Genomic DNA, 56,967 nt, shown 5'->3' with positions numbered 1-56,967 from the left:
CCCGTCGGCCGCGGCGGCGGTCCCGGGCAACAGCGATACGCCCGTCGCCGCCGTCGCCACGGTAAGAAATTTCCGTCGGTCCATGGGTCACTCCCCCGTCGTTCGGTTTCCTGTCGGCACCACGGTGGACAGCAGCACGAGCAGCGGCACCACCCTGCCCGGAGGCACCTGGTAGTGGCCGCGTCCCTCGGCCTGGAGCCAGCCGGCCGCCGTGAGCTGCTTGAGGTGGTGGTAGAGCTGGCCGGTGGTGTTCAGCCCGGCGGTCTCCTGCAGCTCGGCCGCGGAGCGGGTGCCGCGCAGCACCGCCCGCAGCAGGGTGAGCCGCACCGGGTGGCCCAGCGCGGCGTACGGCGCGGCGTGTTGGGACCAGTCCGCGTCGAGCAGCCCGTGCACCGCCGCGCCCTGCTGCCATTCGTAGTGCTCGCCGTTGGGCAGATCGACCGCGCCGGTGAACAGCACCTGCCCCTGCCCCGTGAGCCGTCGGCGCAGCCCCTCGAGCGCCCAGAACACCTCGTCCCGGTCTGCCTCCGGCGGCGCGGACTCCAGTCGCGTCACCCGCTCTTCGAGCGCGGCGACCCGCTCATCGAGGGACTCATCGGCCATGGATCGAGGTTACGTTATTACGGAATAACAGAGCAAGGGGATCGTTACGACAGCACCGCGACCCCATCCAGCTCCACCAACGCCGCCTCGTCCCACAGGCGTAGGACACCGATGACCGACGATGCGGCCATCACTGCTGGTCAGGGCCCTGCGGCCACGCATTGTGGGTGCCGATAAATCATCTAAATCATCCGCGCAGTTCAGGCCGCTCGCTGGTACTCGTGGAGGGTTCCGCCGAGTCGGTCTCGTCTGCGGACGTCCAGGTGGGCAAGCTGGGCTTGTTGCGTGATGGGGGGCGGGTAGCGGGCGGCAGGGAGCGGCTTGTTCCAGGGCTCTGTGCGGGCGGTGCTCGTTGTAGAAGGATTCATACCCGCGCAGGGCGTTGAGGAGGTGACCCTGGTTCCAGATCAGGGTCCGGTCCAGGAGTTCGCTGCGGCAGGTCTGTATCCAGCGCTCCATGAGCGAGTTCATCCGTGGTATCCGAATGCCGGTCGTGACGACCTTGAGACCGGCATCGGTCATCAGGGGGTCGAAGGCGGCTGTGAACTTCGAGTCGCGGTCTCGGATCAGGAACCGTGCCCTGCTGCCCGCGTCCTCGAGGTCCATGAGGAGGTTGCGTCCGAGCTGCACGATCCAGTACCCGGTCGGATGCGCGGTGACACCGAGGATCCTGATGCGACGGGTGGTGTGCTCGATGACGGCGAAAACATACAGGCGCGCCCCTGTCAGCGCTCGGACTTCGAAGAGATCGCAGGTGGGCTCGCCTGGTGTTGTAGTGCTCGGCGTACGTGGTGAGGACGGTACGGAGGTGTCGTTCGCCGGTGATGAGGAAGCGGTCGGTGCATTCGGCACGGGCTGTGCGTATCCATCGTTCCGCGAACGCGTTTGACCGGGGGCTCTGCGGCGGAGTCGGGATGACGGCTGCGCCGTTGCCGACGAAGACGGCGTCGAAGGCGGCGGTGAACTTGCTGTCCCGATCGCGGATGAGGAACCGGAAGCACCCAGCTCTGTCTTCGAGGTCCATGAGCAGGTTGCGGGCGAGCTGGGTGACCCATGCGCCCGTAGGGCGGGCGGTGACGCCCAGGACATGAACGCGCCGGGTGGCGACCTCCATGACGAAGAAGACGTAGAGGCGTTCGAAGAAGACGGTCTCCACGTGCATGAAGTCGCAGGCGAGCAGTGTGTGGGCCTGGGAACGGAGGAAAGTACGCCAGGTCTGCTGGGAGGCGCGCTGCGGTGCGGGCGGCAGGCCGGAGCGGCGCAGGACGCGCCGGATCGTGGCGGCGGCAACCCTATGGCCGAGCCGTCGGAGTTCGCCTTGGATCCTGACGTATCCCCAGGTCGGGTTCTCTCGCGCCAGGCTCTGGATGAGCGTGACCGTCTCTTCCGCCAGCGGTGGTCGGCCGGGTCCGGTTGGGGTCTGGCGCCATTTCCAGCGCACGAGACGTCGGTGCCAGTTCAGCAGCGTGCCGGGGGTAACCAGCCGGTGGCGGCGCAGGGCGGGTGGCAGGTGCCGTGCGAGAGCGGAGAGCACGGCACGATCAGCCCATGAGAGTCGTGGACGCTCGATCTGCCGGCGCAGGACGGCGACCTCATGGCGAAGCGCGAGGATCTCGGCGTTCTTCGCGGCTGTCGACCGGCCCAGCAAGAGGAGGACGCCCAGTAGTCGGCAGAAGATCAGGTAGAGCAGTCGCAGACCCACGATCAGTGATCGTGCCCATACTTGGGCGAACGAAAAGCTCCAGGTCAACCACCGCGCGGTAATAAAGACACCCTTCAGGCATCATCGCCTGCGACTTCCTGCACATCGACCTGGTCGATCTCCGTCGGGTCTTCGCGCTGGTCTTCCTCGAGGACGGCACGCGCCGCCTGCACATCGCCGGCGTGACCGCTCACCCCACCGCGCAGTGGACGGTACAGCAAGCCCGTAACCTCACCGCCGACCTGGGTGTGCGCTTCGAATCGCTGCGCTTCGTGCTCCGCGACCGGGACAGCAAGTACACCGAATCCTTTGACGCGGTCTTCGCGTCCGAGGGCATCGAGACCCTGAAGACCGCGCCGCAGCCCCCACGGATGGACTCCCACTGCGAAAGGGCCATCGGGACACTGCGGCGCGAGCTCCTCGATCACCTGCTGCTCCTGAACGAGGCCCACGCGCGAGGCGTGCTCGACGTCTATGCCGTCCACTACAACAGTCATCGCCCTCACCAGGCCCGGGGACAGCTTCCTCCTCTTGACCAGGAGCGCCCCGCGCCCTCGACCGACCTGACTGCGCACCGGCTCCTCCGCACCCGAGTACTAGGCGGTGTCGTCAACGGGTACAGATACGTGGCTTGACCAGCAGCGATGACTTTCTGAACGGCACACGTGTCCCGACCGGCCGATCGGCCACGCCACGCCTCGTCCTCCAAGCCACTCGGCAGCATGCCGCCGAGCCCGACGCTGCGCCACAGCCGGAAGGCCCGGGGTGAGAGCCACTTCACGTCCGAGGTCTTCACATCCGAGGTCTTCACGTCCGACGGCGAGGCCAGCGTCACCGGGTTCGCCGGTACGACGCCACCCTTGGCCGCGATCCCGTACAGCAGCTTCAGCTCGGCCTGCTCCTTCGCCCACGTCCCGCCATCGACCGGGGCCGGATTCGTCGCTCCTCGCCGACGCCAGTCCTCCCAGTCCTCCCAGTCCTCCCAGTCCTCAACATCGTCCTCCGACGCCTCGTCCCAGTTCAGCTCGGGCTGCCACAGGAACGTGAAAAACAGCCGGTAGAGCGGGGCGTACGTGACCTGAGTGCCCCGCGCCTTGGCCGAGAACGCCGAGCGTCGGAGGCACTCACTCAGCCGAGGATCGACCCGGCCCTCCGGCGAGATGAGGATCGGCTGCCGCTCGCGCAGCCCGAGCGCCCCCTCGCGATCCTTCAAGTCCTCCCACCCGGGGACAGGCCGATCCTCTTCCGGGGTGCCCCCATCTCTGACCCAGAACAGCCGCCATTCATACGCCACTTGACTTCCTCAGCCGCAACACGACCTGAGGCAACGCAGCGTATGTCCACAGAACATCGCCATCTGCTGGCGTCGGCTCAAGAACCATCACGCGTGAGGCCAAGCGACAGCGGCTGTCTACAGCGAGACCTTCCGCTCCTCGGCCTTGAGGCCACGGAGCGTCCAAAGTCCATACAGAGCCAACAGCGGTTTGACGACCATCCACTCACCGGGGCGGTAGTCATCCGCGCGCACCAGCCTCCGTGCAAGATCGGGGCGCTGCCGCCGCAAGTACGCACGGGCCTTGAGCGCATGAGCCGGCTGAGAGGCGATCTTGATGCGATCCACGTCTTCAAGCAGTGGGATCACGTTCGTGATGTTCTCCCACGTCGTCGCGCTTTGGTCTTCGAGGAGCACCGTGCCATCGAACCCAAGCACCGACTTCGCGTAGTCAGCCATCAGATGGGCCTCCGTGGCGCCGCTGCTGGTCGCACCGCCGCTGAAGATCACGCGGGTTCCATTCGCACCGTCAGCGGCGATGGAGCGGATTCCAGCACTGACTCGCCATCGGTTGATCAAGTTCGCCGTCGCTTGGGGATTCCGGTACCCGCACACCACCACGGCCGTGGAGGCGCCCCCGCTATTCCCCACAAGGGCTCGAGACCAGCGCCAGTTCAACCACTCGCCCCAGGCCAGGGCTGCAACCCCAGCTATCGCCAGTCGTGTCCTTCGCCGCATGCGGCGACTCTAGGACACCTCGGTATCAGGCCGCCAAGGAACCAGCCACGCTACAGACGACGCATTCTGTTATGGGCCCTAACTGCAGCTCAAACCAGACCATCACCAGCACCGGGAGCGTCGAGGCTACCGCCCCGGCGCGCAGCAGTGGCAGCCGGAACAGGAAGAGATCCAGCATCGGGTGCGGCAACTGTTTCTGCCGCCGTACGAACAGCACCAGTGCGGTCAGCCCCACCGCGCGGGGCAGCACCTCCGCCTGTCCGACGCCTTCGTGGCTGAAGGAGATGATGTCGTAGGCGGTGCCCGGCATCCCCACGATCGACAGGATGTGCGAGGTGGCTTCCCACGGCCCTCGCTCCGACTCGGCCTCGTTGCGCAGCAACAGGGCCACGGTGGGCATTGCCATCACCGCTGCCGGCAGGTTGACCAGGAAAAGTGAGCCCCACCAGAAGTGGTGCAGCAGGAACCCGCCCACCATCGGCCCGAAGGCCGATGCCCCGGCCGAAGGCCGCGCTCCACGCCCCGATGGCCACCACGTGATCGCGGCCGTCGCCGAAGGTCTGCGGGATCAGCGCCAACGTGGCCGGGTTGATCATTGCCGAGCCGACCGCCAGTGTGGCCCGGGCCCCGACCGGGGCCAGCGGCCCGGGTGCCTCGGCGCACAGCGCCCAGGCCACTGCAAACGCCCCCAGCCCGGTCATCAGCAGCCGCTTGTGCCCGATCCGGTCGCCCAACGGCCCGGTGACCAGCACCAGCCCGACCATCAGAAGCGAGTAACACGTCCACGATCCACAGCAGCTCGGTTGGGGACGCGTCCAGTTCGTCCGCCAGGGTGGGGACGGCGATGGTGAGGATGGTGACGTCCATGGCGGCGGGCAGGAAACACATCAACACCACGGCCAGCACCAGCCGACGCCGGGCCGATCCGACGAGCAACATGTCAGTTGTGCAGCAGAGCCGGGGCGGTCCGCTCTCCGGCACCATGTACTCCACAGCCGGAAACGCGCCTCGGTGGTCTGCGAGCGCTGGCGATGGGCGGCAACCGGCTCACACCTGCGGAGGTGACCGGCCCGCTGGCCGTGGGCCGTAGCTCAGTTGAGCCGAGGGCCGTCCCGTAAGGCTCGGGCAATGAGGACGAGTAAGTTCCGGATCTGGCGCTGTTGACGGCGATCACCACTCGGCGGAGTCGCGGCTCAGAATCCCACCGTTCGGGAGACCGCCAGGCTCGCTGTCCGCAGCGCGATTCGAGCGGCTGCCTGGGTTCCGCCCTCAGCGGGCGCGACGAGTGACAGTGCGCCCAATAGGTCACCACGAGGGGTCAGGATCGGGGCGGCGATGGTCGACATCTCCGAGGGTCCGGTGCGGAGCGGATTGGGCCCCGTCATGGCACAGACGCCCTCCATACGGACGGTGGCCATGAGCCGACGGAGGTGACTGGCGTCGGATACACCGGCCAGTGCCTCGTCCCGCACCTGATCGGGAGCATGGGCCAGCAGGGCGATACCGATGCCGGTCTCGGTGAGAGGGAGGCGGCCGCCGACCCGGTACTTGACCGCTGCCGCGTCCCAGGCCGACAGGCGCTCGACGAGTACGGCCTCATGGCCGTCGCGTACTGCGAGGAGGATGTGCTGGCGGTGGCTACGGCATGGTGTTCATGGCGTGGGGGGTCGGATTCGGCTTCGCTGAGCAGGTCCAGCAGGGCTTGGCTGTCCGGAGCCGGGAGGGTGAACAGCCGGGTGCCCGGCAGGCTCGGTGTGGGGTCGGCCAGTTTCCACCCCGGACAGGAGGACTGCGTGATAGGCAAACAAGCCGTCGCACCCCGAAGAAAGTCCGGCTGATACCAGGTGTCGCGCTGGGTTCGGATGTGTGCGGTTGGAGTTACTTCGTGGCGAACCAGGACATACGGTCGGTGGCCTGGCTTCGCATGGGTTCGGGCAACTCCAGCGGCTTGAAGGTGACAGGCCAATCGGCCGGCCGGTAGCCCGCGTTCAGGTCGACGTGATGCAGTTCGAGCTCGACAAGCTTGCGTAGGACAACCTGGCTCGCCGGGAACGGCTCAAGGTGCAGGATGGTGACACTGGTCTTCCACGCGTCATCGGGTGTTGTGACGGCGGCGGCCCGGAATGCCGCCGCCGTCCGTTCAATGTCGGCTACTTGCTCGGCGACCGGTCGGCTCGCACCGTTCTCGATGGACGTGTCACGGGCTTCTTGACTCGCGTAGGCGGGGATGTCGGTCCCGGTGCGGACGGCCTCCAACAGGTTTCGGTGAGCCTCAGCGGCGCGGGCAATGTGGGTGAGGACGTGGCCGCGGGTCCAGCCGGACAGCAACGACGGTTCGCTGACCTGTTTGCAGGTCAGGCCGTCGGCCGTGGCAATCAGTTTGGCCGTCGCCTCGTCGATTTGGGTGAGTAGGTCATTCAGCCAGGAGTCCATGTCACAAAAATACCAAGGTATGTTCCATGCGGTGTTCCCCAGATCACGTGTGGTGGTGACGGTGCTGGGTCCGGACCCCGGCGCAGGTGGTGTACCGGCTGAGCGAGCACTGCGGATGCGACGCGGAGCACGAGGACGTCGCCGCCGAGATCACGGCGCGCGAGGACGCGCAAGTCGAGTACCGCCTCGGGGAGGCGTGCGATCTGGAGTGGATCGGGTCCGGCCTGGCCGATGTCGGTCTGGGCGTCGGCGCCGCGGTGGGCAAGAGGGACCCATGGAGCCCACCAAACCCCCGGCCAAGCAACCGACCGCCTCCCAAGGGCTGAGGAATCACGGGCTCTGACACGAAAAATAGAGTGCGTGCGGGTCAGGCCGTTGGGATGGGCTCGAACCGGACGGTGAGTCCGAGGCGGTTGGCTTCCTTGGCCATGCGTCGCATGGCGCGTTCGGGGTCGCGGCGGGTGAAGTAGTCGGCTCCGAGGTCCTGGTAGGTGGTCTTGTTGCGGAGGATGTGCCAGATCGCGATAGCGATCTTGTGCATCACGGCTACCTGGGCCCGCCGCCGACCGCGCCGGGCGGCGATGCGCCGGTAGTAGGCGCTGAGGTAGCAGTCCTTGTTCCGGATCGCCGCCATCGAGGCAACCCCCAGTACGCGTTTGAGGTTGCTGTTGCCCTGCCGGTGCGGCCGGACTTGTTGACACCGGCGGACTCATTCATCCCCGGGCAGACTCCGATCCAGGAGGCGAGGTGGCCGGCGGTGGCGAACTGCGCCATGTCACCGCCTGTTTCGGCGATGATGATCTGGGCGGCCGCGGGGCCGATGCCGGGGATGGTGTCGAGGCCGGCCACGTTCTGGTCGTGTCCCAGGCGGGCGAGTAGCGCGGTGATCCGGGCATCGATCCGGTCGGCCGCGGAGGTGAGGTGGTCGATCTCCTCCAGGTAGTGCCGGCACATGAACGCGTGGTGTTCGGTGAACTGCCCGTCCAGGGCCTCGATCAGCTCCGCCGATCTTGCTGCGGGCCCGGCGGACGGCGAGTTCGGCCAGGGCCCCAGGATCGCGCTCACCGTCGATGAGCGCGCTCAGGATGGCCCGGCCGCCGGCCCCGGTGATGTCGGAGAGTACCGAGGAGAGCTTCATCCCGGTGTCCTCCAGCTCCTTCTCCAGGCGCTGGGCCTCCTGCCCGCGGACGGTGACCAGTTCGGTGCGACGGCGGGTCAGGCCGCGCAGCTCGCGGATCTCCCGCTCGGGCACGAACGAGCCCATGACCATGCCCGAAGCCCCGGCCCGAGCCAGGAAGGCGGCGTCGCTGGGGTCGCTCTTGCGCCCGCGGATGCCCTTGAGGTGGGCCGGGTTGACCAGCATCAGGTTCAGATGCGGCTGCAGGGTGTAGTAGAGGTGGCGCCAGTAGTCCGAGGTGGCCTCGAGCACCACCACCTCGACCTGGCGTTCGAGCAGCCAGGCCAGCAGGCGGCGGATCCCGGCGGGGGTGGTGCCGAACCGCTCGGTCTCCAGGGACCAGGTGCCCACTCGCTTCGCGCCGGGGGTCCGTACGCAGGCCAGCAGGAACTTCTTGCCCAAGTCCACCCCTGCCGCCCGTAGATAGAGGACCTCGTCCTTCACATCCTGTCTCGTCACTGCCCTGCCCTGTTCCTTCCGCGTTGCACCGAGCGAGCGGGCGCCTGGAGGGATCCGGGAAGTCGTCGAATCCGACACACGCGCTCCGGGTCCACCGTGGTGGCCCTGGCGCAAACCGAAGTCCGCTGGCGGATCCCCATCGCCATCCTGTCGGGCGAGCTGACCTGCATCACAGAGTCACCGGCTTACCAGGCACCCGACCCGATTTCCCGTCACCGAGGAGGCCGACGCAGCCGACCTGGCATTCCTGTCGGGGATCTTGTGACGTACCAAGTCCGGACTGCGCATCTACTGGGTGTGCGGTTCAGGGGGTTTGGAGCGGTTGCTACCGTATTTAGCCGATGTGGTGGTCGAGTCGATCGAATGTGCGGCCAGTACGGTCACGTTCTGCGCGTACTCCGCAGGGCCGACGGTGCGGTGCCCAAGATGCGGGGTGGTGTCGTGGCGTGTGCACGGCCGGTACGCGCGCCGGCTCGCTGACGCGCCCGTCGGCGGAGTCCCAGCGGTGATCGAACTCGTGGTGCGCCGGTTCAAGTGCCTCAATCCGCAGTGTCCAGCGTTGACGTTCGCCGAGCAGGTCGAGGGGCTGACCAGCCCGCATGGCCGGTACACGCCGCGGCTGAGCGCACTGCTCACCTCGATCGCCGCATGTCTGGCGGGCCGGCCGGGTGCGCGGCTCGCAACCCGCGCTAAGCATTCGCGTCGCCAAGGACAAACTGCTGGACCTCCTCCGACGGTTACCGGAGTTGCCGCAGGCCGGCGTGCGCGTCCTCGGGGTCGACGACTACTTGTCCCGATCCGTGGAGTCAGGAGGAGGTCGATTCGCCTGGTCGTAGGCTTCCTGCGACGCTGACACGTCGCCGAGGTGCGCAATCGACCATTCCTGTAGTGCGCGCAGTGGCTCGCGCAGGGTGCGGCCCGCCTCGGTGAGCGCGTACTCGACGCGGACCGGAACTTCGGGGTAGACGGTGCGGCGCACGAGCCCGTCTCGTTCGAGCCCGCGGAGAGTCTGGGTGAGCATCTTCTGCGAGACGCCCTCAATGCGTCGGCGCAGCTCTGAGAAGCGAGCGCTGCCGTCCCAGAGGGCGCCCACTATGAGCACCGTCCAACGGTCGCCAATGCGATCCAGTATGTGGCGAGTCGGGCAGTCCGCGCGGTAGGGGCTGCCGTGGAGCACCGACTCGGCCTGGGTGGTTACCACAAAGTGCCTTCTTCCCATTGGAGAGCTGCATTCATACGGTAATCGCAACGCGTCCGTCCGACGCCACCCGTCCCGTAGAAAGGCACGTCGTGTCTCGCATTACCGTCATCGGCGGCACAGGCTATGCCGGTTCGGCCATCGTCGCGGAGGCCGCTGCTCGCGGTCACCAGGTCACCGCACTGAGCCGCTCGCTCCCCGACGCGCCCATCCCGAACGTGACCTATGTCCAAGGCGACGCCACCGACGAAGCAACGCTCTCGGCATCCATTGAGGGCGCGGACGTCGTAGTGGGCGCACTCGCCCCACGCGGCCCGCTGGCCGGCACCTTCCGCGACGTCTACCGCACCATCGCGCGTCTGGCCGATACCGCAGGCGTACCCCTGTTCGTCGTCGGCGGCTACTCGTCGCTGCGCCCTGCACCCGGGGCGGATCGCTTCGTCACCGACCTCAGCCACATCCCCGCAGAGCTCCACGAAGAGATCCGCGCCGGGGCGGCGCTCATCATTGAGGACCTCCCGGCCACGCCCGCGACACTCGACTGGGTCTTTGTGAGCCCGGCGCTCAGGTTCGGCGCACGTATGCCCGGCGAACGACTCGGTCGTTATCGGCTCGGCGACGACGTCGCGGTCCAGCCCGAGGACGGCGGCGCGATCTCCGCCGCGGACTACGCCCTCGGGCTCGTCGACCTGATCGAGAAAGGCGACCACCACAGGGCACAGGTCAACCTCGGCCACTGAGGTGATCCCAGCGAGATTCAGTTCGCTGTCCGGCGCTCGAAGCGTGTGATGACGAGGGCGGTCCGGGCGGTCTGAAGGAATCCTTCTGGGGACTGATCGCGACGTGTTCGAGCGCGTTCCAGCACTCGGTGAGGAAGCCGCGCTCGCCGAAGCCACAAAGGCTGCGCGGGATGAGGCGCCCCGGGTCCCATCCACAGCTGAGGTAATCCGGAACCGAAGTGCGTTCCAGGGACGTGCTCGAAACCGCCCGCGCCCGCGCTCTCGCCGAAATGGGCCTGCCCCAACCCATCGCGCAGTTAATGGCCGACGCCGACCAGGGCATCCGACGCGGCGGCCGCTACACCGACAGCGGCGACCTCACCCGCCTGAGCGGACAGCGGACAACCTCGCTCGCCGCCACTATCACCACAGCTCTCACTGCCCCCGCCGCGGCCTGACCGGCTGGCGCCCGAGCGTAAGGAAGACATGCTCCATCATGGATGATGAATATGAAAAGACGCACTACCGGGGATTCGGACCCGTCCGCGGCCTGCCGATCCAGGACGCCCGGGTGGATCTCTCCGCCTTTCCCCCGGATCTCCAGGCGGTAGTGCAGGAGTCGTTCCCGCCCGTGCTCGAGAGGGCGAAGGAGCCGCTGGTCGGCATCACGACGGACGGGCACGTGGTACCCGATCTTTTCTCCCTCCGGGACACCGGCTGGAATCCCGAGCCCGCGAGGAAGGCGGCGACCGCCTTCCTCGACCGCCTCACTCCCGCGCAGCGCGAAGACGTCCTATTCGCCGTCGACGCGGACGAATGGCGTATGTGGATCAATGCCTTTCCGAACTGGGATCCGCACGGCCTGCGCCTGGAGGACCTTGAGCCCGCGCAGCGCGAGCGTGCGCTCGCGATCCTCGAGGCATCCTTATCCGCCACCGGCTTCTCCGACGCTCGGACGGCGATGAAACTCAACGCCGCGCTCGGCGAGCTGATCGACCAGTACCGCGACACCCTGACCGAATACTGTTATTTCTTCGCAGTGTTCGGCACCCCCTCGACAACGGAGCCGTGGGGATGGCAACTGTGGGGCCACCACCTCGACGTGCACTGCTTCATCATCGGCCGGCAGATGGTCCTCACCCCGACCTTCATCGGCGCCGAGCCCACCGAGGCCGACCGCGGTACCCACAAGGGCCTGCGCCTGTTCGACGAGCAGCGGACGGCCGGTCTCGACCTGCGGCGCAGCTTGCACCCTGAACAGGCACGTCAGGCCGTTCTCTACACATCGATCCGGGGGCAGGACCTGCCCGCCGAACTCGCCGACCCGGTCAACGGCAGGCACCTGGGTGGCGCCGCCCAAGACAACCGCGTCATCCCCTACGCGGGGCTACCGGCCAGCGGACTCTCCCACAGGCAACGGGAGTCGCTGCTCCACTTGGTGAAGACCTACGCGCAGCGACTCCCGGACGGTCCCGCCGCCGCGTTCATGGAAAGCATCGAGCAGCATCTCGACGACACGCACATCGCCTGGATCGGCGGGAGCGGCGACGATGACGCCTTCTACTACCGCATCCACAGCCCCGTCGTCCTGATCGAATACGACTGCCACCAAGGTGTCTTCCTCGACAACGACCAGCCCGAACCGTTCCACGTCCACACCATCGTGCGCACCCCCAACGGTGGCGACTACGGACGCGACCTGCTGCGCCAACACCTCGCCCGCCACCATCCACGGCAACGCAGCGGACGCTGACCACCACTCGCCCGACCCAGACCGCGCCGAGCGCACCCATGCGCGGGCGGCACAGGTGCTTCGCTCGGCGGCGCCGACCCTGGCCCGCCAGGAGGTCTGGGCGCACCTGATGGTGCACAACTGCCTGAACCGGATCACCGTCAGAGTGGCCGGCGGTGAGCGGTCAGCAGGTCGCGGTAATCGGTCCAGGTGAAGCTGCGTCTGCCGCCTCGCTTGTGGTCGACGTGCCGCTTGGGCCGGTAGATCAGGCGTGAGCGTTCCCCGGCTTGTGGCACGCCAGGGCGGCGATGGAGAAGCGGCGCTGGGAGCATCCCCGCACCCGGATGACGGGTGTGTGTCCACGCCTGGCCCAGGTGCGGGAGGCCCGCCACCGCGAGCCGATCCTCTTCAGGTGGCCGCGTATCAAGCTGGCGAGGTAGTTCAGGGTGGCGCTCGACAGCGGCAGGCGGGCGGTGTAGGCAAGGCCGTCAGGGCCCCCGACGGGGCTGGCGCTGTTCTTCACAAAACACGTCAACTGCCGTCGGAAGCCCAAAGGCAGGGCAGACGATCTCCACCATGGACACCCGCCGCCGACCAGCACGAGCAAGGCAACTCGCCCGCACACCAGCCCACCTCACCCTGCACATTTCACGATGCACGGGTCTCACTGGACGTGCGGCGCATGCCACGCCGTGCACGACCGCGACCACAACGCAGCACGTAACGTCCTCTTCGAAGGACGCCGAATCGTCGCCACCGGACGGGTGGAGACGCTAAACGCCTGAGGAGTGCCGGTAAGACGGGCACACGTGCCCGCACAGCGCGTTGAAGCAGGAAGCCCCCGGATGGGTCAGACGACCCAGGCCGGAATCCCTGGACTTTAGGCCAGGGCGCACGTCAACTGTTACGGTGTGTGGCCGGTGACGCCGTACGTGCCGGAGCGCGGGGGCAGTAGGCGGTGGCAAGGCGGCACCTGCGCTCTCACGACGGCAAGGACGGCGTTATGACGGCTCACCAGGCGTCCTCGGCCTCCGAGTGGATTTACCGGCTCACCGCCGACCACGCGGACACTCGGCCCGCCCCGGCTAGCTCGGCGCAGAGCATCGCCGAGGCCACGGATCGCCTCGGCGCCGAGCCCGTGGCGTGGGCTGTCGCGCTTAGCGACGAGCTCGCCCGGGTCGTGATCCGCGAAGTCCCCGAACTGGGAGGCGGAGCAGGGCCCTTCGATACGCTCCGGATGGGTGCCGAGGCCGCGACGCTGCACGCGCTGCTCCTGCTGGCCGACCCCGAGACGGATCCAGTGGCCGACCGGACAGTCCCGGAGGAGTCCCTGCTGGGAGACCGTGAGTTCGCCCGGCGACGCCTCGGCCTGGACAAGGTCCTGCGCGGCATTCGCGTCGCACACGCGGCCCTGACGCGCGCCCTGATGAACGCGTGCCAGGAACTTGCTCCGCCGTCCGCACGCGCGGAGCAGTTCCGCCGTGTCTCCGAGCTGCTCTTCGACTTCGTGGACACGTTCTCCTCCCGGATGACCGCCGAGTACCTCTCCGAGCACGACCGCTGGGTCACCAGTGGCGCCGCGGCCCGCGAGGAGACTGTGCGCTCGATCCTCGACGGCCGACCGGTGAAGCTGGAAGCCGCGAGCGAACTGCTCACCTACCGGCTGGAGGGCCATCACCTCGCCGTCATCGCCTGGTGCGACAACCCGGCCCCGGACGTCACCGATGACCTCCAGCGAGCGGCGGCCGAACTGCTGCACCAGCGCGGCTGCACGTCGACCCTGGTGCTGCCCATGGGCCGCACGACCGTGTGGGCGTGGGGAGATCCGGGCGCCTCGGCCTCCACGAGGAAGCCCGCCACAGCCGGGTACCCGGACGGCTTCCGCATCGCCTGCGGTTCCGTACGTCAGGCACTGCCGGGATTCCGCCAGTCGCACGAGGACGCCGAGCACGCCGCCCGGATCGCGCACCTCAACCCCGCCGGTACGGGCCCCGTCGTGGACTACCCGGACGTTGAGCTGGCGGCCCTGATCTCCGCCGACCTGCCCGCGCTGCGACGCTTCGTGCGCGACGAGTTGCGGGAACTGGCGGCGGACGACCAGCACGCGGACCGACTGCGGCGGACGCTGCGCATGTATCTGCGCAACGAGCGCAGCCTGACGGTCGCCGCCGCGCAGTTGCACGTGGCGCGCAATACCGTCACCTATCGGGTCAAGCGCGCTCAGGAAGTGCTCGGGCACGACCTGGCGGCCCGGTTGCCCGAACTGATGACGGCCCTGGAGGCCGCGCAGACGCTGGGCCCTGCCGTGCTCCGGCCGCAGGGAAGGGACGCGCCCGCCTGACCGTGCTCCGGCCGCGCCTGCCCGTTCCGGACGACCGTGCCTGACCAGCCCGCTCAGATCAGGAACGTGACCTGCTCCTCGATGTGCAGGAGCGCTCGCCCGTACAACTCGCCGGCGATGGCCGGGTTGACCAACGCGTGCCGGCTGCCCGTCTCCTGGTCCCGCCAGATCCGCTGTAGCGGATTGGCCTCGGCGAAGCTGCCGGCGCCCTGAATGCTCAGGAGCAGGTCGAGTGCCTCACGGGAGCGGCGCGCCACATATCCGGTGTCCATGCGCACCCGGGCCCGCGTCTCGAACGGCATGTGCTCGCCGCGGGCCGCCCAGCTGTCGATGTCGTCGGCGGCGCGCATCAGGTGCAGGCGGGCGGTGTCGATCAGCTGGGCCGCCTCGGCCAGCCGGATCTGCGTTGACGGGGCCTCCCTGGCGCGCCCGTAGAAGGTGTACGCGATGCCCCGTCCTTGGGCGAGAGAAGCGGTGACCACGTCCATCCCGGCCTGGGCCAGGCCCACCTGCGGGCCGGCCAGCACCAGAGCGAGCACCGGGACGAGCGCCGAGCGGTACAGCGCCTCGTCCTTGTGCTCGGTCGGGCAGGTGCCCTCCACGGCCTGGGTCACCGACATGATGCGGTGCGCGGGCACGAACACCTCGTCAGCGACGAGGGTGTTGCTGCCCGTGCCCCGCATGCCGGCCACGTGCCAGGTGTCCTCGATCGTCAGCTCGTCCATCGCGATGAGGGCAAAGCCCTGGTCGGTCTGGCCCCCGGAGACGTCGACGACGGGGATGCCGAGGCACGCCCACCGGGAATGCAGACTGCCCGAGGCGTAGCCCCAGCGTCCGGTGACGACGAGCCCACCCTCGACCGCCTGGCTGGTGGCGCTGGGAGCGAGCACTCCGCACACCCGCGCGTCCGGGTTACCGCCCCACACCTCCTGCTGGGTCCGCTCGGGGTAGAGCCCGACCATCCAGTTGCACACATTGATCAGGGTCGCCACCCACGCCGTGGAGCCGCATCCGCGAGCGAGCTCGGAGGTGACCTCCAGGAAGGTCCTGAAGTCCGCCTCGTGACCGCCAAGCCGCCGAGGCACGGTGAGCCGGAACAGCCCGGCCTCGGACAGGGCGGCGATATTCTCCTCGGCCACCCTGCGGTCCGCCTCGGTGCGAGTGGCGTTCTCCCGCAGCAAGGGCACCAGCGCCGCGGCACTCTCCGTCAACGCCGATGCGGGGGTGGTGGGCGCGGTGGTCGTCTGCGGGTCGGCCGTGCTCGTGGGGCTCGTCGTCATGGGGTCCTCCGGCGGTTCGCGGCGCAAGGGGCGGCGTCTCTCGTGGCAAGGGTCGCTGCCGCGATTCCACGCCGGGCGGGTGTCGCTGTCGTATGTCCCGGGCCGCAGAGTTCGTCCCGCTGTTTGGGCCGCCGGACCAGTTCGGAGGCATCTTGGCCCGGGCGCCCAGGATCGCGCGCGTAACTTGGGCGCCGAGCCAATGGCAGGCGCGGGCAACCGTGGATTCACTGGGCCGAGACCCGCGCCGCTGACGCTCGCGAGCAAACGCACACGGCGCATCGCCCGGCTCCCGCTCCCCTGGAGGTCGCTGTGTCCGCATCCGCCCTTACCGCAACGGAGCCGCCCGCCCCCGCAACCGACACCGCCGTACTACGCCGCGTACTCGGCCACGTGCCGACCTCAGTGTGCGTGGTGACCGCCACCACACCGCAGGGCCCGGTAGGCGTCACGGTGGGCAGCTTCACCTCCGCCTCCCTCGAACCGCCTCTCGTGGTTTTCTACTGCGGTCGGCAGTCGGCCAGCGCAGAGGGGATCATCCGCTCGGGGCGCTTCTGCGTGAACGTACTGGCCGAGGACCAGCAGCAGGTGTGCGCGGCGTTCGCCAGCCAGACGGCGGACCGTTTCGCCGTCGGCGACTGGGAGCCGGCCGACCACGCCGGGCCGCGTCTCGGCGGAGCGGCGGCCTGGATCGAGTGCGACGTCGAGGACGACTTCCCCGCGGGCGACCACACGGCGGTGGTGGGCCGGGTGCGGTGTCTGTCCGCTGCCAGCAGGCGCCGCGAACCCCTGATCTTCCACCGCGGCCGATTGGCCCGCCTCGACCGCGCCCGCGCCATACACGTGCCCACCCACTCCTTCGCCTGGTGGGACATCTGACATCGCGATCCCGGGTCGTCAACCGAAGCGGGGTGATCGTGGCGACCCGGACGACTGAGCTGCCAGCGAGGCGACGAGGTGCTCGCTCGTGACGCCAAGCGAGCCATCGGCCGAGCGGCCACCGGCCACCAAGGCGTCGCTGGAGGGTTCCGGGCCTTCGTGCGCTGCGGCATCCCGGCTGAGCCGGCCCACACACTCGTGCCTCGCAATCAACAAGCTGACCCCGCCGGCTCGCGACCACAACAGACGCCACGAATCACAACAGACGCCACGACCACACGCAGGAGACAACGATGAGCATCATCCTGGATCGTCCGAACACCACCGATGCCGCGCGCGAGCTGCGGGCCGACCTCGTCGAGCGCACCGCGCAGCTGATGCCCCTGCTCTCCGGCCACGCCGAACAGGCCGACCGGGAGCGCGACGTGCCCGTGGACAACGTGGCCGGCCTTACCAAGTCCGGTCTGCTCTCGATCCTGCGGCCCGCGCGCTTCGGCGGCCTGCAGACGGACACCCGCACGAGTCTGGAGGTCTCCCGTGAGGTCGCGCGGGCCTGCGGCTCGACGGCGTGGGTGACCACCCTGCTCAATGTCTGCGACTGGTACGTGGGTCAGTTCCCCGCCCAGGCCCAGGAGGAGGTCTGGGGCGGCGGAACGGCTGACCTCGACACGCACGTCGCCGGCGTGCTGGCCCCCACCGGCACCGCACGCCCGGTCGAGGGCGGCTTTGTCGTCAGCGGGCGCTGGAGCCCGGCCTCCGGCTCCGCTCACGCCTCGTGGGCGCTGCTCGGGGTCTCCCGTCCCGACGCCGAGGGCACGCAGGACGCCACCGGCATCGTGCTCGTGCCGATGGCGGAGCTGACGATCGAGGACACCTGGTTCGTCACCGGAATGCGCGGGACCTCGTCGAACACCCTGCACGCCGACGCGGTGTTCGTGCCCACGCACCGCTTCCACTCCGCGCCGGACGCGATCGAGGGCCGCTACGCCACCCCCTACGACGGCGAGGCCCTCTACCGGGCGGCCTACGTGCCGGTCTCCGCCCTCGTGCTCGCCGGTCCGCAGCTCGGGCTGGCACAGGCAGCTCTCGATCTGGTGGTGGAGAAGGCCATGCGGCGCCCGCTGACCTACACGTACTACGCGAGCCAGGCCGAGGCGCCGACAACGCAGCTCGCCGTGGCGCGCGCCGCCTCGCTGGTGGACTCGGCGCAACTGCACGCGTACCGGGCCGCGGCCGAGATCGACGAGGCCGCCGAGTCCGGCGTCTACCCGGACTACGACACCCGCGCCCGGATGCGGATGGACACCGGTGTCGCCATCACGGAGGCCCGCGAGGCGATCCGCATCCTGTGCTCCGTCCACGGTGTGGCGTCGTTCGGCGAGTCCAATCCGCTGCAGCGGATCTGGCGCGACAGCGAGGCGGCCAGTCGCCACGCCCTGGTCAATCCCGAGGTCAGCACCGAGGTCTACGGCAAGGCACTGCTCGGCGTCCGGGGCACCGTCACCGACCTCGTCTGAGAGTCCCCTGCCGACTCGGGCAACGCCCAGGAGGAGAACCACATGAATCGGATCGACGTCCACCAGCACCTGCTGCCCCGCGTGTACCTCGACGCCCTCGACGCCCTGGGCACGGACGGGCCGGACGGGGTGAGCTGGTCATCGAGTGTGCTGCCCTCGTGGAGCCCGCAGGGCGCGCTCGCGATGATGGACACGCACTCCATCGGGACCGGTGTGCTCTCGCTCTCCGCGCCCGGTACACACTTCGGCGACGACGCCGCCGCCCGTGAGCTCGTGACGCGCGTCAACGACCTGCATGCCGAACTGGTCAAGGACCGTCCCGACCGCTTCGGGATGTTCGCCGCGGTCCCGCTGCCCGACGTGGACGGCGCGCTGGACGCGATCGCCCATGCCGACGACGACCTGCACGCCGACGGCGTGGTGCTCCTGGCCAACCACCGAGGCACGTACCTCGGCGATCCGGCCTTCGAGCCGGTGTTCGCCGAGCTTGACCGCCGCCGCCTGGTGGTTTTCATCCACCCCGCCGAGTTGCCTGGACCAGGCGTCCCCGGCCTCACCGCGGCGCTGGCCGACTTCCTGCTCGACACCACCCGCGCGGCGTTGAACCTTGTTCTGCACCGCGTGCCCGAGCGTTACCCGAACCTGACGATGATCCTGTCGCACGCCGGCGGTTTTGTGCCGTATGCCGCCGACCGCTTCACCGAACTCGCCAGCTCCAGCCCGCTGTTCGCCTCCGGACTGAGCGAGGACGAGGTCCGCGAGGGCCTGCGCGGCTTCCATTTCGACACCGCGCTGTCGGCCGGACCCAGCGCACTGCCCAGCCTCCTGAGCTTTGCCAAGCCGGGCCACGTGCACTTCGGCTCCGACTTCCCCTACGTCGACGACTCCGGCGTCGGTCGCTTCGCCGGCAAGCTCGAGGCCTACGACACGGACCCCGCCACTCGCGCCTCGATCGACCGCACAGGCGCCGAGACACTGTTCCCCCGCCTCGCCTGAGCCGGGCAAGTGCCGGGGCCACGGGCCACCGAGCGGCTGCTCGGAGCCGTGGCACCGAACGTCAGCGACGCGAGCAGCACCGAGATGCCGACGGGCGAGGGGCCGGGCCCCGTGGCGAGCGGGGCTGGTGGACAAGGGTCTGTCTGACGCTCGCATATCTCCCTGTTCGTCGTCCATCCCGGTCCGTTCGCTCACCGGCCCGCTCTTCGCGTGCCGGCAGTGGTCGCTGCAAGGACCGTCGTCCGTTCCCTGTCAGGAGTGCTTCCATGCGTATCGCCAACCTCTCCGGCCGCCTGGCCTTGATCGTCGAGGACCGTGCGGTCGATGTCGAGCAGGCCAGCGCCGGCCTGTTCTCCGCCGACCCACAGGCCGTCTACGAGCGCTGGAACGAGTTCTGCTCCTGGGCGGCCGGCGCGGACCTGCCGACGGGCAAGCCTTTCGAGGCGAGCACGCTGGGGTCTCCCGCACCCGCCCCTCGCCAGATGCTGGCGATCGGCCTGAACTACCGCGACCACGCCGCGGAGTCCGGGTTCGTCACTCCCGAGGGGTTGCCTCCGGTGTTCACCAAGTACGTCACCAGCGTCAGCGGCCCCGTCACCGAGGTGCACCTGCCGCCGGGCGGGCACACCGACTGGGAGGTCGAGCTCGTCGCCATCATCGGCAGCCGCGCTCAAAAGGTGACCGAATCCGACGCCTGGAGCCACGTCGCTGGACTCACGGTGGGTCAGGACATCTCCGAGCGCATCGTGCAGTTGGCCGGCCCCGCCCCCCAGTTCAGCCTGGGCAAGTCCTTCCCCGGCTTCGCCCCCATCGGCCCGTGGCTGGTCACTCCCGACGAGTTCCACAACCCCGGCGACCTCGAACTGCGCTGTGCCATCAACGGCGAGGAGGTCCAGAAGGGCCGCACCCGCGACCTGATCTTCTCGGTTCCCGCCCTGATCGCCGGCCTGTCCGCAGTCCTGACGCTGCTGCCGGGCGACGTCATCTTCACCGGCACCCCAGCCGGCGTCGGTTTGGGCCGAGACCCGCAGCGCTTCCTGGCCGCCGGCGACGAACTCGTGTCCACCATCGACGGCATCGGCGAACTGCGCCAAACCTTCGTCGCCTGACCCGCTGGCCCGACGGACAAAGGAGTCCCTCTCATGGCACTGCACCGCCTCACGTCCATCACCATGGGCGTCCCCAACCCGGCCGAGACAGCCGCGTACTACACCGAGTTCGGCCTGGAACCCGACGAGGAAGGCTGGTTCGCCTCGCGGGACGCGGGCCGTCAGCTGCGCATCGTGCACACCGCCCACCGTCGCCTGATCGAGGTGCGCATCGGTGCCGACACCCGCGACGATCTGGCCGCCGCCGCATCACGCCTGCACCGTCTGGGCATGGCCAGCGACACTTCGGGCAGCACCCTGACCGCGTACGACAAGCCCACCGGAGTTCGCGCCGTCCTCGAAGTCACCCCCCGCCTCCTGGAGGAACCGATCGCAGCCACCCTCTACAACGGGCCCGGACGCGCTGACCGCACCGACCAGCGCGCCCCCGGTGTACTGCGTACCGACCGCGTCCGCCCCCGCAAGCTCGGCCATGCCGTCCTCGGCACCACCGACTTCGACGCGACCACCGTCTTCTTCCGCGACGGCCTCGGCTTCAAGGCCTCGGACTACATCAAGGGCCACGGGGCGTTCCTGCGCTGCTCCACCGACCACCACAACATCCTGGTCCTGGCCGCCCCGGTCGCCTTCCTGCACCACTCCTCCTGGCAGGTCGACGACATCGACGAGGTCGGCCGCGGTGCCGCCGCCATGCTGGAAGACCATCCCGACCGCCATGTCTGGGGCCTGGGCCGCCATCACGCCGGTTCCAATTTCTTCTGGTATCTCAAGGACCCGGCCGGAAACTTCAGCGAGTACTACTCCGACATGGACTGCGTCGTCAACGACCAGCTGTGGACCCCGGAAGTCCTCGAAGGAGCCAAGGGTCTCTTCAACTGGGGCCCGCCGCCCCCGCCCTCTTTTCTCGCCCCCGAAGACCTCGCCGCGCTCATGACCGGCACCCACAGTGAGACGCGGTAACACCATGAGCAGAGAACCTCAGACCATACCTGTGCACGATGTGGCGAGGCTTGAGGTGGCGGTGCGAGGGAAGCTGGAACCGCTGCGGGCGAAGATGACCAAGCTCGCCGATCGTGGCTGGCTGCACAAACGGCCCGACGAACGGTTCACCGCACGCCGGTAGCCACACCGGGACGGTGCGTCGGGGCGTAGGCCGTTTCTGATGGCTCTTGGACGGTGTCGCGAAGCCAGATGACGATCGCGGTAACGGTCAGGGTGCCGTTGAAGATGTAGTCGCGTTTGTCGTACCGGGTGGCCACGGCGCGGAACTGCTTCCACTTGTTCACGCACCGCTCGACCGCGTTGCGGCGACGGTACTGGGTCTTGTCGAAGGCCGGGGGCCGACCGCCGGAGCGTCCGCGGCGCTTGCGGTGGACCCGCTGGTCGTCGGGCTGCGCGATGGTGGCCTTGATGCCGCGCCGTCGCAGGTAGTCGCGGTTGTTGCGGCTGGAGTACGCCTTGTCGCCGCGCACCCGGTCCGGCCGGCTGCGCGGGCGGCCCGGGCCGCGGTGCTGGATGCGTAAGCCGTTCAGCACCGCGGCGAACATCGGGCTGTCCCCGCGCTGACCTGGCGAAGTCAGCCAGTGCAGCGGGTGGGCCCGGTCGTCGGAGAGCAGATGCACTTTGCTGGTCAGCCCGCCCCGCGAGCGTCCCAACGCCTCGCGCCCATCTGCCTCCTCACGGGCCCCGCCCCCTTTTGCGGGTGGTCGGCCGGAGGCTTGCGGGGCGCCCCGGCCGCGTGCTGATGCGCCCGGCAGGAGGTCGAGTCGATGTTCACGGCCCACTCCTGCCGGGACACCTGGCGGGCGAATGCCCCGTCCGGGTCACCGGCATCTGCCTCGATCTGCAGCTCCTGAAGGCGTCGGCGAACTCGACACGGTCAAGACCGGCCGCTGACCTACTGGGCGATGCGACGGGTGGTGCAGCGAGCCCAGCAGAACCTGGGCACCAACTGGACACCTCACGACCTGCGCCGCATTATCTCTGCTTAGTTTCCGTGTTGCGATTGACTCCAACTGGGTTGGTGGACTGGTGGTTTGGGCTTTGCGCTGAGCCGTGTGGTGTTTCTACTGTCGGCGCTCGTGATCCTGAGTTTCTTCTCTTCCCGGGGCTGGGAGTCCTGGGACATCGAGCACCGGCCGCTGATCCGCCAGGGGATGCCCGTGCTCGTCGACGACGATCTGTGCTTCGAGGACGGTCCGGCCGCGCCACGTGCGACGGCGGTCGTGAACCGGTGGTTACGTGAGCTCCCGGCCAGCGGGGCGCCGGCGCCGAGCTCGTGGGAGAACTACGCTCGCGTCCTCAAGGAGTGGACGGAGTTCCTGGCTGACCACGGGGTGGAGCTTTTCGACTCGCGGGAACGGTTGAAGGCGGGCCTGAGTCGGTACGCCGAGCACCGGGCAGCGGGCCCGCTGAAAGCCCGGTTCGCGGCAACGACGTGGGGCCAGCACATGAGCATCCTGTCGCTGTTCTACCGGCGGGCGATCAACGAGGGGTACGCGACGGCCGAGCCATTTACCTACCGGGCCGCGCGGGCTCTGTTCGCCGGGACCGGCAGGGAAGTGAAGGTGAACCTGGCAGTCCACCGCACGCCGAAGCCGTATGTGACGATCAAGTACCTGGAGCCGGACTTCACCGAGCTGTTCCGCAAGGGGCTGCACGGGCTGGCCCCGGACGGGTCGGACGACACCGGCTGTGGCCTTCACGGTGTGCCGACTCTCCGACGGAGGGGGAACTCGTTCGTGAAGCGGTCGGCGGGGAGTGCCCCGTCGCTGTCGTGCTCGCCGAGGCCGACACTACATCCGTGGCCATACCGAGGCCGGAGGGGGCGACGCCGGCCCCAAGGCCGGGCCCCCGCGCGCGGGACCGCAAGTGTGTTACCGCCGGGCGGGTGCAGCCGACTGACGCGCGATGTACTCGGCCGCGATCGACTCCATTCTCGGGTTCTTGGGGTTTCGCCTGATGATCTCGGCCGCCTTGGAGCCCAGCGGTTCGGGGAGCAAGCGGATCGAGGCGAGCCCCGGACGCAGGAAGGCCGCAACGTCGCTGTCGTTGAAGGAGACCATCGACAGCTGCTGGGGGATACGGATCCCGCTGCGGCTGGCCACGCGCAAGACGGCATAGGCAAGGCGTTCGTCGGCGCATACTAGGGCCGTGACCCCTGCCCCCAGCCACGCACTGAGAGTGTGCTGGAGTTTGGCGGAGTCTTCCCCCGCGCCGGTGCCGGCTTCGGCCGTGTGCGTGATGCGGCTTCCGTGGTGCTCCGTGGCGGCACGGAGCACGGCCTCGCGGTGCTCCAGGGTCATCGAGGCGGCGCCCGCCAGGGCCAGGTAGCCGATGGATCGGTGGCCAAGCGCGGCGAGGTGCGCGCTCATTCGGTCGATGGCGGGAGCCATGTCGTAGTGGACAAGAGAGGCGCCCGGCGGGCATTCGGGTGCGTCGATGACCACGATGCGATGGCGGTTCAGGAGGGCGAGCGCCTCGAGGTCCCTCTTGGAAGGGCTGGCGACGAGCATGACCGTGGAGTCCGCTCCACAGGCCGCCTGAAACAGCGACTCCGGAGCATGGCGGTCTTCCAGGGGCCGCAGGTCGACGAATCTGATCTCCCAGCTGCGGCCGAGGACTTGAGTGACACCGTCGAGGATGCTGCCGAAGTAGTCGTACCGAAAGCCGGGGAAGAAGAAGGTGATGGTCTTGCCGTGCCCGGTCGACAGGCGTTGCGCCGCCCGGTTGGTGCTGTAGCCGAGCTCACTGACCGCCGCGGCGATGCGGGCTTGAAGATCGACACTCAGCCGTCCGACGTGATTGCCCGTCACCCACAAGGAGACTGCCGCCTGGGAGCAGCCCGCCAGGCGCGCGACGTCGTATGAGGTCGGTGGCCGTTGGCCGGGGTCGTGCTGGTGTGCCATCTGTGACTGCCCCTCGAGACCGCTTCCCAGGCCGCTTCTGCGGGCCGGACGGCCCGCAGAAGTCCAGGTCATCCGCCGTTGTAGAGCGTAATCGTGCCTGCTGCCACGCGGCTTCTGAAGTCTTCCAGAACCGTCGAGCACTCTTCCTGGAGCAGCCCCGTGTCGACGGCAATGCCGCGCTTTTCGAGCTGCTCGCGCCAGTCGGCGGGCACCGGGCCCTCGTCGAACCCGGTGATGCGCTCGACTTCGAAGCCGGGCACCGAGAAGTCCAGTGTCTTCACGCCGGACCAGATCAGGGTGCCCAGGCACATGACGCACGGCTGGGCGTTCACCACGAGTACGCGAGGGCGGGCGGGGTCGGTGCCGAGGTTCCAGTCGCCGACGCGGGTCTGGGCGAGTGAAAGGGCCACGACCTCGGCGTGCGCCGAGGCGACGTTGGCGGACAGGGCCAGGTTGACGCCGGCGGAGACGACATCGCCGGTGTCGCTGTCGAGTACGAGTGCGGCGAAGGGGCCGCCCGTCCCCTCTTCCACGTTGCGGGCAGCTATTCGATTCACCATCCGCATCCGTTCCGTGCGGTCGGTGATGCGCACGGGGAGCGTGGCCTGCTCCGCGGCGAGCCACGGGGGAATGCGCACGCCGTAGCTTCCGGGCATGGGGGTGTCGACGGGCACGATGCCTCCCTGTTCTGCGCGGGGGATCGCGGGCGTCACGCGCTGGGCGGCGGCACGATCCGCGGTGACCGTACGAATTGCCACCAGATGAAATCAAGCTTTCAGCACCATTGCGTTATGCGCATAACGCTCTTACGTTCCCCGAGGTAACTGGCCAGGCGAAGTGCCCCGGTTCGCTCCATATGCGCTTTCTGCGCGTCAGGTGACCAGCAACGTTCCGTGCGCCGACGGCGCCGGCGTTCCGGCCCCGGCGGTATCCGCCGGTCGGCCGAAAAGAGCAGCTTGGAGACGCAGATCAATGACTCAGAGTAACCAGTCCAGCCCCTTCAGTCTTGTCGGCAACGTCGCACTGGTCACCGGTGCCGCCGGCGGCATGGGCAAAGCCATCACCGCCGCGCTCCTGGCCGCCGGCGCCACGACCGTCTACGGGTGGGACCGCATCGATGCCAGCAGCGACGGCGTCGTCGGCACGGTGGTGGACCTCGCCGACACGGTCAAGGTCGAGCAGGCCGTGGGAGATCTCGACCAGGTGCCGCAGATCGTCGTCAACGCGGCCGGGCTGTACGCCAACCGTGACGGATTCGACGTGCCGACCGACGCCTTCGTGCGCACGCTGTACGTCAACCTGGTCAGCGCCTTTGTCATCCAGCGCGAGATCGGCCGCCGCCTGATCAGCACCGGCGCGCACGGCTCGTTCATCAACATCTCGTCGGTGGCCGGCCGCCACGCCTTCCCCAACCAGCCCGATTACGTCGCCTCCAAGGCCGGACTCATCGGCCTCACCCGCGCCGGGGCTCTGGACCTCAGCCCCCTGATCACCGTGAACAGCATCGCCCCGGGGACCGTCGCCACGGCCATGATCGACCAGGTCATTGCCGACGTCGCCGCGCAGACGGGGATGCCGCTGGACGAGCAGCGCAAGGCCTTCGAGTCGTCCATCCCGACCCAGCGGATGCAGACCCCCGAGGAGATCGCCGCCGCTGTCGTGTTCCTGGCCTCGACGGCGGCCCGTTCGATCAACGGCGAGGTCCTCAACGTCGACGGTGGCAGCACCCGCGACTGACGCCCCTTCGTCCTCCAGCGCGACGCCGTTGCGTCGTCCCCGCAGCTTTTCACTGTTTCCCGGACAAGAAGGCAAGCCATGAACACTTCACCGGCGCCCCAGGTGCACGACAACAACGGGGACGACCAGGACGGGCACGGCTACGGAGGGAAGAAGGCCGCCGTCCTCACCGCCACACTCATCCTCGGCGTGCTGTCCTACCAGCTCAGCGCAAGCATGCTCTCGCCCGCGCTGCCCGACATGGCCCGGGACATGGACGTGAGCGTCAGCTCAATCTCGCAGATCTCGTCGGTCTTCTTCCTGTTCGGCTCCGTCGCAGGCATGATCTTCACGCGCTGGAGCGACTACCTCGGCCGGCGCCGCACCCTGCTTGTGGTGCTGTCCGTGCTGACCGCCGGAACACTGTTGTGCCTCTTCGCACCCAACCTGCAGGTGCTGCTGGTGGGACGAGCCCTGCAGGGAGCGTCCAACGCGACCTTCAACTTCGCCTATTTGCTGCTGTCGAAGCACCTCAAGCCCCGCCTGTTCGGCCTCGGCGTGGGCTTCGTGTCCGCGATCAACGGCGGAGCCGGCGGCGTGGACGGCTACCTCGGCGGCGTGATGGCGGACAACTTGGGCTTCCGGTCCATCTTCCTGGTCATCCTCGTCCTGGGACTGACCGCGATGGCCGCGTCCTGGCGGGTCATTCCGCGCGATTCAGCCCCACTGCCGAACGGCCGCATGGACTGGTGGGGAGCGCTTCTCATGGCATTCGCCCTGGTCTGCCTCAGCGAAGCAATATCCGAGGGGTCCGCCCGCGGCTGGACCGATGCGACGGCCCTCGTCTGGTGTGTCGGAGCCGTCGTGGCCATCGTTGCCTTCTGGGCCTTCGAGCGCCGCAAGGACAACGCCCTCGTTCCCATCCCCCACCTCGCCTCCCGGCACATCTGGCCGGTACTGCTGGCCACCGTCCTGTCCCTGGCCAGCGTGTTCGCGGCCATCACCTTCAGTGTCGTCATCATCGCCGAGGACAGCACGGCCGGGTTCGGCCTGAGCGCCAGTACAACGGCGCTGATGTTCCTGACCCCCGCAGCCCTGCTGGGGGCCATCGCCGCCCCCGTCGCCGGGTCCATCGCTGGACGCCACTCCTGGCTTATGACCCTGCGCGTCGGGATGGTCGCGAGCCTGCTGCTCCTGGCCGGCGTGGCCCTGAGCCACTCCCACCAGTGGATTGTCTTCGTCCTCGTCGCCGCGCTGGGACTGACGTTCAACGGCATCGTCCTGGCCTCACCCCGTTGAGGTCCGGGCCTTCGTTGCCCGGTCGGCCGACCGCGAGGAAGGCTCAACTCCTCAGCGGGAACAGGATGGCCCAAGAAGCCAATGCCGGAAGCCGAAAGGAAACGGGAACCCGGGGCAGCATGACCGGCCTCTCCGCCGGTCGCCCCGCATAACCGTCCGGATACGGGTGCACTGCCCGGACCCGAAAGGGTGCTGACGTGGGCCAGGTGAGCCCGTGCGGACTCACTGGACAAGGACGACGGACCCGAGGGACAAGTTGGACGCCATGACGGACAGGGACGGAGCGGCCTCGCCCGTTCCGGCCGCCGCGACGGTGAACGGACCCGCGGGCGAAGACCTGGACTGGGCGTCGGTCGACTGGCGCCGGGCCGAGGAGGACGTACGGCGTCTGCGGCAGAGGATCTTCACGGCATCGCAGGCAGGGGACCTGAAGAAGGTCCGCAACTTGCAGAAGCTGATGCTCCGGTCCCGGTCGAACACGCTCCTGAGCGTGCGGCGGGTCACGGAGATCAACGCGGGACGCGCGACGGCGGGAGTCGACGGGAAGGTGGTGCTGATGTCCCAGTCCAAGGCCGCCCTGGCCCACTGGGTCCAGCACCGCGCCCGGCCGTGGATCCCCAAGCCCGTCAAGCGGGTGTTCATCCCCAAACCGGGGACCACGAAGAAGCGCGGCCTCGGGATTCCCCGTGATCGCTGACCGGTGCTTGCAAGCTGTGGCACTGGGCGCACTGGAACCCGAGTGGGAAGCGCGGTTCGAGCCGAAGTCGTACGGCTTCCGGCCCGGCCGCGGCTGTCACGACGCGATCGGGGCCATCTACTCCACGCTCAACGGGAAGAACCCGCAGCGTGTGTGGGTGCTCGACACGGACCTGACGGCGGCGTTCGACCGTATCGACCACGACCGGCTCATGGCCGCGCTCGGCACCTTCCCCGCCCGGGGACTGGTCCGGCAATGGCTGAAGGCCGGGGCCGTGGACCGAGGCCGATTCGCCCCGACCGAGGCGGGGACTCCGCAAGGCGGAGTGATCAGCCCGCTGCTCTTCAACGTGGCCCTGCACGGGATGGAGGAAGCCGCAGGCGTCCGCTACTACACAACCGGCAGAGACGCCGGAAGTGCGCAGAGCGGAAGCCCGGTGCTGGTGAGGTACGCGGACCCATGCCGAACTCGGCATAACCCGGCACACGGCATAAGCCGACGATTACGTGGCGATGTGTCACAGCCGTGAACAGGCCGAGCAGGTCAAGGCCAGTCTCACGGCCTGGCTGGAGCCGAGAGGACTCCGCTTCAACGAGGACAAGACACGCATCGTCCACGTTGAGGAAGAGTTCTCGTTCCTGGGCTTCGACATCCGCCGCCACGTCGATCGGCAGGGCAGCGGAAAGCTGCTCATCACTCCCACCGGAGCGTGGTCTCCGGCCGGGTCTTCACCGGCCTGGACCACCACGTCTGGCACCTCACCTACCGGTGGGCCAGACGCTCGCATCCGAACAAGTCGAGGGGCTGGGTCGCGACCGCTACTTCGGCAAGTTCCACAAGTCCCGGCAGGACCGGTGGGTGTTCGGCGACCGCGACAGCGGCGCTTACCTCGCCAAGTTCGTCTGGACGAAGATCGTCCGGCATGTCCCGGTCCACGGCGGAGCCTCTCCGGATGACCCCGCCCTGACCGAGTACTGGACCGAACGGCGGCACAGGAAGAAGGCGCCGCCCGTGGATGAGCACACCGCCCGGCTTCTGCGAAGCCAAGGCGGACGCTGTCCCGCTTGCGGGGAACTCCTTCTGCACGCCGAGCACGAACCACGCAGCCCACGCGAGTGGGAACAGTGGTTCATGACCGTCCGGCGGATGCTGGCCAAACAGCACATCGTCGAACAGGTCGACGGCCAGGCCCGGACCTTTTACCGGCTCCTCCACGCGTACTGCCGACGGCAGATCCTTGCCGGAAGGGCGGTGCACCAGCCATGACGCCGAAGCGGAAACCTCGTCGTCCTCGGGGCTTGCTTGAGCCGTGGTGCCTGGAAAGTGGGCACGCCCGGTTCTTAGGGGGCGGGGACGCAACAATGCGTCCCCGCTACCCGACGCTTTCACCACCGGAAGATGGAATCGTGGAAATGGCGAGGCAGGTTCTACCTGCAACGCTGGCCCTCGGCCCGAGCGATGAGCGTACTGCGGGACAAGATCCGCGCGGCGACCTCCCGCTCGAAGACCGAACGGCCGGTGTCTGCCGTGGTCGCCGACCTCAACCCCGTGCTGCGGGGCTGGGCGGCGTACTTCCGCAACGGGAACTCCGGACGGAAGTTCAACGCGGTCGACGACTACGTCCACGAGCGGCTGGCCATCTTCGCCAGCCGGAAACACAGACTCCGAGGCCGGAACTGGACCACCCGATTCACCTACGGATGGATCACCCGGCTCGGGGTCTACCGCCTCACCGGAAACGTGCACAGGACGACGGCGCATGCCAGTCGGTGAACGATGTCGGAAAGCCGTGTGCGGGAGAACCGCATGCACGGTTTGAAGCGGCGGGGACTGGAAACGGAGCGGAAGCCACCGTGCCAGTCCCCGACCCTACTCAGGAAGAAGGGAGCTCAGACCTCGCAGTGCAGCTACCTGGAAGTCACGCAGCTGGCTCCGGGGCTACTGGTGCCGTGGGAGCGCCTGTGCCTTCTGCGCCGAAAGAGTCTTGTAGACGGTACCGGCGAGGTCGGGCAGCGTGTCCCCTTCGCCAACGGCGCTGTTGACAGCAATGGCGATGATCATGCCAGTCTTCGGGAAGTACATGTGCAGCACCCGGTTTCCATAAGTGGCCCCCTCATAGGCCCAGACCGTCCCGGCCACAGGATGGACCAACTTCACGACACCGAGCCCGAAACCCATGGGATCGTCGGCCGTGACGCTCTTGATGGGCTTACTCGTCTTCGCCGAGACCAGGGACTCCAGCTCGCGCTGCTGCGCTGAGGGCAGCAGTCGACCGCTGTACAGCGCCCTGTCCCAAGCCGTCATGTCTCTCAGTGAACTCACCAGGCCACCCGCCCCCTGCGCCCAGGACAGGCGGAGCCGAGGAAGTGACTTGTTGAGATGCTTCGGCAGGACGGAATGGGTGGAGTACGGCGTCGGCATGCGCGAGGCCGTGTCCGGAGGGCAGTCCGGGGGGAGGCAGGTGTCGTTCATTCCGAGAGGTTCGATGATGCGCTCGGCGAGCCGCTCATGGTAAGTATCGAGCGACGCTCGTTCGACAATCATCTGCGCGAGGAGGTAGTTCGTATTCGAGTACTCGTACTTCGCGGGACCCAGTGGCAGGCCCTCCACATAGGACATCAGGCGCTCCAGCGTGAAGCGTGTGGAGGGATTGGCGTCGAAATCCTTCAGGAACGCATTCTGCTCGGTGTAGCTGGGGATGCCGCTGGTCATCGACAGCAGTTGCTTGATGGTGACATCGCGCCACGCCGGATACTGGGGAAGCCACTTTCCCAGCTTGTCCCGTATGGACAGCTTTCCTTCGGCCTCCAGTTGAAGCAGCAGCACGGACGTGAACGCCTTGGTGTTGCTGCCTATCTGCCACAGCGCCTTGCTGTTCACCGGTCGACCACCGCCGTAGCGGGACGTCCCCGCATCGACCGATATATCAGGTCGCTGATCGGCATAGGTCACCCGAAGGGAGACCGCTGAGAAATGATCCTTAGTGCCCTGAGCGTCCAGATATTTCTCGAGGTCACTTCGCAGTGACGCGGTGGCACTGCGAACGGATGGCTCCACCTCCGCATTCGCGACGTCCGGCCCACATCCCGACACCATCATCCCCGAAACAATCGCCGCGGTGACCGTCGCCAGGGCCACGAGGCGCTTCCCTTGCTGACCACCCCGCCGACGAAGCCTGTACCTCATTGTCGCTATTCCTCCATCGAATCGAACAGAACTGGGTCGGCGGCGCGATACATGCGCACCGCGCGGTCACGCAACTCCAGCGGGTATTTCCTCGGGGCAGGCATCGTCTGGTCCCCTCTCGTGAGACCGATCTGACCTGGTGTCACCTCTCCCCGCATCTCGGGGGAACCTCAACACACACCGGCCTCCCCACCAACACCGCCCACCCCGCCTCTCAACGAACCAGCAGCACACCAGGCCAGCCACCGCCTCATACACCAACAAGCCCCCCTCCGAGCGTCACTACCCGCAGGCGAGGGAGCCACGCGGCGTCAGCCGACCCAGGGGGTTGCCGGCCGCGCCATCATGGCGAGCAGGTCGAACGTGAGCCCGGCCGCGGCGAGCGCGGTGATCTGCGCGTGGTCGTACGCCGGAGCGATCTCGACGACATCGGCGCCGATCGCGTCGAGGTCGGCCAGGCCGAAGAGGATCATCTGCAGCTCACGGGTCGTGAGACCGCCAGGCTCAGGTGTTCCCGTGCCTGGGGCGTTGGCCGGGTCGAGCACGTCGATGTCGATGCTGACGTACACCGGACGGTCGCCGACGCGCGACCGGACGCGGTCGACGACATCGTCGATCCCGCGGCGTGCGATCTCGAGCGTCGTGATCGTCGCGAAGCCGAGCTCCTTGTCGTCGATGAAGTCCTGCGCTGACGGCATGGTGCTGCGGATACCGATATGGGCCGAGTGGTGGACGTCGAGCAGTCCCTCCTCGACCGCGCGACGGAAGGGCGTGCCGTGCACCACGCGAGCACCGAAGATGTTGTCCCACGTGTCGAGGTGGGCATCGAAGTGCACGAGCGCGACCGGGCCGTGCTGGGCGTGGGCCGCCCGCAGCATCGGGAGCGCGATCGTGTGGTCGCCGCCGAGTGTGACGATGCGATCGGCGCTCGCGTAGAGCCCTCGGGCCGCCTGCTCTATCTGGCCGATCGCCTCACCGATGTCGAACGGCGTCACTCCGACGTCGCCCGCGTCCGCCACTTGCAGCGTTTCCCACGGCTCTACGTCAAGCCCGATGTGGAAGGGGCGCAGCAGCTTCGAGCCGGCCCGCACGGCCTCAGGGCCGAACCGCGCACCGGGGCGGTACGTCGTGCCGGAGTCGAATGGCACGCCGAATACCGCGACGTCGGCCCGGCCGACCTCGTCGAGCCGGGGCAGCCTCGCGAAGGTTGAGGCGCCCGCGTATCGCGGCATCGCCAGGAGCGCGTCGGGTGGCCCGATGATCGTGCGGGTCTCAGTCGCGGACTGGTCCTCGGCCATCGTGATTCCTCCTGGTGAGTGAGCGGGGCACGACCGAGCGTAGGGAGGAGGACGGCCCTGGGAGATCGGGCGATCGACCGAGAACCCCCATCTCCTGTCGGTCGTTCGCACCATGCGGCGCGCAACCCACTGCTGGACAATCACCTCCTAATGATGTTGTCAAGCTGCGGAAGTGAAGCGGAGGTTGCTTTGGTAGTACTGTCCGTCACGGATGAGAGCCCACAGGACGTTCACGCGTCGACGGGCCAGAGCAAGCACAGCCTGGGTGTGCCGTTTGCCTTCGGAGCGTTTGCGTTCGTAGAAGCGGCGCGAATCGTCGCAGCTGCGGATGCTGATGAGTGCGGAGGTGTAGAAGACGCGTTGCAGGCCGCGGTGATAGCGCCGAGGTCGGTGCAGGTTGCCGCTGACGTTGCCCGAGTCCCGCGGGAGCGGAGAGACTCCAGCGAGGCTGGCGAGGCAGTCGGCGGTGCCGTAGCGGCTCATGTCGCCAGCGGTGGCCGCGAGGAATTCGGCGCCCAGGAGCGGGCCGATGCCGGGCATGCTGGCGATCACGTCGGCGAGCCCGTGGTCGCGAAACCGGGCCGGAATGAGCTTGTCGATCTCGGCGATCTGCTCGTTGAGGCTCATCACCTCCTTGGCCAGGGTGTGGATCACCTGTGCGGTGATCTTCTCCCCGGGGACGGCAGTGTGCTGTCGCTCGGCTGCTTCAAGGACGGCCTCGGCCAGGGCTTCCTGGGCTGCGGACCTTGCGGTTGCGCAGCCAGGTCTCCAGGCGGCTGCGGCCGGTGCGTCGCAGGGCGGCTGGGGTCTGGTAGCCGGTCAGCAGGATCAGCGGGCCGACGTTGCCCAGATCGAGCGTCCGCTCCAAGGCCGGGAAGATACCGGCGAGTTGGCCGCGCAGGCGGTTGATCCGGCGGGTGCGATTGGCGTTCAGGTCGGTCCGGCGGCTGGTAAGGACCCGCAGCTCGATGGCGTGCTCGTCGTCCGGCAGCAGGACCGTCAGGTCCCGGCGCATTCGGGCCTGGTCGGCGATGACGGTGGCCTCCTTTGGCGTCGGTCTTGCCCATGCCGCGGTAGCCGGCCGAGGCCCGGTTGACGGCCAGGCCGGGGTATGTAGACGAGGTGCTGGCCGTGATTGAGCAGCACGTTGATCCACAGCGCGGCCATGCCGTCAGCGACGTCGACCGCCCAGGCCACGTCCTGGCCGAGGGCCAGCACATCGGCGAGCAGAGCCAGCAGCTCCGGCTCGTCGTTCAGCACACGCCGCGACAGCAGCCGTTCACCCTGCGCGGTCAGCACCACGCAGTGGTGATGGGTCTCGCCTATGTCCGTACCCGCCCAGATCTGGGCCACCAGTTCCTCCGGCCGTTCGATGACGCTCTGTCTCCCCGGACGACCTCGCCGACGTGGTCCTACTCAGCGATCCACCCGAAGGCGTTCGCAACTCCTCATCAGCGGCCGAGTCGTCGTGAGACACCGGGCGGCCAGGTGACCGGAACTATCGAGGGCAACCGCATGAAAGCCATACCCGGCGTCTCTGGGCCTCTGGACCTTACGACGGCCCGTCCAACCCACGAACAAGGGAGGACCGCATGACGACTCTGTCCCGGGAGCCGTCCCCCACCGTCGCAGCGGTGTTCGCCGCAGTTGACGCCGAGCGGCAGCGTCTCGGCGTTCCCGGCGCTGTCGTTGCGGTCCGGTCGCCGGACGGCGAGCCGTGGTCGGTCGCCCTCGGGGTCCGTGACATCGCGACCGACGAGCCGCTTGCAGTCGACGCCGTGCTGCGCGTGGGCAGTGTGACCAAGACGATCGTTGCCACCGTGGTCCTGCGCCTGACCGAGAGGGGCGAGCTCGGCCTCGACGACGACATCCTGGCCCACCTGCCGCACGTGCGCGTGCCGAGTGGGGTCACGGTACGTCGCCTGCTCGACATGACCGCTGGGCTGCCGGACTACACGACCGAGGAGTTCATCGAGATCTCGCACACGACGCCGGACCGGGTGTGGGGCCCTCAGGAGCTGCTGGACCTCGCGTTCCGCGAACCACACCGCTTCGCGCCGGGCAGCTCCTGGGACTACTGCAATGCCGGCTACATCCTGCTCGGGATGCTGGCCGAGCACGTGACCGGCGACCTCGTCGAGGACCTCGCGCGGAAACTCGTGCTCGACCCGCTGGGTCTGCACGACACCTCACTGCCCCCGCGCTCCGCCGCCGGGACCTCGCTTCCCGACGCCACGGTGCGCGGCTACCACCGTGTCGGTGCCGAGCTCGTCGACACGACCGACGTCAACCCGTCGTGGGCGTGGACGGCCGGCAACGCCATCTCTACAGCCGACGACCTTGTGGTGCTGGTCGAGGCGCTCGTGCGAGGGGACCTTCTCGCGGAGGAGACCCAGCGGGCACGCCTGGCCAGCGTCCCCGTGCCTGGTACGGACTGGTCCTACGCCCTGGGCATTGCCAACTTCGGCGGCATCTGGGGCCACAACGGTGAGCTACCGGGCTTCCAGGCCTTCGCGGGACACGAGCCGGGCACGGGAAGGACCATCGTCGTCCTCGCCAACGTGGACAAGTCGACCGACGAGGTGAATCCGGCCGACACGCTCGCGGCGCTCGTGCGTCGGCACCTCGCGCCCGGCACTGCCTGAGAACGTAGGTCAGTCGGTCGCGGCCAGCAGCACCGAGACGGGCCGGGTCGCGGCGTCAAACGAGGCGTCCGCGCCGGCGGCCCCGACGCCGCTGAGCCCCCACGGTTCGTAGGTTGCGTTGACGCCGCCCTGCTGCCACGCATTGATCCACACGAGCGCCGCCCGAATGTCCCCAGTGCGCTGCTGGTGCACGGGGTCGTGGGTGTAGACCGTCGCGGCAAGCCCGAAGCCCGTGCCGTTCGCGAGCTCGATGGCCTCGTCGAAGGAGTCGACCACGACGACGGGTGCGACGGGCCCGAACATCTCCTCACGCATCAGGCGCATGTCGGCCGTCACGCCGGTCAGGACTGTTGCGGGGTAGCCGAACCCGGGACCGTCCGGGACCACGCCGCCGCACAGCACCGTCGCGCCGAGCTCCACGGCCTCGGCGACGTGCGCGTGCACGAGGGAGCGCTGCGTCTCGTCGACGAGCGGGCCGAGGCCCCTCCCGTCACGGTCGGCGTTGAGGGCGTACGCCCCTGCCGCATCGACCAGCGCGGCGATGAACTCCTGAGCGACAGCCCGGTGCACGTAGATGCGCTCGCCGTGCACGAGGTTGACGACGCCGGGCGGCAGGTCGAGCAACTCGACGAACCGGGCCGCCGACAGTGGCGACTTCTCCGACGGCTTGAGTACGACAGTGTCACCGGCCGCCAGAAGAGGGAGCAGGCTCCCGAGGATCGAGGTGATCGTGAAGTTCCATGGGATGATGAGCCCCACGACCCCCAGGGGGCGCCGCTCGACGACGGTTCGCCCCGATTCGCCTGGCACCGTGACGTCGGCGACGAATGGGTAGGTCCCGGCGCGCTCGAGTCCCTGGCGCCAGCCTGCGACGCCGCCGGCGATGAACTGCTCCGCGAGCGGGACCGGCTTACCCATCTCGAGGTTCTCGAGGCGGGCGAGCTCCGTGACGTGTTCCTCCACGGTGTCGGCGACCCGCGCGAGGAGCGCAAGGCGCTCGGTCAGGTCGAGAGCGGCCCAACCGTGCTGGGCCGTCACCGAGGAGCGCACTGCGGCGTCGACGTCCTCGGCGGAGCCGCCCGGGATGCGGGCGACGACCCTTCTCGGTCGACGGGTCGACGATCAGGCGGGTCTCGGAATCGGTCGATGCGACGGCGACTCCGTCGATCAGGTGGTGTAGACGCCTCACGTCAGCTCCTCGTCTCGCAGGTTCAGGTCGTCAGGCGCGCGGCCAGCAGCTCGCCGACCAGGACGCTCGCCAGATGAGTGTTGGCGCGGGGGACGAATGGGAAGACCGACGCGTCGGCGACCCGCAGACCTTCGACACCAAGCACCCGCCCCTCCGGATCGACGACGGTCGTCGCAGCGGTGGGATCGCCCATGCGACAGGTGCTGGTCGCGTGCTGGGTGTCGACCGCGGTCGCACGCAGGTAGTCCCGCAGTCTCTCCTCAGGACCGTCGAGCACAGCCCACAACTGGGCGTTCGCCGCCCATACGTCCGACGCGGCGATAGCGCCGAAAGCTGGGTGCTCGACGAGCTCGGCGAGCTGCCGGATCCCCGCTGCCAGCCGGTCGACGTCGAGCTCGACGTCGAGCATGTTGAACGACAGCTGGGGTTGAGTGCGGGGGTCCACGCCCCGCAGGCGCAGAGTGCCGCGTGAGTACGTGCGGTTGACGAAAACCCCGACCGCGCCGGCACCCGCCCGCGGCTCGGCCGAGGCCATCGCGAGGGCGTTCTGGTTGAGGGCGACCAACATCATGTCGTTCGTGTCCGGAGTCATCCGGCTGGAGTACCTGACGCAGCAGTTCGTGTGGCGGTCCCAGGGTCTGGCCGTCGCCGCCACCGTGAGCGGGATGCCGATCAGCGCCATGGGATGGTCCTGCATACCCTCGCCGACGGGCAAGTCCGCGTGCACCGCGATGCGCTGTTCAGCCAAATGCTGGGCAGGGCCGATGCCGGAGCGCATCAGGATCGAGGGCGTCGCGGTGGCGCCCGCGCTGAGGACGACGAGGTCCGCGCGCAGCACCTCGCCGTCCGCGAGACGGACCCCGACGGCGCGTCCCGCCTCCAACTCGACGCGGTCGACGAGCGCCCCGCCCCGGATCGTGAGAAGCGGGTTGTCGCGGAGCGGCTCGAGGTAGGCGTCGTGGCAGGAGACCCGCCGGCCCTCGACGGAGTTGGCGGGGTAGGGCGAGACGCCGGTCGCGCCCGGCGCGTTGACATCGGGCGTCCACGGCTGGCCCGCGGCGAGCGCCGCATCGCGCAGCGCGAGGTCGACCGAGCCCCAGGCCTCCTCGGGGTACCGGTGCACCGGGATCGGGCCGTCGGCGCCATGGAACGGGTCGTCGCCGTGCTCCTGGTCTGACTCGAGGTCGGCGAGGAACGGGAGCACGTCGTCGGCCGACCAGCCGGTGCAGCCGTCGGCCGCCCAGTCGTCGAAGTCCTCCAGAGGCGGGCGGATCGCGATCTGCCCGTTGATGACCGAGCTGCCGCCCAGTCCCTTGCCACGCCAGTAGAGCGAGGGTTCCTGTGTCGCTGTCCGCGAGGCGAGATGGTCCTCCCACAGCAGCGCCTCACTCCCGGGATCCAGGATCGCGGCCAGGGGATTGGGCGAGCGCCACGACTCAGGTAGCGCGGAGGCCGGGTAGTCACGTCCGGCCTCCAGCAGCAGGACGCGGCGACCTGACCGGACGAGCCCCGCCGCGAGCGCCGACCCGGCCGATCCGGCACCGACAACTATGACCTCGGGAACGGGGGGCTCGGGACGCATGCTCAGCCCCGCCTTGCCGTGACGTCGACTGCGTCGACCGTCAGCTCTGCGAGCGCGTCGGCGAGGGGCTCGACGCCGAAGCCCGGCCCGTCCGGCACTGCGACGACGCCGTCCTTCATGACGATCGGTTCGGTCACGTCCTGGGCGTAGAACCGGCCCGAGCCCGAGATGTCACCGGGCAGCGTGAACCCGGGCAGTCCGGCTAGGGCGATGTTGGCGGCGCGCCCGATGCCGGTCTCCAGCATGCCGCCGCACCAGACGGCGATCCCGTGCGCCTGGGCGAGGTCGTGGATGCGGCGTGCCGCGAGGTAGCCTCCGACCCGGCCGGGCTTGATGTTGATGACGCTCGCGGCGCCCCACGTGATCGCGTCGGCGGCGACCTGGACCGAAACGATCGACTCGTCGAGGCAGATCGGGGTCGCGATCTGCTGCGCCAGCACGGCGTGCTGACGTAGGTCGTCCTCGGCCAGGGGCTGCTCGATCAGGAGCAGGTCGAACGGGTCCAGCCGGCGCAGCAGCGGTGCGTCCGAGAGCTGGTAGGCCGTGTTCGCGTCGACCTGCAGCGGCACGTCCCCGAACCTCTCGCGCACGGCACGGACCGGCTCGATGTCCCACCCGGGCTGGATTTTGAGCTTGATGCGGGCGTATCCCTCGTCGAGGAAGCCGCCGACCTGGTCGAGCAGATCGGGGATCGACGACTCGATCCCGACGCTCACGCCGGACGGCACGACGTCGCGCGTGACCCCGAGGTGGTCGGCGAAGGCCCGGTCGTCCAGGCGCAGGCCGGCGTCGAGGACCGCCATCTCGAGCGCCCCTTTGGCCATGCGGTGACCCACCACGTGCGCCGTCGTGGTCGCCACGACCTCCGGTGTGACGGTGTGACCCGCGGCTTGCCAGTCCAGCAGCGACGGGACCAGGAATCGTCGCAGCATCTCGCGGGCGCCGTCGAGATACTCCGGCGAGTACGACGGATCGGCCAGGGCGACGCACTCGCCCCAGCCGGTCACGGTGCGGCCGTCCCGCGTCGCCGTGACCCGGACGAGGAGCGGACGTCGCTCGGTCTGTGTCGAGAACGACGTCGTGAACGGATGGACCAGCGGCATCCGGACCGTGATCAGCTCGACGCGATCGATGTGCATTTCAGAGGCTCCTCGTCAGGGTGTAGTGACCACGGCGGTCGAAGTCGGTGACGACCCAGCCGTCGGCGAGCAGCCCGCCGAGGGCCTGCCCCAGGCTGAGTCGCCAGCCGACCGCCAGGTCGGGATCGGTGCGCCGGACCTGCTCGATATCGCTCGGGATGTCGACGCGACAGGTGCGCAGGGCGCGGGCGCGGTCGAGGTCGAGGACGGGTCGTCCGTGCTCGGACCACAGGACGGCGGCAGGCGGCTCGATGTCGTTGCCGATGGGTCGGCGCGGCCCGGCCGGACGCTCGAGGTCCCGCACCACGAGCACTCGATCGCTGCGCTGGCCGCTGTTCAGTCCGTCGCCCATGAGGCCATAGAAGTCGGGCAGGTAGGTGTCGACCGTGCAGCCGAGCTTGTGCAGGTTGAAGTACGCGTTGCGGGCGACGAGCGGGTCGTAGGTCCACGTAATGCGGGTGACGCCGCGCTCGAGGCACCAAGCACGTTGGTGGCTCTTGAGCGCATGTCCCCACCCGGTGCCGACCGCGTCGGGACGGACCCCCGCGAGATGGGAGTGGAGGGCCCGCTCGAGTGGTGGGTGGAAGAATCCGACGCAGACGGCCATGAGCTCGTCGCCACGGAACCCGCCCGCGACGTAGTTGCCGGCGTGCGCGAGCGCGGTCAGCAGCTCGGGGTTGACGTGCGACTGCGTGACGTCGACCTGCCAGACGCTGGCCACGAGCTCGGTCGCGGCGACCATGTCGGAGGGCAGGTGCAGCATCCGCAGCTCCGCCCCTGCCTGCTCTACCTCGATCAGTCCCGTCTCAATCGGCACTCCTTGGGTCTCGCTCGTCACGACCGCACCTCTCGCAAGAATCGGGAGCCGAGGTAGAGGCCGCCGGGAACCGGTCGCACCTGCTCCCACCCGGCGATCTCGTCGTTCGTGAACGCGTAGACCCCTGGGACGGTCGACGGGTGCAGCTCGATCTCCTGGACGTCGTCGGGCGAGGTGCCGCCGGCGTAGCCCTTGCGTTCGCGTAGGGTGAGGCGCAGCCCGTCCTCGTGCGGGGCGATGTCGGCCACGAACCCGGCCGACTCCCACGATCCGCTCAGTGGCTCAGGCGACCGCGAGCGGTCCGCGGACAGCACCGCGTGCAGTGCGCCCCCGTCGAGCGTGCGGGCGGCGTCGTCGAAGAGCTCGCGATAGAGGCCGTCGGGGCGGCCACCGGTCGTTAGCAGCGCCACAGCCAGGCTTGTCCCCGGGAAGATTCGCAGATACGAGCGCTGGCCGATCGTGCCGCCGTCGTGCCCGTAGACACGACTGCCCTGCCAGTCCTGCAGGAACCACCCGAGGCCCCAACCGGACGTCGACACCACGCTGGTGCCTAGGTCGACGTGCTCGGTGATCATGAGGCGGGCGCTCTCAGCCGACAGGATGCGGGTGCCGTTGGGGGCGAGACCCTCGCGAAGCGCGGTCTCGGCGAAGGTCAGCAGGTCCCCGATACTTGCCGCGATCAGTCCCGCCGGCCCCATCGAGCGCGGCAGTACCCACGTGCTCGCCGGCACGGCGGCGGCGCCGAGCCCCGAGTGTCCGGTCGCCGTCGCGAACCGCGGAGCGTCTTCGGGCAATGTGAATGTGTGGCGCAGTCCGAGAGGTTCGACCAGGTGGGTCCTCACGGCCTCGTCCCACGTCGTGTTGCGCAGTACTTCAATGATGCGCCCCGCGACGACGAAGGCTGAGTTGCAGTAGGAGAACCGCTCCCCGCGTGGGTGCAGCCGGTCGGTGTGGGCCAACAGGTCGACGTACGCCTCGACGCAATCGTCGCCGCGACCGGTGTCGGTGAACACGTCGCCCTCGAAGCCGCTGGTGTGGTGCAGGAGTTCGCGGACCGTGACGTCGGGAACGTCGTCGCCGAGCCGGAAGTCAGGGAGGACGCTGCGCACCGTGGCGTCGAGGTCGAGCAGACCCTCTTCGACGAGCTGGAGCACGAGCATCGTCGTCCAGACCTTGCTGATCGACCCGATCTGGAACACGCTTTCGTCCGTCACGGGGACACCTGTCGAGACGTCGAGCACGCCGGACGACAGGGCGAGTCGGTTAAGCACGCTCCCGTCGTCGGTCAGCTGTACGATGCCGAGCTGGGCGCCCACGACGCCGTACCGCTCCCGCAGGAGGTCGAGCCGACGCTGCCACGCGGCGGCGTCGCGGGCAGCCGGTGATGTTGCCCCGGGTCGCGGCACCGTGTCCACCGCTGGGCGCGTGTACCGCTCAACCCATTCGATCAGCCGCCGCTGGTAGTCGAGCCGGTGCTCGACCGATCCCGCGACGACAAACAGGTGCCCGCCGCCCGGGTATACGACGAGCCGGCTCGGGACGGCCTGGATCCGTAGGGCCGAGAACCACTCCTGGGCCTGCGTGCTCGGGCACGTCTCGTCGTGCTCGCCGTGCAGCACGAGCGTCGGGGTCGTGACCTGGTCAACGCGAGCGATCGGCGAGCGCTCGGCAAGGCGCCCGACATCGGTCGGCTCAAGACCCGCGGTGGCCGCCGAGAAGAACCCCTCGGGCTCGAGCCGCTGACCGGCGAGAGCTGCGAAGTCGCACAAGAGGCCCCCGGCGACAGCCGCGGCGAAGCGGTCGGTGTGCGCCGTGAGCGCGCACGTGGAGAGCCCGCCGTAGCTGTAGCCCGTGACCGCCAGCCGGTCCGAGTCCGCGATGCCTTCAGCGACGAGCGTGTCGACGGGCTCGAGGAAGTCTGGCAGGTCGACCCGCGCCCATCCGCCGTGGACTGCCGTCAGGAAGTCCTCGCCATAGCCGTCCGAGCCGCGGGGGTTGAGCGTCAGGACGCGCCAGCCTCGGTGCGCCAGGACCTGGTGGTAGAGGTGCACTTCGTCGGCGACCCCGCTCCACGCATTGTGCGGACCGCCGTGGACGTCGAGCAGCAGGGGCGCCGCGCCCGACGTGCCGGGCGACGACAGGAGCCAGCCGTGCACGACGGTGCCGTCGCTGATCGTGAAGGATCGCGGCTCGGGGCGCAGCAGTTCGACGTCCGGGAGGGCGTCACGCATCAGCATCGTGAGCTCGCGATGCTCGCCCGTCCCCAGGTCCACGAGAGCGACCTCCGCGAATGAGTCCTGGGTCGTGACGACGACGGCGGCGCGCGCGCTCGCGGCTGCGACGGACAGCGCCGAGACGACTCGGTGGTCCTCGGCGACGATCGGCCGAGGCGCGCCTCCGGCCAGGTCGACCCCGTAGAGGTGCGTCCACCCTCGGTTGCGCGCGCAGAACAGGACCTGCGCGCCATCGTGCGTCAGCGTGGGACGCCCCCCGGGGTAGCCGACGGCGCCTGGCATGACGTTGAGGTCGAGCTCCGCGGTCAGGTCCTCGTCCGGCCTGCCGTCCAAGTACAGGCGCAGCAGACGGGTGTGGCCGATCGCCATGGTGCGATGGCCGACCGCGACGACCGATCCGCCGTCGGGCGTCCACAGGAGTGGCCCAGTGACGCCCGTCGCCGAACCGACGCGCCGGGCCGGCGCCAATAGGTCGTCGACGTCGATGACGTGCACGGCACGCTCCCGCTCGACGTCGGCGCGCGGCGAGGTGCCCGCGGCGAAGGCGAGCAGGGTGCCATCCGGGGACCAGGCGGGTTCCCCCGCGTCGGCGTCGCCGTCGGTGACCTGACGCGTGCTGCCGTCGGCGAGGTCCAGCACGACGACCTGGTATCGCACACTGCCGAGCCACCCCACGCCGTCGGTCTTCTGGTCAAGCGTGTCGACCACGATCGGCGCCTGCGGGTCGCCCGCGCCGCGCTCCACCGGGGCGAGGAAGGCGACGCGACGGCTGGAGGCGTCGACGACCGGCCGCCCCGCACCGAGCGGCAGCGTCGTGAGCTGCACGGGCTCGCCGGTTGGCGGCAGCAGGTGCAGCTGCGGCACGCCGTCGACACGCCGCAGGAACAGCAGCCCGGCCGGGCCGAACTCAGCGCCGCTGTCGTCGGGACCACTGGTCAGGCGACGTTCGCCACCGTGCTCGTCGACCTCCCACAGCGAGGTCACGGTGCGGCCGTCGACGACCTGGCGACGGGTCAGCACGACGGCTGAGCCGTCGGGGCGGATCGCCGTCTCGGTCACGGTGACGACCCGGTGGAGGTCGTCGAGGCGGGCGGCGCGCGGCGTCATGAGGCGGCTCCTCGGTACAGGGACGGGGTGTCGACGAGCGAGCCAGCGAACCGGGGCACGGCGCGGATCAGTTCACGGGTGTACGGGTGCTCGGGGGCGTCGATGACTCGCGTCGTCGGGCCGGTCTCGACGACCCGACCGTCCTTCATGACGGCCACCTCGTCGCAGAGCTGGCGCACGACCGCGAGGTTGTGGCTGATGAAGAGCACGGTGAGGTCGAGCTCCTGTTGCGCCTTGCGGAGCAGGTTGAGCACGGTGCCTTGCACCGAGACGTCGAGGGCGGAGGTGATCTCGTCGGCCAGCAGGACCCGGGGCGACGCGGCGAGCGCCCGCGCGATCGCGACGCGTTGCCGCTGCCCGCCCGAGAGCTGCGAGGGCAGGTCGTTGGCGCGGGCCGGGTCGAGCTCGACGGTTTCCAGCAACCTGACGACCTCCGCGCGACGCCCAGCGCGACCTCGTACGGTGCGCTCACGTCCTTGCTGATCTCGCTGTGCGAACCCGCGCACCTCGAGAGCCTCGTCGACGGACGCACCCACCGTCATGCGCGGGTCGAGCGAGGAGCTCGCGTCCTGGAAGATCATCTGCACGTCGCGCCGCGCGGCGGCGATACGGCCCCGGGCGCGCACGACGTCTGTGCCGCCGACCAGGATGCGACCCGCGTACGGCTCGTGGAGACCCACGACGGCCCGCGCCAGAGTCGACTTGCCGGACCCGGACTCGCCGACCAGGCCGACGGTCCGGCCGCTTGCGACGGTCAGGCTGACGTCGCGCACGGCGTCGTGGGCAGACGACCCGCTGCCGTAGCGGACATGGACGTTCTCAAGGACCAGGTCGGTCACGATCGGCTCCTCACGGGCTCGGTCGGGAACTCCACGTCCTCGGCGATCGTCGCGAACTCCGTGCCGGGCTCGGCCTCGAGGTGCGGGACGGCCTCCACGAGGGCGCGGGTGTAGGGGTGCTGGGCGCAACCTGCGGCGAGTTCCTCGGCACTGAGGTCCTCGACTATCGCGCCCCGGTACATCACGAGGACGCGCGTGCAGAACGACGAGACCAGTGCGATGTCGTGCGACACCAACAGCAACGCCGTGCCGTTGACCTCGTTGATCTCGGAGAGCAGGCTCATGACCTCGCGCTGCACCGTGACGTCCAGCGCGGTCGTGGGCTCGTCGGCGATCAGCAGCGCGGGCTTGCTCATCAGGCCCATCGCCATCATCGTGCGCTGCCGCATGCCGCCGGAGAACTCATGCGGGTAGCGGCGCGCGCGCCGCGCCGCGTCGGGGATCCGTACGGCGTTGAGACGGTCGATCGCCCGGTCGTGCGCGTCCTTGCGGCGGAGCCCCCCGTGCAGCAGACCGACCTCAGCAACCTGCGTGCCGACGTGCACGGCCGGGTTGAGCGACGTCGACGGGTCCTGGAACACGAACGCCATGCGCGTGCCCAGGTGCTGCGCCAGGCTGGTGGACATCCGGTCCGAGACCCGGCCGTCGACTGCGAGCTCGGTTCCGTCGAAATGCACCGACGACGCCGTGACCTTCAGGGGCGCCTCGAGCAGCGCCGCGACGGCCATACACGTCAGCGACTTGCCGGAGCCCGACTCTCCGACGACACCGACGATCTCTCCTCGACCCACGTCGAAGCTCACGCCGCGGACCGGCGTGGCCCAGGTGGTGCCACCAGGCGTGCTGACCCGCAGGTCTCGCACCCGCAGGACGGGGTCATCGGTGACGTGCAGCGGCACGACGGCGTCGGTCGATGAAGCTGGATGGCGCCGCAGCCGGCGCGCGGGCGGGTGCAGGCCGAACGCCCGTGAAAGGTTCTCGCCCAGGAGCGCGAACGTGACGCCCGCGAAGACGATCGCGGCGGCCAGCCCGAGCGAGGGGGCTGCGTTGACATAGATGCCGTCGAGGCTCTCGTTGAGCATCCGCCCCCAGTCGTAACGCGGCGCCTGCACTCCGAGGCCGAGGAACGACAGACCCGTCGCGGCGACGAGCGCCGTGCCCGCACTGATGCTCGCATTGACGATGAGCGGGTCACGCACGTTCGGCAGCACGTGGCGCGTCAGGATCCGGAATCGTCCGACCCCGAGAATCCGGGCCGCGGCGACGAAGTCACGTCCCGCGACCGAAGAGCCCAGTGTCTGCGTCAGGCGCGCAAAGGCCGGCGCCATCGCCAGGCCGATCGCCACGGTCACGCTGACCGCGCCGACCCCCAGGACGATCGACACCACGATCGCGAGGAGCAGTGCCGGGAAGGCCAGCGTCACCCCGAGGACGCCGTTAACCGTCCGGGCCATCCAACGCGGGGCGACGGTCGGCAGGAGGCCCAGGGCGACGCCGACCGATACTCCGATGAGTGTTGCGAGGATCGCTGTCACAACCGAAAGTTGGGTCGCACTCAGGAGCTGTGCGAGAACGTCGTGACCGCCGGCGTCGGTTCCGAGCAGATGCTCCGCACTGGGCTTGGCCGAGAGCTGGGTCAGGTCGGCAACCGCGGCTGTGCCGCCCCAGATCATAGGGCCGAAGATCGCGAAGAACGCGAGCGCTACGAGGGCCAGCGACGTAACGATCCCGAGGGGCGATCGGAGAGCCACGAGCACGGTGTGCCGCGAGGCCAGCGAGCCGGCAACGTCACTGGTGGAGGGGGGGATAGAGGTTGTCGCCATTCTCAGGTGTCCTTGAGTGCTGAGCGAGGGTCTAGGCAGACCAGGGCGATGTCGATGATGAGGTTGGCAACGAGCACGATCAGGCCGTACACGATGACGATTCCCTGTGCGAGCGGGAAGTCCTTGCTTCTCACGGCGTCCACGATCGTCAGCCCGAGACCCGGCCACGAAAAGATGGTCTCAATCAGCACAGTGCCCGCCACCAAGGAGGCGAGAACGATCCCTGCGATCGTCAGTGAGGAGGTCATGAGGTTCGGCAGCGCGTGACGAAAGTAGAGGCGACGCCGTGGCATCCGCTTCGAACGAGCGGTACGCATGTAATCCTGTTGGAATACCGTCAATGCCTCGACTCGGACGATTCTGGAGACCGCAGCCGCGGTACCGATCGACAACGCCAATACCGGTAGTACGTACGAGCTCGGTCCCGCGCGTCCCGCAACGGGAAGTACGTGGCTCTGAACCGCGAAGAGATACACGAGTGCGACACCTGTGAGAAATTCGGGGATGACGGCGAGCAGTCCGCTCATCGTGGTGTACGCCACGTCGAGGAATTGCCGTCGGCCACCCCTGGTGAACGCGGCAGCCAGGATCCCGAGCGGCACAGAAACCAGCAGCACGACCGCCAAGGACAAGAACGTGAGTTCTAGAGTTGCTGGCAAGCGTTGTTCGATAACCGTCGTGACTGGCAAGTGCAGCGAGAACGAATCTCCGAGATCCCAGGTAAGCAGACCCTTCCAGAAGTCCAAGTACTGCATCCACAGGGGATCGTTCAGGCCCAAGCTCTCACGTTGCCTCTCGACGACCGCCGCAGTCGCATTGATTCCAAGCGCATTTCGGACTGGATCTCCAGGGATCAACCGGATCATCAAGAAGGCAACCGTCACCAGGGCAACCACCGAATAGGCGAGCCGTGCGAGCCGTCGCAGGATGAAGGCGCCCAGGTGCCTTCCCCCAGCTCGGCCGACTCTCGATGTTGTTGCCTGAGGCGCGAAGTCGTCCGTCGGCAGGGCGCGAATCGGATCAGTAGTCACGTCAGGCTCACTTCAGCATACGGATGGCAGAGCCAGGAAGAACGCCGCCTACCGGCGGATAGAGCGCGGTGGCCCCATTGAAGTACATGGGGTATGGCGTAACGGATACGGGAACAAGGTCAGCACTCGCCATCAGCGCCTTCTCCGCATTTTCCCAACCCTTGCACGCGTCGTCACCAGTCAGACGAGCCGCTGCAGATACACGACTGTTGTAATCCTTGTTGTCGATCGACGCGAAGTTGGTCCCCGCGGGTGCCGCCGGGCCCGACAGGTATTGCGGGTAGATCGCCGGCGTTCCGGTTTGCAGGTTGAGTCCGAGCGTTGCCGACCAGCCCGACGGGTCTTTGGCTGCAAATGTCTTGCTGATGACGTAGTTCTCGTCGCCACCATCGAGCTTCACCTTGGCCCCAGCGGCCTCCCATTGCTTCGCGACGTATTCGGCCCCAGCGGTCCCCGTGTCCGTGCTGTTGTCGTATACCAGCGTGATCGTCGGGGACGCACCCGCCGCGTGCATAGCGCGATTGGCTGCGTCCGGGTCATAGGCAGGCAGATTCCCGGAAACAGAGTCGTAGGTGCACAAGCTTGGGTGCTCGGAGAGAAGCGAGGTCGCGCGTTCACCCGTGCCGCCAGTGACGATCTTTGTGAGGGTACCGAGGTCGATCGCCTGGGTCAGCGCTCGTCGTACGTCGACGTCAGCTGTCGGGAGCCCCTGGTAGTGGTTGTAGATGATCATCCCGGACATGGCCGGTGATGGGAGTGACTTGAGAGCAGTCAGGCGCGCCTCATCCTTTCCGCTCACCATGGCCGCGTTGAGTCCGCCGGAGAGCAGGAGGTTCGCTCGGGTCGACGGACTTGGCGCGATCTTGATCTTGACGGTCTTGGGCATCCCGGGCGTCTCGGAGGTGCTGTGCTCCGGCCCCCACGTGTATCCGGCCCTCCTGGTCAGGATGATCGAATCGCCGGCCACCACGTGGTCAATGACGAACGGTCCCGTTCCATCACTGCCGGACGTCAGGATCTTCGGGTTCTTCAGGCCGTGTTCGCACACCATCTGCTGACCCCCAAGGTTGTTCAGCATGAACGGCCGCGGCTTTGAGGTGGTGACGGTGAGGACATTCCCCTTGGCGCTTGCCTTGGCGTCGGACGGCACGACCGATTCGAGACGCGGCGACTTGTGTGCTGGGTCCACGATCCAATTGAGGTTGTCCGCCGCCGTTTGCGCGGTGAAAGGAGTGCCGTCAGCGCACGTGATGTTGTTGCGAAGCGTGTAGGTGACCTTGGTCGGACTCTCGGTCCAGCTCTGTGCAAGGAAAGGCGATAGCTTGCCCGTCTTGGGATCGACCGAGAGGAGGCTGTCATAGGAGTACGCACCAGCGATCTGCGCATTGACGAGGTTGGTGACCAGCGGGTTCAGGTCACCAGGATCCGAGTCGACCGCGACGGTGAAGGTGGCGTCAGTCGCGAACCCGCCCCCAGACGACGCGTCCGAGCCGCTGCAGGCCGCAAGGCCCGACGTGGCCGCGAGAAGAATGGGGAGAGCAAGAATGCGCTTGTTCACGGAGGCCGCCCCTTTTGACGTGATGTGGATCGGGTCACATCCTCGATCGTCGGTCCGCGCCGCTCATCGGACGTTCGTCCAATCCCTGACCTGTACTCCTGGACGAGCGCACGAACCACCGGGTGGCGAGTGTGGCGCGACAGGCTCAGGCCGGTCGCGACCACGCTTCCAGACGCAACTGCAGCAGCAGGCCGAAGCGCGTGTCGGGGTCACCGAGGTCGACGTCGGCGATCGCCTCGACCCGCTCCAGGCGATACCGGAACGTGTTCTTGTGAACGTGGACCTCGCGCGCCGCAGCGGTCACGTTGCCGAAGTGCTCAAGCCAGGCGCGCAGGGTCGCGACGAGCTCGGTCTCGTGGCCCGCGTCGTACGCGCGCAGCGCCACGAGCGGTCCGCCGAGCTCGACGCCGTCGGCGGCGAGGGAGTCGCCGATCCTCAGCATCAGGGCCTCGACCTGCACCTCGGCGGAGCGGGCGACCCGTCGCTCCTCGTGCGGCCGGGCGCGCAGAACCCGCAATGTGGCCTCGGCGTCGCGGCGCGAGGCCGACAGGTCACGCACGTCGGCGACGACCCCGCCGATCCCGGCGCAGAATTCGGTCGAGGTGTCGAGCCGCCCGACGAACTCGGTCGCATGCTGCTGCACTGCCGTGAGCGTGCGCTCGTCGGCGGCTCGGAGCGGGACGACCGCGTGCACGAGTCCGCCGATCGGCACCGCAACCGCCCGCGGATACACCGACCGCAGGTGCATCCGCAGGGCCGCAGCGGCGCGCTGGGTGTCCGAAACCGTGCGGATCTCGTCGTCGTCCACCAGGGGACCCAACACGAGGACGCATGCGGGCGAGGTCTCGAACCCGAGTTGTTGGGCGGCCTCAAATGCCTCCGAGCCTCCATCAAGGAGCTGCGACCCAAGCGACTCGGCCACCCGCTGGGCGGCGTCGGCGCTGACCCGCGCCCGCAGTATCGCGAGGGCCACGAGCTGGGCGGCCTCGACCATGACCTGCTCGCGCCCGGCGTCGAACGGCTCGGGCGTCACGGCCCAGATCGAGCCGAGCACCTCGTCGCCGGCCTGGATCCGCATCGCGACCCGCGGCATCGTGCCGGGCGCAGGCTCAGCCAGGAAGATCGGCCGCTCGGACCCGTAGATGACCGGGAAGACGCCCTGCGTGCGCTGGTAAGCGCTGTACATCTCGGGAACCTGCAGACCCAGGATCGTGAGGCGGCGCGGTTCATCGGTACCGACCTGGTCGGCCGAGAACGCGACGACGCGCGACGACCGGTCCTCGATCGTCACGGGAGCCCCGATCAGCGTCGACAGGGAGTCGGCCAACGTGAACAGGTCCCTGGCGGAGTCGCCGCCGTACTCCGGACCCTCCGGACCCAGGTTGAGCGCGCCGCTCAGCAGCGTCGCGACCTGCACCCACGACGCCCCCCGGACGAGGCTGAAGACCGAGACGTTCCCCTCTTCGGCGACCTCGGCCACCTCGCGCCCCACGGTCAGCGGCTCGCGGACGATGAGCGCCGCGGCGCCGGCGTCACCCGCCGCCTGCACGAGGTCGGCAAGGTCGCGGTCTGTGGCGACCGCCACGGCGAGCACGATCGCGTCCCGCGTGATATCCGGGGGGTCCAGCGGGTCGTACAGCACGACTGTTGACACGGTGCGCGTGGCTTGGTGCTTGCCGGCCTCGAGCGTCAGCAGGGTCGACCCCAGGCGCTCGGTCAGCCGTCCCAGAGGCGTCGTGAAGACAGGGATGGGCATGGGTCGACAGTACAGCCGGGAGGAGTAGATTTCGGTCGATCGCACTATCAGACAACCTTCTCACGAGCGCAGAATGGCGGGGCCCAGCACGACGAGCACAGGAGCCAGCGGTGAAGGTGTACATCTCGGTCGACATGGAGGGCGTCGCGGGCATCGCGACCCTCGACCAGATCGTCCGCGGCGGCTCCGGGTATCCCCGCGCCCAGGAGCTCATGACTCAGGAGGCCAATGCAGCGATAGCGGGCGCCTTCGAGGGCGGCGCGACCAGCGTGGTGGTCAACGACTCGCACGGCACGATGGACAACCTGCTGCACGACCGGCTCGACCCACGTGCCCGGCTCGTGTTCGGCGCCCCGAAGGCGCAGTGCATGGCGGAGGGCCTGACCGACGACTGCGCCGTCGCCCTGTTCGTGGGGTATCACGCGCCGGCCGGCGCTCCGGGGGTCCTGGCTCACACGTTCTCGGCCTACTTCGGCGAGGTGCGGGTCGACGGCGCCCGGGTCTCCGAGGCCGAGGTCAACGGGCTCTACGCGGCCTCGCTCGGCGTGCCCGTCGGTCTCGTGACAGGCGACGACGTTATCGGCGCGATCGCGTCCGACGTGTTCGCAGGAGCGACCGTCGTGACGGTCAAGGAGGCTCACGGCTTCTCGGCGACCGACACGGTCGCGCCGAGCGTCGCGCTCGGCCTCGTGCGCGAGGGTGCCGCCCATGCCGTCGCGGGCGCCGCCTCGTTGCCGCGCCCTGCCGCGGGCACTCCCTTGAGGCTCGAGGTCGACATGCCTTCGCCCGTGGCCGCAGAGCTCAGCGCCTGTATCCCTGGCTGCACCCGTACGGCCGACCGCACGGTCGCGGCGGTCCTCGAGAGCGCGGAGGACGTGTTGGGGCTCATCACGGTGCTCTACGAGCTCGCACTGAGCAGCGAACGCGCACGACAAGCGATCACGAACCGTCGCTGACCAGGTCGAGAACCAGCGCAGCCAACAGCTCGGCGCGCGGCGTGATCCACGCGACCTCGGCATGCTCGTCGCGGGCGTGTGCGCCACCTCCCACCGCCCCGAGTCCGTCGAGCGTCGGGACGCCGGCACCAGCCGTAATGTTGCCGTCGGAGGCCCCGCCAACCGCCATGCTCGTGAGCAGCGGCTGGCCGAGGTCTGCGGCCAGCCGGGCCGCCCGCGCGAACAGGTCGCCCGACGCCGCCGCTTCGAGAGGCGGGCGGTTGATGCCGCCGTGCACCACGACGATCGCCTCGGCGACACCGACGCCCAGTGCTCGGACCGCAGTATCGACCCGCTCCTGCTCGGCGACCGTGCGGGCTCTGACGTCGACCGCGACCGTCGCCCGGGCGGGCACGGTGTTGGCCGCCGTACCGGACGCCATGAGCGTGGGCGTAACGGTGGTGCCGACAGCGGGATCAGCCAGGTCGGCCAGCGCAAGGACGAGCTCCGCCACACCGAGTGTCGCGTTGACGCCGCGCTCGGGTTCCAGGCCGCTGTGCGCCGCCCGGCCGAGCACCTCGAGCTCGTAGAGCGACACGCCTTTTCGCTGGGTCTTCAGCGCACCGCCCGGACCGGCGGCCTCGAGTACCAAGGCGGCCCTACAGCCGGAAGCCTCGGTCTCGATCAGGCCGCGTGACGTGGTCGATCCGATCTCCTCGTCGCCCGTCACGAGCACGGTGACCCGGTCGAGCACCGTGTCACCGTGTCTGGCACGGAGCAGCGCCAGCGCGTGGACGACCTGTACGACACCGACGAGCATGTCGAAGCACCCCGGCCCGCGGACGACCCCGTCCTCGACGGAGAACGGCAGATCCGCCAGGGTGCCGATCGGCCAGACAGTGTCGTGGTGGCCGAGCAGCAGGACCTGGCTGTCGCAGCCTCGCAGTACAACGTGGTCGACCCCGTCGACCCGCACGATCTCGGGGCGTCGACCCAGCCGCCGCTCCACGACGTCGGCCACGACCCGGGCCGAACGGGCCACCGCGTCGCGGTCCGTCGAGGGTGACTCGACCTGGACGAGCCGCTCCAGGTCGGCGAGGAACTTATGGAGGTCCACGGCCGGGACCCCGGAAGGCTGGCCCAGTGCAGCGGACGGGACCGAATCAGAAGTAGGTGCGGACGGCATCGATCACCTCGTACTTGTCGGTGACGACCGGGACCAGCCGCCACTTGTCGAACGTCGTGCAGGGGTGGGAGACGCCGAGGCACACGAGATCGCCGACCTCGAGCGAGGCGTCCTCCGAGACGGCCACCATCGCGTGCTGGTCGTTGACGGCAGTGACCCGCAGGTCGTCGACAGGCCGGGTGTGCCCGTCGCGCCGGACCGCGACGGGCAGCGGGAGGTCGGCGTCGGTGGAGACGTCGCGGCGACCGGCGCCCAGGATCGCGAGTGCCGGCTCTGGGCGTGACAGCACCTCGGCCCACACCTCAAGCGCCGGCAGCGGCGCCGGGTCGTGCCCAACAAACGGCGACGTGCGCGCATAAAGACCGTGGTCGTGCGTCAGATAGCAGCCGCTGCGCAGCATCACCTCGACCCGATCGCCGCTCCAGAGCTCCCGGAACCGTGCGACGACTAGGTCGAAGTACGAGCTGCCGCCGAACGACACGACGGCACCGCTCCCAGGCAGCAGCTGGCGGTCGATCAACTCGCGGACGACTGTCGCGGACCAGTCGAGGAAGTCGGCAGCGCGATCGCGGCGCTCGACGAGGTCGGCGCCAGGTACCAGGCCCTCGAAGCCCTCGATCCCGACGAGTTCCACCCCGTCGGCGTCGCGAACCGCCTGCGCGATTCGCAGGGCGTCGTCTGTTGACCGCACGCCGCTGCGGCCGCCGGCGTAGCCGAGCTCGACCAGCACGGGCTGGGGCCGGAGGTCGGCCGCGTCGGGGCTCACGCGGTCGATCAGGAGGGCGACCGCCTCGACGGAGTCGACCAGCAGCAGTACCTCGAGGTCCGGGTCGGCCCGCCTCAGGGCGGCGATGTAAGCGAGGTCGGCCGGACCGACGACGGGATTGGCTACCAGGACCCGTCGCACCCCCGCGGTGATGAACACCTTCGCCTGCTGGACGTTGGCGACCGTGATGCCCCAGGCGCCAGTGGCGAGCTGGCGCTGGACGAGCGCCGGACTCATCGTGGTCTTCGCGTGTGGCGCAATCAGTACGTCGTGGCGTGTGCAGTAGTCCCGCATCAGCGCGAGGTTGCGCTCGATGGCTGTTTCCCGCAGGGCCACGACCGGTAGGTGGAAGTCGCCGTCGAGAAGGCGCCAGCCCTGCGCGCCGACCTCTGTGAGCGGCACATCGCGGTCAGGGAACGCCCGGTCGCGCCATGTCACCCGTTCGTCGGTCAATGCCCGTCTCCTCATCGTCGCCGCGTCGTCGCGGCCCTGAGCCACACGCGTTCAGTCTCGCGTGAATCGTTGTCGGCTGGTCCGTGCGGGCGACCGAACCCATCGGGCCTGATTCGGTCATCCGTCCGAGTCGGGCAGGCATCGGATCAGTGGACCGTGATCATCCAGCAGTGGATGACCACGGCGCGGCCGTACTGCACGTCGAGCGGCCGGCGACGGATAGCGATGGCCGGCGGACCCATCACGTCGTTGGTCGAGCCGACCTCTCCGCCTTCCCGCCGCAGGAGGTCCATGCGCTCACGAGTGCGGGCCGTGCCGCACGGGTGTGGGTGCCGGATATTACGTCCGTGCAGGTCGCGCTGTCGGTGAGCTTGGAAAAAGGTCAACGCGATCGCTTCTCTCCTCCCCTGGGCCAGGACCGGGCGTAGCCCATCCGCACCGACCGCGAGAGGCTTGACTGTGCTGCTGCGACTCCTCTATCTCACCGTGTCAACGGTGTTCACGTTCGTACGGCGCGTGCCGATGAGCGATCGCGAGAAAGATCTGGAGATCCTGGCGCTGCGTCACCAAGTCGCCGTGTTGCAGCGCACGGTAGACCGCTCGCAGCTGACCTGGCCCGACCGGGCACTCCTCGCGGCCCTGCTACACCGCTTCCCACGAGCACGGCTCCGCCGACTCCGCCTGATCGTCTCTCCGGACACTCTCCTGCGCTGGCACCGCGAGTTACTCCGCCACCGCCGCGCAAAACCCTCCCGTCCCAAACGCCGCGGCCGACCCCGTACCGCCGCTCCATCCGGATCCTGGTTCTGCGCCTCGTACGGGAAAGTCCAAGCTGGGGCTACCGGCACGTGCAGGGCGACCTGGTCGTCTGCCGAGGGGTTGGCAGACCGAGCATCACCGGTCCGCCCTTGGTGGTCGTGTCGATCTGACTGATCTTGGACTGGGCGCCGGCGAGGCTTCGCCGGCGTATCCGGCTGGCACGGCCCGGACTTGGACGTCATCTGGAACCTCGCACTCGCACACCAAGCCTGCAACAGCACAAAGAGCGACCGGCTCCCCACCCCCGAAGAACTCCACCGCCTCGCCCAGCGCAACGAGGCGATCATGCACTCCCCCCACCCGCTCAGGAAAACCCTCCAGCTCAGCCTCCGCAGCATGCGGCACAGCAGCAACCTCCCGGCGTACTGGCCGCACTTCCTGCGCCAGGTCCAAACCGCCTGCGATTAAGCACCGCCCGCGCCCGTCAATCCAACCGCGGGTCAGATGCCACCCAGACTGTCAGTCCCCCCGGTGCCATCCAGGCCGGATACATCAACGACACGACGCTTCCACCCAACGACACCGCACTCGTGCGACACGTAGGTAAGCAGTGCTCGTCGATCACCATGTCAAGCGCACACACCGGTGTCGCATCCTCGCTCGCTTGGCACACCTTTTTCTTCTGGCTAGGCCCCGCGAACAGGCTCGCTACGGCGCTCCAGAGCCGGCTACGGCGCTCGCGCCCTGGGAGTGCCCTATCTGCCGGCAGACGCAAAGGGGCTTTACTCCCCCTTGGCGCTGGCCGTCCGCGGCGACCAGGACGCCCGCACACGGCCTGCCTGCGGAAACCGCCCCGGAAAGATCACCCGCAGTCCCCCGTTCCCCTGTCGCATGGGGAGCGCGACTCCGTGCTCCCACCCCGGAAAGGGGGTCGGGAGCCGACAAGGGCCCTCATGCCTCTTGATGCAGGGAGCATCCGAATCGATGGGGTGATCGCAGGAGCCTACGCTTGACGATGGCGCACAAGTTCTTCGTGCGGCGCTGTAGGTGTACCGGATCGGGTGACGGACGAATCGGGCACCGTTGACACGTCTGCGAGTTGGGAGCACGAGGGCTCCCACTTGCTCCCAGCCCAGACACGACAAAGGCCGCCCCCGCTACCCGCGGAAATGGCCTCCGACCTGCGAAAACGCTGGTCGGGACGACAGGATTTGAACCTGCGACCCCTAATGGGGCACTACGAACCCGTAGGCCGTCCGGTGTGGTGGCGGCGGTCGGAGCCGGGGAAGCCGTATGCGACCCCAGGGACCAGATCCCTTGGTCAAGACTCGGCCCTCGGCCCCGTCCATCGCCACCACCCCGCGAGCACGCAACCAGACCGATGATCCGATCGTTGGTGTTCGTGGTCCAAGCCCCTCGCGGGAACCACCTCTCACGACGCCTGGAACCTGTGAGTTCCGGCCCAGACCGAGGGACCCGCGGGCAGCTGGGGTCACGAACGACTGATCGGATGCCGGGCCATCGAGCCCTTCCATTAGGGAGACGCGTGCCCCCGCACGACTGCGACCAGCAGCAACACGCAACCCGACCGAGAGGACACGCACAACACCATGACCATGAAAGTGTTCTGTGGGATCGACTGGGCCAGCGACCACCACGACGTCGCCCTGGTCGACCAGGACGGAGCCCTGTTAGCCCGGGCGCGCATCGGCGACGACGCCGCCGGCCTGCACCAACTCCTCGACCTGCTCACCACGCACGGAGACACCGAAGATGCTCCGATTCCGGTGGCGATCGAGACCTCCCGCGGCCTGCTGGTGGCCTGCCTCCGCGCCACGCAACGCCCCGTCTACGCCATCAACCCGATGGCCGCCGCCCGCTACCGCGACCGGCACACGGTCGCCCGCAAGAAGTCCGACCACCTCGACGCCATGGTCCTGGCCAACATCCTGCGCACCGACGCCGCAGCCCACCGCCCCCTCCCCCACGACAGCGAGCTCACTCAGGCCATCACCATCCTGGCCCGAGCCCAGCAAGACGCCGTCTGGGACCGCACCCAAGCCGGCAACAAACTCCGCTCCCACCTGCACGCCTACTTCCCCGGATTCCTCACCGCCACCCAACCACTGCGCGACGGCCTCAGCTCCCCCATCGCCCGCACGCTTCTGGCCGCTGCCCCCACCCCAGCCCAAGCAGCCAAACTCACCCGCACCCAGCTGCGCACACTCCTTGCCAAGGCCGGCCGCAAGCGCGGAATCGACACCGAAGCCCACCGCCTCCACACCGCTCTCCGCGCCCCACAGATGAGACAACTCCCCCTGGTCGAACAGGCCATGGGACGCCAGACCACCGCCCTGCTACGCCAGCTCGACGCAGCCTGCACCAGCGCCGACGACCTCGCCCAAGCAGCGGTTGCATCTTTTGACACACACCCGGACGCCGAGATCATCACCAGCTTCCCAGGGCTCGGCTCACTCACCGGCGCCCGGGTACTCGCCGAGATCGGCGACGACCGATCCCGCTTCACCGACGCGAAAGGCCTCAAAGCCTTCGCCGGAGCCGCACCCATCACCCGGGCATCCGGAAGAAACGTCGCCGTCCTCGCCCGCCGGGTCAAGAACCAGCGCCTGGCCTCGGCCGGCTACGTCTGGGCCTTCTCCGCCCTGACCGCCTCACCCGGCGCCCGAGCCCACTACGACCGCCGACGCAAGGCCAAAGACCGCCACACCGCCGCCCAACGCAACCTCTTCAACCGACTGCTCGGATGCCTCCATCACTGCCTGACCCACAACATCCGCTACAACGAAGCAACCGCATTCCCCGCACCGACAAACCCCCGTCCCGAAGCCGCCGCTTGACAGATCATCCGCATCGGATGTCTTGACCCCCAG

Annotated in this window: 47 protein-coding genes and 12 pseudogenes (1 of these 59 only partly in view); 27 read left to right on the top strand and 32 right to left on the bottom strand. The window is 68.6% G+C overall.

Translation table 11 applies throughout. The features are described 5' to 3' along the window. The 4 genes and pseudogenes from ACT2CW_RS37090 to ACT2CW_RS37075 form a co-directional block, all read right to left on the bottom strand. Positions 1 to 84: the start of a serine hydrolase domain-containing protein gene (locus ACT2CW_RS37090; protein WP_445519744.1), read on the bottom strand. The gene continues 1,011 nt to the left of window position 1, outside the view; only the first 84 of its 1,095 coding nucleotides appear in the window; the start codon lies at positions 82 to 84; the stop codon falls past the left edge of the window. A gap of 3 nt (positions 85 to 87) precedes the next feature. Beyond that, entirely contained in the window at positions 88 to 603 is a 516-nt protein-coding gene (locus ACT2CW_RS37085) for an ArsR/SmtB family transcription factor (protein WP_182470191.1), read from the bottom strand. A 200-nt stretch (positions 604 to 803) separates the two neighbouring features. Then, positions 804 to 1,407 (bottom strand): annotated as a pseudogene (locus ACT2CW_RS37080) (integrase core domain-containing protein); the annotation flags it as partial. 10 nt (positions 1,408 to 1,417) lie between these two features. Next, positions 1,418 to 1,627: pseudogene (locus tag ACT2CW_RS37075) on the bottom strand (integrase core domain-containing protein); the annotation flags it as partial. A gap of 755 nt (positions 1,628 to 2,382) precedes the next feature. Here ACT2CW_RS37075 and ACT2CW_RS37070 point away from each other — a divergent pair. Then, positions 2,383 to 2,940: pseudogene (locus ACT2CW_RS37070) on the top strand (integrase core domain-containing protein); the annotation flags it as partial. Between the two features lie 776 nt (positions 2,941 to 3,716). On the opposite strand, the gene ACT2CW_RS37065 reads toward ACT2CW_RS37070, so the two are convergent. From ACT2CW_RS37065 to ACT2CW_RS37045, 5 genes and pseudogenes are all read right to left on the bottom strand, one after another. Further along, positions 3,717 to 4,316, bottom strand: coding sequence for a YdcF family protein (locus ACT2CW_RS37065; RefSeq protein ID WP_445519743.1), 600 nt, complete (start codon positions 4,314 to 4,316; stop codon positions 3,717 to 3,719). A gap of 25 nt (positions 4,317 to 4,341) precedes the next feature. Beyond that, positions 4,342 to 4,794, bottom strand: coding sequence for a hypothetical protein (locus ACT2CW_RS37060; RefSeq protein WP_445519900.1), 453 nt, complete (start codon positions 4,792 to 4,794; stop codon positions 4,342 to 4,344). Between the two features lie 73 nt (positions 4,795 to 4,867). After that, positions 4,868 to 5,080, bottom strand: a pseudogene (locus ACT2CW_RS37055) (MFS transporter); the annotation flags it as partial. 429 nt (positions 5,081 to 5,509) lie between these two features. Then, positions 5,510 to 5,944: pseudogene (locus ACT2CW_RS37050) on the bottom strand (IclR family transcriptional regulator domain-containing protein); the annotation flags it as partial. A gap of 250 nt (positions 5,945 to 6,194) precedes the next feature. Then, positions 6,195 to 6,749 (bottom strand): maleylpyruvate isomerase family mycothiol-dependent enzyme, encoded by a 555-nt coding sequence (locus tag ACT2CW_RS37045; RefSeq protein WP_445519742.1) that lies wholly within the window; start codon positions 6,747 to 6,749, stop codon positions 6,195 to 6,197. A gap of 86 nt (positions 6,750 to 6,835) precedes the next feature. Between ACT2CW_RS37045 and ACT2CW_RS37040 the strand changes: the two genes are divergently transcribed. Beyond that, complete coding sequence (locus tag ACT2CW_RS37040; RefSeq protein ID WP_445519741.1) at positions 6,836 to 7,075, top strand: hypothetical protein; 240 nt, start codon at positions 6,836 to 6,838, stop codon at positions 7,073 to 7,075. 41 nt (positions 7,076 to 7,116) lie between these two features. Here ACT2CW_RS37040 and ACT2CW_RS37035 read toward each other — a convergent pair. Further along, positions 7,117 to 8,370 (bottom strand): annotated as a pseudogene (locus ACT2CW_RS37035) (IS110 family transposase). A 310-nt stretch (positions 8,371 to 8,680) separates the two neighbouring features. Between ACT2CW_RS37035 and ACT2CW_RS37030 the strand changes: the two are divergent. Next, positions 8,681 to 9,238, top strand: a complete 558-nt coding sequence (locus ACT2CW_RS37030) for a transposase family protein (RefSeq protein WP_445519740.1) — start codon at positions 8,681 to 8,683, stop codon at positions 9,236 to 9,238. Here ACT2CW_RS37030 and ACT2CW_RS37025 read toward each other — a convergent pair. After that, complete coding sequence (locus tag ACT2CW_RS37025; protein WP_325115468.1) at positions 9,170 to 9,586, bottom strand: winged helix-turn-helix transcriptional regulator; 417 nt, start codon at positions 9,584 to 9,586, stop codon at positions 9,170 to 9,172. The genes ACT2CW_RS37030 and ACT2CW_RS37025 overlap by 69 nt on opposite strands. Positions 9,587 to 9,675: 89 nt before the next feature. Here ACT2CW_RS37025 and ACT2CW_RS37020 point away from each other — a divergent pair, with 89 nt between their 5' ends. The 3 genes from ACT2CW_RS37020 to ACT2CW_RS37010 all read left to right on the top strand — a co-directional run bounded on the left by ACT2CW_RS37020 (position 9,676) and on the right by ACT2CW_RS37010 (position 12,055). Next, entirely contained in the window at positions 9,676 to 10,323 is a 648-nt protein-coding gene (locus ACT2CW_RS37020; protein WP_445519739.1) for an NAD(P)-dependent oxidoreductase, read from the top strand. A 233-nt stretch (positions 10,324 to 10,556) separates the two neighbouring features. After that, a complete protein-coding gene (locus tag ACT2CW_RS37015) occupies positions 10,557 to 10,760 on the top strand; it encodes a hypothetical protein (protein ID WP_445519738.1) in 204 nt (67 codons plus the stop codon). Positions 10,761 to 10,798: 38 nt separating this feature from the next. Continuing rightward, on the top strand, positions 10,799 to 12,055 hold the full coding sequence (locus tag ACT2CW_RS37010; RefSeq protein ID WP_445519737.1) for a DUF3500 domain-containing protein: 1,257 nt from the start codon (positions 10,799 to 10,801) through the stop codon (positions 12,053 to 12,055). Positions 12,056 to 12,213: 158 nt separating this feature from the next. On the opposite strand, the pseudogene ACT2CW_RS37005 reads toward ACT2CW_RS37010, so the two are convergent. Next, positions 12,214 to 12,500 (bottom strand): annotated as a pseudogene (locus tag ACT2CW_RS37005) (hypothetical protein); the annotation flags it as partial. Positions 12,501 to 12,687: 187 nt separating this feature from the next. Here ACT2CW_RS37005 and ACT2CW_RS37000 point away from each other — a divergent pair. Both ACT2CW_RS37000 and ACT2CW_RS36995 read left to right on the top strand, forming a co-directional pair. After that, positions 12,688 to 12,819, top strand: coding sequence for a hypothetical protein (locus tag ACT2CW_RS37000; protein WP_445519736.1), 132 nt, complete (start codon positions 12,688 to 12,690; stop codon positions 12,817 to 12,819). A gap of 218 nt (positions 12,820 to 13,037) precedes the next feature. Further along, a complete protein-coding gene (locus ACT2CW_RS36995; protein WP_445519735.1) occupies positions 13,038 to 14,375 on the top strand; it encodes a PucR family transcriptional regulator in 1,338 nt (445 codons plus the stop codon). 53 nt (positions 14,376 to 14,428) lie between these two features. On the opposite strand, the gene ACT2CW_RS36990 is transcribed toward ACT2CW_RS36995, so the two are convergent. Then, positions 14,429 to 15,655 (bottom strand): acyl-CoA dehydrogenase family protein, encoded by a 1,227-nt coding sequence (locus tag ACT2CW_RS36990; RefSeq protein ID WP_445519734.1) that lies wholly within the window; start codon positions 15,653 to 15,655, stop codon positions 14,429 to 14,431. Positions 15,656 to 16,045: 390 nt separating this feature from the next. Between ACT2CW_RS36990 and ACT2CW_RS36985 the strand changes: the two genes are divergently transcribed. The 6 genes from ACT2CW_RS36985 (at position 16,046) to ACT2CW_RS36960 (ending at position 21,276) form a co-directional block, all read left to right on the top strand. Then, positions 16,046 to 16,531: a flavin reductase family protein gene (locus ACT2CW_RS36985; protein ID WP_445519733.1), complete on the top strand. Its 486-nt coding sequence runs from the start codon at positions 16,046 to 16,048 to the stop codon at positions 16,529 to 16,531. Between the two features lie 293 nt (positions 16,532 to 16,824). Continuing rightward, positions 16,825 to 18,048 carry an acyl-CoA dehydrogenase family protein gene (locus ACT2CW_RS36980; protein ID WP_445519732.1) on the top strand — a complete coding sequence of 408 codons (1,224 nt, stop codon included), beginning with the start codon at positions 16,825 to 16,827 and terminating at the stop codon, positions 18,046 to 18,048. A gap of 42 nt (positions 18,049 to 18,090) precedes the next feature. After that, a complete protein-coding gene (locus tag ACT2CW_RS36975) occupies positions 18,091 to 19,044 on the top strand; it encodes an amidohydrolase family protein (protein ID WP_445519731.1) in 954 nt (317 codons plus the stop codon). Positions 19,045 to 19,310: 266 nt separating this feature from the next. After that, a complete protein-coding gene (locus tag ACT2CW_RS36970) occupies positions 19,311 to 20,153 on the top strand; it encodes a fumarylacetoacetate hydrolase family protein (protein WP_445519730.1) in 843 nt (280 codons plus the stop codon). Between the two features lie 33 nt (positions 20,154 to 20,186). After that, on the top strand, positions 20,187 to 21,113 hold the full coding sequence (locus ACT2CW_RS36965) for a VOC family protein (RefSeq protein ID WP_445519729.1): 927 nt from the start codon (positions 20,187 to 20,189) through the stop codon (positions 21,111 to 21,113). A 4-nt stretch (positions 21,114 to 21,117) separates the two neighbouring features. Continuing rightward, entirely contained in the window at positions 21,118 to 21,276 is a 159-nt protein-coding gene (locus tag ACT2CW_RS36960) for a hypothetical protein (RefSeq protein WP_445519728.1), read from the top strand. On the opposite strand, the gene ACT2CW_RS36955 is transcribed toward ACT2CW_RS36960, so the two are convergent. Next, complete coding sequence (locus tag ACT2CW_RS36955) at positions 21,260 to 21,808, bottom strand: IS5 family transposase (RefSeq protein WP_445519727.1); 549 nt, start codon at positions 21,806 to 21,808, stop codon at positions 21,260 to 21,262. The genes ACT2CW_RS36960 and ACT2CW_RS36955 overlap by 17 nt on opposite strands. Positions 21,809 to 22,309: 501 nt before the next feature. On the opposite strand from ACT2CW_RS36955, the pseudogene ACT2CW_RS36950 reads away from it, so the two are divergent. After that, positions 22,310 to 22,636 (top strand): annotated as a pseudogene (locus ACT2CW_RS36950) (site-specific integrase); the annotation flags it as partial. A gap of 393 nt (positions 22,637 to 23,029) precedes the next feature. On the opposite strand, the gene ACT2CW_RS36945 reads toward ACT2CW_RS36950, so the two are convergent. Then, the gene (locus ACT2CW_RS36945; protein WP_445519726.1) at positions 23,030 to 24,061 is read right to left on the bottom strand and encodes a LacI family DNA-binding transcriptional regulator; all 1,032 of its coding nucleotides are present in this window, start codon (positions 24,059 to 24,061) and stop codon (positions 23,030 to 23,032) included. A gap of 68 nt (positions 24,062 to 24,129) precedes the next feature. Then, a complete protein-coding gene (locus ACT2CW_RS36940; protein WP_445519725.1) occupies positions 24,130 to 24,735 on the bottom strand; it encodes a nucleoside deaminase in 606 nt (201 codons plus the stop codon). 298 nt (positions 24,736 to 25,033) lie between these two features. On the opposite strand from ACT2CW_RS36940, the gene ACT2CW_RS36935 reads away from it, so the two are divergent. The 8 genes and pseudogenes from ACT2CW_RS36935 (at position 25,034) to ACT2CW_RS36900 (ending at position 29,546) form a co-directional block, all read left to right on the top strand. After that, the gene (locus tag ACT2CW_RS36935) at positions 25,034 to 25,798 is read left to right on the top strand and encodes an SDR family NAD(P)-dependent oxidoreductase (RefSeq protein WP_445519724.1); all 765 of its coding nucleotides are present in this window, start codon (positions 25,034 to 25,036) and stop codon (positions 25,796 to 25,798) included. A gap of 78 nt (positions 25,799 to 25,876) precedes the next feature. Further along, positions 25,877 to 27,076, top strand: coding sequence for an MFS transporter (locus ACT2CW_RS36930; RefSeq protein WP_445519723.1), 1,200 nt, complete (start codon positions 25,877 to 25,879; stop codon positions 27,074 to 27,076). A gap of 265 nt (positions 27,077 to 27,341) precedes the next feature. Continuing rightward, entirely contained in the window at positions 27,342 to 27,773 is a 432-nt protein-coding gene (locus tag ACT2CW_RS36925; RefSeq protein WP_445519722.1) for a reverse transcriptase N-terminal domain-containing protein, read from the top strand. A gap of 16 nt (positions 27,774 to 27,789) precedes the next feature. Continuing rightward, the gene (locus ACT2CW_RS36920) at positions 27,790 to 28,302 is read left to right on the top strand and encodes a reverse transcriptase/maturase family protein (protein ID WP_445519721.1); all 513 of its coding nucleotides are present in this window, start codon (positions 27,790 to 27,792) and stop codon (positions 28,300 to 28,302) included. Beyond that, positions 28,286 to 28,366 (top strand): annotated as a pseudogene (locus ACT2CW_RS36915) (hypothetical protein); the annotation flags it as partial. The gene ACT2CW_RS36920 and the pseudogene ACT2CW_RS36915, both read left to right, overlap by 17 nt. Positions 28,367 to 28,482: 116 nt before the next feature. Further along, a pseudogene (locus ACT2CW_RS36910) lies at positions 28,483 to 28,536 on the top strand (hypothetical protein); the annotation flags it as partial. A 5-nt stretch (positions 28,537 to 28,541) separates the two neighbouring features. Beyond that, the gene (locus tag ACT2CW_RS36905; protein WP_445519899.1) at positions 28,542 to 29,039 is read left to right on the top strand and encodes a hypothetical protein; all 498 of its coding nucleotides are present in this window, start codon (positions 28,542 to 28,544) and stop codon (positions 29,037 to 29,039) included. Positions 29,040 to 29,231: 192 nt separating this feature from the next. Beyond that, on the top strand, positions 29,232 to 29,546 hold the full coding sequence (locus ACT2CW_RS36900) for a group II intron maturase-specific domain-containing protein (RefSeq protein ID WP_445519720.1): 315 nt from the start codon (positions 29,232 to 29,234) through the stop codon (positions 29,544 to 29,546). Between the two features lie 165 nt (positions 29,547 to 29,711). Here ACT2CW_RS36900 and ACT2CW_RS36895 read toward each other — a convergent pair whose 3' ends face one another. The 3 genes and pseudogenes from ACT2CW_RS36895 to ACT2CW_RS36885 form a co-directional block, all read right to left on the bottom strand. Next, positions 29,712 to 30,911: a serine hydrolase domain-containing protein gene (locus ACT2CW_RS36895; RefSeq protein ID WP_445519719.1), complete on the bottom strand. Its 1,200-nt coding sequence runs from the start codon at positions 30,909 to 30,911 to the stop codon at positions 29,712 to 29,714. 359 nt (positions 30,912 to 31,270) lie between these two features. Continuing rightward, entirely contained in the window at positions 31,271 to 32,257 is a 987-nt protein-coding gene (speB, locus tag ACT2CW_RS36890; RefSeq protein WP_445519718.1) for an agmatinase, read from the bottom strand. A 159-nt stretch (positions 32,258 to 32,416) separates the two neighbouring features. After that, a pseudogene (locus ACT2CW_RS36885) lies at positions 32,417 to 33,610 on the bottom strand (IS110 family transposase). Positions 33,611 to 33,849: 239 nt separating this feature from the next. Between ACT2CW_RS36885 and ACT2CW_RS36880 the strand changes: the two are divergent. Further along, positions 33,850 to 34,902 (top strand): serine hydrolase domain-containing protein, encoded by a 1,053-nt coding sequence (locus ACT2CW_RS36880; RefSeq protein WP_445519717.1) that lies wholly within the window; start codon positions 33,850 to 33,852, stop codon positions 34,900 to 34,902. Positions 34,903 to 34,911: 9 nt separating this feature from the next. On the opposite strand, the pseudogene ACT2CW_RS36875 reads toward ACT2CW_RS36880, so the two are convergent. From ACT2CW_RS36875 to ACT2CW_RS36830, 10 genes and pseudogenes are all read right to left on the bottom strand, one after another. Continuing rightward, positions 34,912 to 35,991 (bottom strand): annotated as a pseudogene (locus ACT2CW_RS36875) (aldehyde dehydrogenase family protein); the annotation flags it as partial. A gap of 122 nt (positions 35,992 to 36,113) precedes the next feature. Continuing rightward, on the bottom strand, positions 36,114 to 37,673 hold the full coding sequence (locus ACT2CW_RS36870) for a GMC family oxidoreductase (RefSeq protein ID WP_445519716.1): 1,560 nt from the start codon (positions 37,671 to 37,673) through the stop codon (positions 36,114 to 36,116). 2 nt (positions 37,674 to 37,675) lie between these two features. Beyond that, the gene (gene menC, locus ACT2CW_RS36865) at positions 37,676 to 38,812 is read right to left on the bottom strand and encodes an o-succinylbenzoate synthase (RefSeq protein ID WP_445519715.1); all 1,137 of its coding nucleotides are present in this window, start codon (positions 38,810 to 38,812) and stop codon (positions 37,676 to 37,678) included. Position 38,813: 1 nt separating this feature from the next. Continuing rightward, positions 38,814 to 39,650, bottom strand: coding sequence for a GNAT family N-acetyltransferase (locus ACT2CW_RS36860; RefSeq protein WP_445519714.1), 837 nt, complete (start codon positions 39,648 to 39,650; stop codon positions 38,814 to 38,816). Continuing rightward, positions 39,647 to 42,922: a serine hydrolase gene (locus ACT2CW_RS36855; RefSeq protein WP_445519713.1), complete on the bottom strand. Its 3,276-nt coding sequence runs from the start codon at positions 42,920 to 42,922 to the stop codon at positions 39,647 to 39,649. The genes ACT2CW_RS36860 and ACT2CW_RS36855 overlap by 4 nt, the downstream gene beginning before the upstream one ends. Before the next feature lie 44 nt (positions 42,923 to 42,966). After that, on the bottom strand, positions 42,967 to 43,809 hold the full coding sequence (locus ACT2CW_RS36850) for an ABC transporter ATP-binding protein (RefSeq protein WP_445519712.1): 843 nt from the start codon (positions 43,807 to 43,809) through the stop codon (positions 42,967 to 42,969). Further along, positions 43,806 to 45,632: a dipeptide/oligopeptide/nickel ABC transporter permease/ATP-binding protein gene (locus tag ACT2CW_RS36845; RefSeq protein ID WP_445519711.1), complete on the bottom strand. Its 1,827-nt coding sequence runs from the start codon at positions 45,630 to 45,632 to the stop codon at positions 43,806 to 43,808. Before ACT2CW_RS36845 ends, ACT2CW_RS36850 begins: the two co-directional genes overlap by 4 nt. Before the next feature lie 2 nt (positions 45,633 to 45,634). After that, positions 45,635 to 46,663, bottom strand: coding sequence for an ABC transporter permease (locus ACT2CW_RS36840; protein WP_445519710.1), 1,029 nt, complete (start codon positions 46,661 to 46,663; stop codon positions 45,635 to 45,637). A 7-nt stretch (positions 46,664 to 46,670) separates the two neighbouring features. Next, positions 46,671 to 48,221, bottom strand: a complete 1,551-nt coding sequence (locus tag ACT2CW_RS36835; protein WP_445519709.1) for an ABC transporter substrate-binding protein — start codon at positions 48,219 to 48,221, stop codon at positions 46,671 to 46,673. A 145-nt stretch (positions 48,222 to 48,366) separates the two neighbouring features. Continuing rightward, positions 48,367 to 49,977, bottom strand: coding sequence for a PucR family transcriptional regulator (locus tag ACT2CW_RS36830; protein WP_445519708.1), 1,611 nt, complete (start codon positions 49,975 to 49,977; stop codon positions 48,367 to 48,369). Positions 49,978 to 50,087: 110 nt separating this feature from the next. Here ACT2CW_RS36830 and ACT2CW_RS36825 point away from each other — a divergent pair, with 110 nt between their 5' ends. Then, a complete protein-coding gene (locus ACT2CW_RS36825) occupies positions 50,088 to 50,933 on the top strand; it encodes a M55 family metallopeptidase (RefSeq protein ID WP_445519707.1) in 846 nt (281 codons plus the stop codon). Here ACT2CW_RS36825 and ACT2CW_RS36820 read toward each other — a convergent pair. The 3 genes from ACT2CW_RS36820 to ACT2CW_RS36810 form a co-directional block, all read right to left on the bottom strand. Further along, the gene (locus tag ACT2CW_RS36820) at positions 50,917 to 52,029 is read right to left on the bottom strand and encodes a M20/M25/M40 family metallo-hydrolase (RefSeq protein WP_385217139.1); all 1,113 of its coding nucleotides are present in this window, start codon (positions 52,027 to 52,029) and stop codon (positions 50,917 to 50,919) included. The two genes, ACT2CW_RS36825 and ACT2CW_RS36820, sit on opposite strands and share 17 nt — an antisense overlap. 46 nt (positions 52,030 to 52,075) lie before the next feature. After that, positions 52,076 to 53,317, bottom strand: coding sequence for an alanine racemase (locus ACT2CW_RS36815; protein WP_445519706.1), 1,242 nt, complete (start codon positions 53,315 to 53,317; stop codon positions 52,076 to 52,078). A 146-nt stretch (positions 53,318 to 53,463) separates the two neighbouring features. Further along, entirely contained in the window at positions 53,464 to 53,610 is a 147-nt protein-coding gene (locus tag ACT2CW_RS36810; protein WP_445519705.1) for a hypothetical protein, read from the bottom strand. A gap of 697 nt (positions 53,611 to 54,307) precedes the next feature. On the opposite strand from ACT2CW_RS36810, the gene ACT2CW_RS36805 reads away from it, so the two are divergent. Together ACT2CW_RS36805 and ACT2CW_RS36800 are read left to right on the top strand one after the other, a co-directional pair. Then, positions 54,308 to 54,544 carry a hypothetical protein gene (locus ACT2CW_RS36805; protein WP_445519704.1) on the top strand — a complete coding sequence of 79 codons (237 nt, stop codon included), beginning with the start codon at positions 54,308 to 54,310 and terminating at the stop codon, positions 54,542 to 54,544. A 1,148-nt stretch (positions 54,545 to 55,692) separates the two neighbouring features. Beyond that, positions 55,693 to 56,934: an IS110 family transposase gene (locus ACT2CW_RS36800; protein ID WP_445519886.1), complete on the top strand. Its 1,242-nt coding sequence runs from the start codon at positions 55,693 to 55,695 to the stop codon at positions 56,932 to 56,934. Positions 56,935 to 56,967 lie beyond the last annotated feature (33 nt).

The sequence above is a fragment of the Streptomyces sp. NEAU-174 genome, assembly GCF_052665095.1.
The sequence above is the reverse complement of the archived record's forward strand: the minus strand, read 5'-3'. Positions and strand labels throughout refer to the sequence as shown.

Excerpts from the sequence above, each read along its gene's own strand:
- ACT2CW_RS36810 (WP_445519705.1), bottom strand. The coding sequence starts at position 53,610 with ATGGACCTCCTGCGGCGGGAAGGCGGAGAGGTCGGCTCGACCAACGAC.
- ACT2CW_RS36970 (WP_445519730.1), top strand. The coding sequence starts at position 19,311 with ATGCGTATCGCCAACCTCTCCGGCCGCCTGGCCTTGATCGTCGAGGAC.
- menC (WP_445519715.1), bottom strand. The coding sequence starts at position 38,812 with ATGCACATCGATCGCGTCGAGCTGATCACGGTCCGGATGCCGCTGGTC.
- ACT2CW_RS37060 (WP_445519900.1), bottom strand. The coding sequence starts at position 4,794 with ATGGTGGGCGGGTTCCTGCTGCACCACTTCTGGTGGGGCTCACTTTTC.
- ACT2CW_RS37065 (WP_445519743.1), bottom strand. The coding sequence starts at position 4,316 with ATGCGGCGAAGGACACGACTGGCGATAGCTGGGGTTGCAGCCCTGGCC.
- ACT2CW_RS36990 (WP_445519734.1), bottom strand. The coding sequence starts at position 15,655 with ATGACGACGAGCCCCACGAGCACGGCCGACCCGCAGACGACCACCGCG.
- ACT2CW_RS36845 (WP_445519711.1), bottom strand. The coding sequence starts at position 45,632 with ATGGCGACAACCTCTATCCCCCCCTCCACCAGTGACGTTGCCGGCTCG.
- speB (WP_445519718.1), bottom strand. The coding sequence starts at position 32,257 with ATGGCCGAGGACCAGTCCGCGACTGAGACCCGCACGATCATCGGGCCA.
- ACT2CW_RS36870 (WP_445519716.1), bottom strand. The coding sequence starts at position 37,673 with ATGCGTCCCGAGCCCCCCGTTCCCGAGGTCATAGTTGTCGGTGCCGGA.
- ACT2CW_RS36880 (WP_445519717.1), top strand. The coding sequence starts at position 33,850 with ATGACGACTCTGTCCCGGGAGCCGTCCCCCACCGTCGCAGCGGTGTTC.
- ACT2CW_RS36900 (WP_445519720.1), top strand. The coding sequence starts at position 29,232 with ATGAGCGTACTGCGGGACAAGATCCGCGCGGCGACCTCCCGCTCGAAG.
- ACT2CW_RS37010 (WP_445519737.1), top strand. The coding sequence starts at position 10,799 with ATGGATGATGAATATGAAAAGACGCACTACCGGGGATTCGGACCCGTC.
- ACT2CW_RS37000 (WP_445519736.1), top strand. The coding sequence starts at position 12,688 with ATGCACGGGTCTCACTGGACGTGCGGCGCATGCCACGCCGTGCACGAC.
- ACT2CW_RS36930 (WP_445519723.1), top strand. The coding sequence starts at position 25,877 with ATGAACACTTCACCGGCGCCCCAGGTGCACGACAACAACGGGGACGAC.
- ACT2CW_RS36925 (WP_445519722.1), top strand. The coding sequence starts at position 27,342 with ATGACGGACAGGGACGGAGCGGCCTCGCCCGTTCCGGCCGCCGCGACG.
- ACT2CW_RS36960 (WP_445519728.1), top strand. The coding sequence starts at position 21,118 with ATGAGCAGAGAACCTCAGACCATACCTGTGCACGATGTGGCGAGGCTT.
- ACT2CW_RS37045 (WP_445519742.1), bottom strand. The coding sequence starts at position 6,749 with ATGGACTCCTGGCTGAATGACCTACTCACCCAAATCGACGAGGCGACG.
- ACT2CW_RS36830 (WP_445519708.1), bottom strand. The coding sequence starts at position 49,977 with ATGCCCATCCCTGTCTTCACGACGCCTCTGGGACGGCTGACCGAGCGC.
- ACT2CW_RS36995 (WP_445519735.1), top strand. The coding sequence starts at position 13,038 with ATGACGGCTCACCAGGCGTCCTCGGCCTCCGAGTGGATTTACCGGCTC.
- ACT2CW_RS37085 (WP_182470191.1), bottom strand. The coding sequence starts at position 603 with ATGGCCGATGAGTCCCTCGATGAGCGGGTCGCCGCGCTCGAAGAGCGG.
- ACT2CW_RS36980 (WP_445519732.1), top strand. The coding sequence starts at position 16,825 with ATGAGCATCATCCTGGATCGTCCGAACACCACCGATGCCGCGCGCGAG.
- ACT2CW_RS36800 (WP_445519886.1), top strand. The coding sequence starts at position 55,693 with ATGAAAGTGTTCTGTGGGATCGACTGGGCCAGCGACCACCACGACGTC.
- ACT2CW_RS36975 (WP_445519731.1), top strand. The coding sequence starts at position 18,091 with ATGAATCGGATCGACGTCCACCAGCACCTGCTGCCCCGCGTGTACCTC.
- ACT2CW_RS36965 (WP_445519729.1), top strand. The coding sequence starts at position 20,187 with ATGGCACTGCACCGCCTCACGTCCATCACCATGGGCGTCCCCAACCCG.
- ACT2CW_RS36945 (WP_445519726.1), bottom strand. The coding sequence starts at position 24,061 with ATGGCACACCAGCACGACCCCGGCCAACGGCCACCGACCTCATACGAC.
- ACT2CW_RS36935 (WP_445519724.1), top strand. The coding sequence starts at position 25,034 with ATGACTCAGAGTAACCAGTCCAGCCCCTTCAGTCTTGTCGGCAACGTC.